Origin of the sequence: Micromonospora sp. NPDC000089 (assembly GCF_042899365.1) — a bacterium.
Taxonomy (GTDB): Bacteria; Actinomycetota; Actinomycetes; order Mycobacteriales; family Micromonosporaceae; genus Micromonospora.
On record NZ_JBIAZT010000003.1, the window covers coordinates 384,855 to 441,040 of the forward strand.

52 protein-coding genes and 1 riboswitch (1 of these 53 only partly in view) are annotated in these 56,186 nt (G+C 73.7%); of the genes, 36 read left to right on the top strand and 16 right to left on the bottom strand.

Annotated elements, in window-relative coordinates; genetic code table 11:
• The 3 genes from ACFY3U_RS08505 to ccsB all read left to right on the top strand — a co-directional run.
• Positions 1–645: cytochrome c biogenesis CcdA family protein (locus ACFY3U_RS08505; RefSeq protein ID WP_387197053.1), on the top strand; the 645-nt coding region annotated here is incomplete at its 5' end.
• Positions 645–2,264: a cytochrome c biogenesis protein ResB gene (locus tag ACFY3U_RS08510; RefSeq protein WP_387197056.1), complete on the top strand. Its 1,620-nt coding sequence runs from the start codon at positions 645–647 to the stop codon at positions 2,262–2,264. The genes ACFY3U_RS08505 and ACFY3U_RS08510, both read left to right, overlap by 1 nt.
• Positions 2,264–3,241, top strand: coding sequence for a c-type cytochrome biogenesis protein CcsB (gene ccsB, locus ACFY3U_RS08515; RefSeq protein WP_387197058.1), 978 nt, complete (start codon positions 2,264–2,266; stop codon positions 3,239–3,241). The genes ACFY3U_RS08510 and ccsB overlap by 1 nt, the downstream gene beginning before the upstream one ends.
• On the opposite strand, the gene ACFY3U_RS08520 is transcribed toward ccsB, so the two are convergent.
• Positions 3,207–3,416, bottom strand: a complete 210-nt coding sequence (locus tag ACFY3U_RS08520) for a hypothetical protein (RefSeq protein ID WP_387197061.1) — start codon at positions 3,414–3,416, stop codon at positions 3,207–3,209. The genes ccsB and ACFY3U_RS08520 overlap by 35 nt on opposite strands.
• Before the next feature lie 176 nt (positions 3,417–3,592).
• Between ACFY3U_RS08520 and ACFY3U_RS08525 the strand changes: the two genes are divergently transcribed.
• A complete protein-coding gene (locus ACFY3U_RS08525; protein WP_387197064.1) occupies positions 3,593–3,814 on the top strand; it encodes a type II toxin-antitoxin system VapB family antitoxin in 222 nt (73 codons plus the stop codon).
• On the top strand, positions 3,811–4,224 hold the full coding sequence (locus tag ACFY3U_RS08530) for a PIN domain-containing protein (protein ID WP_387197067.1): 414 nt from the start codon (positions 3,811–3,813) through the stop codon (positions 4,222–4,224). Before ACFY3U_RS08525 ends, ACFY3U_RS08530 begins: the two co-directional genes overlap by 4 nt.
• Before the next feature lie 54 nt (positions 4,225–4,278).
• On the opposite strand, the gene ACFY3U_RS08535 is transcribed toward ACFY3U_RS08530, so the two are convergent.
• Complete coding sequence (locus ACFY3U_RS08535; protein WP_387197070.1) at positions 4,279–4,749, bottom strand: MarR family winged helix-turn-helix transcriptional regulator; 471 nt, start codon at positions 4,747–4,749, stop codon at positions 4,279–4,281.
• Positions 4,750–4,812: 63 nt separating this feature from the next.
• Here ACFY3U_RS08535 and ACFY3U_RS08540 point away from each other — a divergent pair, with 63 nt between their 5' ends.
• Complete coding sequence (locus ACFY3U_RS08540) at positions 4,813–5,373, top strand: carboxymuconolactone decarboxylase family protein (protein WP_387197073.1); 561 nt, start codon at positions 4,813–4,815, stop codon at positions 5,371–5,373.
• Positions 5,374–5,377: 4 nt separating this feature from the next.
• Here the strand turns inward: ACFY3U_RS08540 and ACFY3U_RS08545 are convergent, their stop codons facing one another.
• Positions 5,378–6,250 (bottom strand): alpha/beta fold hydrolase, encoded by an 873-nt coding sequence (locus tag ACFY3U_RS08545; RefSeq protein ID WP_387197076.1) that lies wholly within the window; start codon positions 6,248–6,250, stop codon positions 5,378–5,380.
• A 307-nt stretch (positions 6,251–6,557) separates the two neighbouring features.
• Here ACFY3U_RS08545 and ACFY3U_RS08550 point away from each other — a divergent pair, with 307 nt between their 5' ends.
• A complete protein-coding gene (locus ACFY3U_RS08550) occupies positions 6,558–8,018 on the top strand; it encodes a menaquinone biosynthesis decarboxylase (RefSeq protein WP_387197079.1) in 1,461 nt (486 codons plus the stop codon).
• Positions 8,018–8,929, top strand: a complete 912-nt coding sequence (gene mqnP, locus ACFY3U_RS08555) for a menaquinone biosynthesis prenyltransferase MqnP (protein ID WP_387197082.1) — start codon at positions 8,018–8,020, stop codon at positions 8,927–8,929. Before ACFY3U_RS08550 ends, mqnP begins: the two co-directional genes overlap by 1 nt.
• A gap of 25 nt (positions 8,930–8,954) precedes the next feature.
• Here the strand turns inward: mqnP and ACFY3U_RS08560 are convergent, their stop codons facing one another.
• A complete protein-coding gene (locus ACFY3U_RS08560) occupies positions 8,955–9,920 on the bottom strand; it encodes a terpene synthase (RefSeq protein WP_387197085.1) in 966 nt (321 codons plus the stop codon).
• 145 nt (positions 9,921–10,065) lie between these two features.
• Between ACFY3U_RS08560 and ACFY3U_RS08565 the strand changes: the two genes are divergently transcribed.
• A complete protein-coding gene (locus ACFY3U_RS08565; RefSeq protein ID WP_387197088.1) occupies positions 10,066–10,695 on the top strand; it encodes a UbiX family flavin prenyltransferase in 630 nt (209 codons plus the stop codon).
• 82 nt (positions 10,696–10,777) lie between these two features.
• On the opposite strand, the gene ACFY3U_RS08570 is transcribed toward ACFY3U_RS08565, so the two are convergent.
• Positions 10,778–11,044, bottom strand: a complete 267-nt coding sequence (locus ACFY3U_RS08570) for a BldC family transcriptional regulator (RefSeq protein ID WP_088976967.1) — start codon at positions 11,042–11,044, stop codon at positions 10,778–10,780.
• Positions 11,045–11,312: 268 nt separating this feature from the next.
• Here ACFY3U_RS08570 and ACFY3U_RS08575 point away from each other — a divergent pair, with 268 nt between their 5' ends.
• Genes ACFY3U_RS08575 through ACFY3U_RS08585 form a run of 3 tightly spaced genes read left to right on the top strand, consistent with a single transcriptional unit; the run spans position 11,313 to position 13,759 of the window.
• A complete protein-coding gene (locus ACFY3U_RS08575) occupies positions 11,313–11,771 on the top strand; it encodes an Lrp/AsnC family transcriptional regulator (RefSeq protein WP_387197092.1) in 459 nt (152 codons plus the stop codon).
• A 46-nt stretch (positions 11,772–11,817) separates the two neighbouring features.
• On the top strand, positions 11,818–12,645 hold the full coding sequence (locus ACFY3U_RS08580; protein WP_387197095.1) for an SDR family NAD(P)-dependent oxidoreductase: 828 nt from the start codon (positions 11,818–11,820) through the stop codon (positions 12,643–12,645).
• Between the two features lie 22 nt (positions 12,646–12,667).
• Positions 12,668–13,759 (top strand): PLP-dependent cysteine synthase family protein, encoded by a 1,092-nt coding sequence (locus ACFY3U_RS08585; protein WP_387197098.1) that lies wholly within the window; start codon positions 12,668–12,670, stop codon positions 13,757–13,759.
• Positions 13,760–13,823: 64 nt separating this feature from the next.
• Here ACFY3U_RS08585 and ACFY3U_RS08590 read toward each other — a convergent pair whose 3' ends face one another.
• The 4 genes from ACFY3U_RS08590 to ACFY3U_RS08605 form a co-directional block, all read right to left on the bottom strand.
• Complete coding sequence (locus tag ACFY3U_RS08590; RefSeq protein ID WP_387197101.1) at positions 13,824–14,444, bottom strand: putative glycolipid-binding domain-containing protein; 621 nt, start codon at positions 14,442–14,444, stop codon at positions 13,824–13,826.
• Between the two features lie 99 nt (positions 14,445–14,543).
• On the bottom strand, positions 14,544–16,817 hold the full coding sequence (locus ACFY3U_RS08595) for a DEAD/DEAH box helicase (RefSeq protein WP_387197104.1): 2,274 nt from the start codon (positions 16,815–16,817) through the stop codon (positions 14,544–14,546).
• Between the two features lie 151 nt (positions 16,818–16,968).
• Complete coding sequence (locus tag ACFY3U_RS08600) at positions 16,969–18,750, bottom strand: hypothetical protein (RefSeq protein WP_387197107.1); 1,782 nt, start codon at positions 18,748–18,750, stop codon at positions 16,969–16,971.
• Positions 18,751–18,878: 128 nt separating this feature from the next.
• On the bottom strand, positions 18,879–20,582 hold the full coding sequence (locus tag ACFY3U_RS08605; RefSeq protein WP_387197110.1) for an NlpC/P60 family protein: 1,704 nt from the start codon (positions 20,580–20,582) through the stop codon (positions 18,879–18,881).
• A gap of 240 nt (positions 20,583–20,822) precedes the next feature.
• Here ACFY3U_RS08605 and mqnE point away from each other — a divergent pair, with 240 nt between their 5' ends.
• The 14 genes from mqnE (at position 20,823) to ACFY3U_RS08675 (ending at position 36,802) form a co-directional block, all read left to right on the top strand.
• On the top strand, positions 20,823–21,992 hold the full coding sequence (gene mqnE, locus ACFY3U_RS08610) for an aminofutalosine synthase MqnE (RefSeq protein WP_387197636.1): 1,170 nt from the start codon (positions 20,823–20,825) through the stop codon (positions 21,990–21,992).
• Between the two features lie 256 nt (positions 21,993–22,248).
• The gene (locus ACFY3U_RS08615; RefSeq protein WP_387197113.1) at positions 22,249–22,749 is read left to right on the top strand and encodes a hypothetical protein; all 501 of its coding nucleotides are present in this window, start codon (positions 22,249–22,251) and stop codon (positions 22,747–22,749) included.
• On the top strand, positions 22,746–23,774 hold the full coding sequence (gene pstC, locus ACFY3U_RS08620; protein ID WP_387197115.1) for a phosphate ABC transporter permease subunit PstC: 1,029 nt from the start codon (positions 22,746–22,748) through the stop codon (positions 23,772–23,774). Before ACFY3U_RS08615 ends, pstC begins: the two co-directional genes overlap by 4 nt.
• Positions 23,775–23,783: 9 nt before the next feature.
• The gene (gene pstA / locus ACFY3U_RS08625; RefSeq protein ID WP_387197118.1) at positions 23,784–25,124 is read left to right on the top strand and encodes a phosphate ABC transporter permease PstA; all 1,341 of its coding nucleotides are present in this window, start codon (positions 23,784–23,786) and stop codon (positions 25,122–25,124) included.
• Between the two features lie 8 nt (positions 25,125–25,132).
• A complete protein-coding gene (locus ACFY3U_RS08630; protein WP_387197121.1) occupies positions 25,133–26,857 on the top strand; it encodes a phosphate ABC transporter substrate-binding protein PstS in 1,725 nt (574 codons plus the stop codon).
• Positions 26,854–29,367 carry a hypothetical protein gene (locus ACFY3U_RS08635; protein ID WP_387197124.1) on the top strand — a complete coding sequence of 838 codons (2,514 nt, stop codon included), beginning with the start codon at positions 26,854–26,856 and terminating at the stop codon, positions 29,365–29,367. Before ACFY3U_RS08630 ends, ACFY3U_RS08635 begins: the two co-directional genes overlap by 4 nt.
• Positions 29,368–29,552: 185 nt before the next feature.
• Positions 29,553–30,659 carry a hypothetical protein gene (locus ACFY3U_RS08640; RefSeq protein ID WP_387197127.1) on the top strand — a complete coding sequence of 369 codons (1,107 nt, stop codon included), beginning with the start codon at positions 29,553–29,555 and terminating at the stop codon, positions 30,657–30,659.
• 91 nt (positions 30,660–30,750) lie between these two features.
• Positions 30,751–31,521: a hypothetical protein gene (locus ACFY3U_RS08645; protein ID WP_387197130.1), complete on the top strand. Its 771-nt coding sequence runs from the start codon at positions 30,751–30,753 to the stop codon at positions 31,519–31,521.
• A 26-nt stretch (positions 31,522–31,547) separates the two neighbouring features.
• Positions 31,548–32,459 (top strand): sortase, encoded by a 912-nt coding sequence (locus ACFY3U_RS08650; protein ID WP_387197133.1) that lies wholly within the window; start codon positions 31,548–31,550, stop codon positions 32,457–32,459.
• Positions 32,460–32,497: 38 nt separating this feature from the next.
• Entirely contained in the window at positions 32,498–33,310 is an 813-nt protein-coding gene (locus ACFY3U_RS08655) for a phosphate ABC transporter ATP-binding protein (RefSeq protein ID WP_387197639.1), read from the top strand.
• Between the two features lie 193 nt (positions 33,311–33,503).
• Complete coding sequence (locus ACFY3U_RS08660; RefSeq protein ID WP_387197136.1) at positions 33,504–34,706, top strand: Ig-like domain repeat protein; 1,203 nt, start codon at positions 33,504–33,506, stop codon at positions 34,704–34,706.
• A 121-nt stretch (positions 34,707–34,827) separates the two neighbouring features.
• Positions 34,828–35,982, top strand: coding sequence for a WxL protein peptidoglycan domain-containing protein (locus ACFY3U_RS08665; protein ID WP_387197138.1), 1,155 nt, complete (start codon positions 34,828–34,830; stop codon positions 35,980–35,982).
• Positions 35,983–36,020: 38 nt separating this feature from the next.
• Positions 36,021–36,437 (top strand): hypothetical protein, encoded by a 417-nt coding sequence (locus ACFY3U_RS08670; protein WP_387197141.1) that lies wholly within the window; start codon positions 36,021–36,023, stop codon positions 36,435–36,437.
• A gap of 68 nt (positions 36,438–36,505) precedes the next feature.
• A complete protein-coding gene (locus ACFY3U_RS08675; protein WP_387197144.1) occupies positions 36,506–36,802 on the top strand; it encodes a DUF4229 domain-containing protein in 297 nt (98 codons plus the stop codon).
• 381 nt (positions 36,803–37,183) lie between these two features.
• Here the strand turns inward: ACFY3U_RS08675 and ACFY3U_RS08680 are convergent, their stop codons facing one another.
• Positions 37,184–38,530, bottom strand: a complete 1,347-nt coding sequence (locus ACFY3U_RS08680) for a C39 family peptidase (RefSeq protein ID WP_387197147.1) — start codon at positions 38,528–38,530, stop codon at positions 37,184–37,186.
• Positions 38,531–38,716: 186 nt separating this feature from the next.
• A riboswitch (cobalamin riboswitch) is annotated at positions 38,717–38,806 on the top strand.
• 114 nt (positions 38,807–38,920) lie between these two features.
• Here ACFY3U_RS08680 and ACFY3U_RS08685 point away from each other — a divergent pair.
• The 3 genes from ACFY3U_RS08685 to ACFY3U_RS08695 all read left to right on the top strand — a co-directional run bounded on the left by ACFY3U_RS08685 (position 38,921) and on the right by ACFY3U_RS08695 (position 41,926).
• Positions 38,921–39,859, top strand: coding sequence for an ABC transporter substrate-binding protein (locus ACFY3U_RS08685; RefSeq protein WP_387197150.1), 939 nt, complete (start codon positions 38,921–38,923; stop codon positions 39,857–39,859).
• A gap of 220 nt (positions 39,860–40,079) precedes the next feature.
• Positions 40,080–41,123 carry a FecCD family ABC transporter permease gene (locus ACFY3U_RS08690; protein ID WP_387197642.1) on the top strand — a complete coding sequence of 348 codons (1,044 nt, stop codon included), beginning with the start codon at positions 40,080–40,082 and terminating at the stop codon, positions 41,121–41,123.
• Complete coding sequence (locus tag ACFY3U_RS08695) at positions 41,120–41,926, top strand: ABC transporter ATP-binding protein (RefSeq protein ID WP_387197153.1); 807 nt, start codon at positions 41,120–41,122, stop codon at positions 41,924–41,926. Before ACFY3U_RS08690 ends, ACFY3U_RS08695 begins: the two co-directional genes overlap by 4 nt.
• 42 nt (positions 41,927–41,968) lie before the next feature.
• Here the strand turns inward: ACFY3U_RS08695 and ACFY3U_RS08700 are convergent, their stop codons facing one another.
• From ACFY3U_RS08700 to ACFY3U_RS08715, 4 genes are all read right to left on the bottom strand, one after another.
• Positions 41,969–42,760, bottom strand: a complete 792-nt coding sequence (locus ACFY3U_RS08700) for a VOC family protein (protein ID WP_387197646.1) — start codon at positions 42,758–42,760, stop codon at positions 41,969–41,971.
• 95 nt (positions 42,761–42,855) lie between these two features.
• Positions 42,856–43,593 (bottom strand): ABC transporter permease, encoded by a 738-nt coding sequence (locus ACFY3U_RS08705; protein ID WP_387197156.1) that lies wholly within the window; start codon positions 43,591–43,593, stop codon positions 42,856–42,858.
• A 10-nt stretch (positions 43,594–43,603) separates the two neighbouring features.
• Positions 43,604–44,581 (bottom strand): ABC transporter ATP-binding protein, encoded by a 978-nt coding sequence (locus ACFY3U_RS08710; protein ID WP_387197159.1) that lies wholly within the window; start codon positions 44,579–44,581, stop codon positions 43,604–43,606.
• A 289-nt stretch (positions 44,582–44,870) separates the two neighbouring features.
• Complete coding sequence (locus ACFY3U_RS08715; RefSeq protein WP_387197162.1) at positions 44,871–47,111, bottom strand: HelD family protein; 2,241 nt, start codon at positions 47,109–47,111, stop codon at positions 44,871–44,873.
• 604 nt (positions 47,112–47,715) lie between these two features.
• Here ACFY3U_RS08715 and ACFY3U_RS08720 point away from each other — a divergent pair.
• The 4 genes from ACFY3U_RS08720 (at position 47,716) to ACFY3U_RS08735 (ending at position 51,990) form a co-directional block, all read left to right on the top strand.
• Positions 47,716–48,966 (top strand): DUF222 domain-containing protein, encoded by a 1,251-nt coding sequence (locus tag ACFY3U_RS08720; RefSeq protein ID WP_387197165.1) that lies wholly within the window; start codon positions 47,716–47,718, stop codon positions 48,964–48,966.
• A gap of 202 nt (positions 48,967–49,168) precedes the next feature.
• On the top strand, positions 49,169–49,750 hold the full coding sequence (locus ACFY3U_RS08725; protein ID WP_387197168.1) for an ArsR/SmtB family transcription factor: 582 nt from the start codon (positions 49,169–49,171) through the stop codon (positions 49,748–49,750).
• Positions 49,751–49,800: 50 nt separating this feature from the next.
• The gene (locus tag ACFY3U_RS08730; protein ID WP_387197171.1) at positions 49,801–51,048 is read left to right on the top strand and encodes an MFS transporter; all 1,248 of its coding nucleotides are present in this window, start codon (positions 49,801–49,803) and stop codon (positions 51,046–51,048) included.
• Positions 51,049–51,138: 90 nt separating this feature from the next.
• Positions 51,139–51,990 carry a menaquinone biosynthetic enzyme MqnA/MqnD family protein gene (locus ACFY3U_RS08735; RefSeq protein ID WP_387197175.1) on the top strand — a complete coding sequence of 284 codons (852 nt, stop codon included), beginning with the start codon at positions 51,139–51,141 and terminating at the stop codon, positions 51,988–51,990.
• A gap of 162 nt (positions 51,991–52,152) precedes the next feature.
• Here the strand turns inward: ACFY3U_RS08735 and ACFY3U_RS08740 are convergent, their stop codons facing one another.
• Entirely contained in the window at positions 52,153–53,202 is a 1,050-nt protein-coding gene (locus tag ACFY3U_RS08740) for a hypothetical protein (protein WP_387197178.1), read from the bottom strand.
• A complete protein-coding gene (locus tag ACFY3U_RS08745) occupies positions 53,202–54,191 on the bottom strand; it encodes a hypothetical protein (RefSeq protein ID WP_387197181.1) in 990 nt (329 codons plus the stop codon). The genes ACFY3U_RS08740 and ACFY3U_RS08745 overlap by 1 nt, the downstream gene beginning before the upstream one ends.
• Before the next feature lie 366 nt (positions 54,192–54,557).
• Here ACFY3U_RS08745 and paaA point away from each other — a divergent pair, with 366 nt between their 5' ends.
• From paaA to paaC, 3 genes are all read left to right on the top strand, one after another.
• On the top strand, positions 54,558–55,628 hold the full coding sequence (gene paaA, locus ACFY3U_RS08750; RefSeq protein WP_387197184.1) for a 1,2-phenylacetyl-CoA epoxidase subunit PaaA: 1,071 nt from the start codon (positions 54,558–54,560) through the stop codon (positions 55,626–55,628).
• On the top strand, positions 55,625–55,915 hold the full coding sequence (paaB, locus tag ACFY3U_RS08755; RefSeq protein WP_387197187.1) for a 1,2-phenylacetyl-CoA epoxidase subunit PaaB: 291 nt from the start codon (positions 55,625–55,627) through the stop codon (positions 55,913–55,915). Before paaA ends, paaB begins: the two co-directional genes overlap by 4 nt.
• A 176-nt stretch (positions 55,916–56,091) precedes the next feature.
• Positions 56,092–56,186 carry the start of a 1,2-phenylacetyl-CoA epoxidase subunit PaaC gene (gene paaC / locus ACFY3U_RS08760; protein WP_387197191.1) on the top strand. It continues 637 nt past the right edge of the window, so 95 of the gene's 732 nt are visible here — the first part of the coding sequence; its start codon is at positions 56,092–56,094; its stop codon lies beyond the right edge, outside the window.

The window sequence follows — 56,186 nt, forward strand, 5'->3', positions numbered from 1 at the left end:
GCCGACGGCGCGGCCCGCGGCGGGGTGGCCGTCGCCGACGTCGCGCCCGCTCGCGCGGCGGCCGCCGTCAAGGGCCGGGTGCTCGCCGGGACGCTGCTCTTCATCGCCGGCTTTACCGTCGTGTTCACCGCCACCGCGATCCTCTTCGCCAGCTTCGGCCGGGTCTTCTTCGACCACCAGCGGACCCTGGAGATCGTGATCGGCGCGCTGGTGGTGCTGCTCGGGCTCAGCTACCTGGGCGTGGTGCCCGGCATGCAGCGGGAGTTCCGGATCAACCGGCTGCCGGCGGCCGGCCTGCTCGGCGCCCCGGTGCTCGGCGCGGTCTTCGCGCTGAGCTGGCTGCCGTGCACCGGCCCCACCCTCGGCGCGGTGCTCGGCATGGCCACCGCCGCCGGCAAGACCGACCGGGCGGTGGTGCTGGCCGTGGCGTACTGCCTCGGGCTGGGGGTACCGTTCGTCGCCTTCGGGCTGGGCTTCCAGCGCCTGCTCGGGGTGTTCCGCGCCGTCCGGCGCAACAGCCGCTGGGTCACCCGGATCGGCGGCGTGCTGCTGGTCCTGATCGGCCTGGCGCTGGTCACCGGCGGCTGGCAGAACTTCGTGATCTGGCTGCAGACGACCGTCGGGGTGGGCGAGGTGAGCATCTGATGACGACCGTGGACGACCGGCCGGCGAGCCCGCCCGCCGAGGCGCCCCGCCGCCGCCCCAACCCGGTGCTGGCCCTGCTGCGCAACTCGTGGCGGCAGCTGACCAGCATGCGTACCGCGCTGGTGCTGCTGTTCCTGCTCGCGGTGGCCGCGATCCCCGGTTCGGTGCTGCCGCAGCGGGGGGTCAACCCGGAGAAGGTCAACCAGTGGTTCGTCGACCACCCCGACCTGGCCCCCCGGCTCGATCAGGTCGGCGCGTTCGAGGTGTTCGGCTCGGTCTGGTTCTCCGCGATCTACCTGCTGCTGTTCACCTCGCTGATCGGCTGCATCATTCCCCGGCTCCGGGACCATGTCCGGGCGCTGCGGATGCGGCCGCCGGCCGCCCCGAAGCGGCTGGAGCGGCTGCCGCAGCACGCCGCGCTGGAGTCCCCGGCCGCCGCCGACCCGGCGGCGATCGCCGCGGTGCTGCGTCGCCGCCGCTGGCGGGTCGAGGTACGCGGCAACGAGGTCTCCGCCGAGAAGGGGTACCTCAAGGAGACCGGCAACCTGCTGTTCCACACCTCGCTGATCGCCGTCCTGCTCGGCGTGATGCTGGGCTCCTGGTACGGCTGGCACGGCAACCGGATCCTGGTCGCCGGCCCGGACAACGCCTTCTGCAACAGCCGCCAGCAGTACGCCGAGGCGTCGCTCGGGCCGCGGGTGGACAGCGCCGACCTGCCGCCGTTCTGCCTCACCCTGGAGCGGTTCGAGGCCGACTACCTGGCCTCCGGTCAGGCGTCCCGGTTCTGGGCCACGGTCAGCGTCGACTCCCCGGACGAGGCACCCCGCAGCGTCGGCTTCTCGGTCAACTCGCCGCTGCGGCTCGGCCCGGCGAACGTCTACCTGCTCGGCAACGGCTACGCGCCGGTGCTGAGGTACACCGACCGGTACGGCCGCAGCCAGGTCAGCGACGAGCCGTTCCTGCGCACCGGTGACCCGAACGCGACCGAGGAGGGCGTCGCCCTCTTCCCGGACGCGAACGTCGACCCGAAGACCGGCAAGCGGGAGCCCGGCCAGCAGGTCGCCTTCGACGGGCTCTACCTGCCCACCGCCCCGGACGGCGCGCCGTTCGTGGCGTCCCGGTTCCCGGCCGAGCGCAACCCGGCGGTGAACCTGACCGCGTACCGGGGCAACCTGGGGCTGGACGCCGGCATCCCCGGCTCGGTCTACCAGCTCGACCAGCGGCAGGTCAGCAACGGCAAGCTCAAGCAGCTGGGCAACAAGCTGCTGAAGCCGGGCGAGACCTGGACCCTGGACGACGGCAGCAAGCTGGAGTTCCTCGGCACCAAGCCGTACGTCACCCTCGCCGTCCGGCACGCCCCCGGGCAGACCCTGCTGCTGGTGGCCTGCGGCACGCTGCTGCTCGGCCTGATGGGCTCGCTCTTCGGCCGGCGCCGGCGGGTCTGGTTCCGGGTGACGCCCCCCGACAGTGGATCTCCGACGAACGGTAGTAGCTTGGTGGAGGCCGGTGGGCTGCCGCGCACCGAGCACCCGGGGTTCGCCGCCGAGTTCGCCCAGCTGGTCGCCGCGGTCGGCGACGGCGGGGCGGCCGACCGGCGGGCGCGAGAAGGAGTCGAGTGATGTCCGCACTCTCCGACCAGCTGGTGACCTTCGCGATCCTGGCGTACCTGGTCGCGATGATCAGTCACGCCGTCGAGTACGCGCTCGGCAACGTCCGCGCGGTCGCCGCGGCGGCTCCGGCCCGCGAGCTGGTCGGCGCCGGCGTCGGTGGCCCCGGCGGCCCGGTCGAGGCGCCGGTCTCCCCGGCGCCCGCTGCCCGGCCCAGCCGCTCGGCGGAGCGGGCCCGGCTGGCCGGGCTGGTCGCCACCGGGTTCACCGGGCTGGCCGCCGCGCTGCACCTGGGCGCGCTGGTCACCCGGGGCATCGCCGCCGAGCGGATGCCCTGGGGCAACATGTACGAGTTCGTGCTGACGGTCACCTTCATCGGGTCCGCGGCCTGGCTGGCGGTGCTGGCCAAGCGCCCCGGCCTGCGCCGGCTCGGGCTGTTCCTGACCCTGGTCATGGTGCTGCTGCTGGCCTTCGCCGAGCTGAAGCTCTACATCCAGGTGGTGCCGCTGATGCCGGCGCTGCAGTCGTACTGGTTCGTCATCCACGTCTCGACGATCGTGTTCGCCTCCGGGATCTTCCTGCTGGGCGTGGTGCCGGCCACCGCGTTCCTGCTGCGCAACGGGTACGAGGCGGGCAAGCGCAGCTTCCCGTACACGCTGGCCCGGCGGCTGCCCGCGGCGGCCGGCCTGGAGCGGCTGACCTTCGCCCTGCACGCCTTCGCCTTCCCGATCTTCACCTTCGCGGTGATCGCCGGGGCGATCTGGGCCGAGGCGGCCTGGGGCCGGGCCTGGGGCTGGGACCCGAAGGAGACCTGGGCGTTCATCTCCTGGGTGGTCTACGCGGGCTACCTGCACGCCCGGGCGACGCCGAGCGTGAAGCGGAACGTGGCCACCTGGATCGCCGTGCTCGGCTTCCTGACCATGCTGATGAACCTGTTCGGGGTGAACTTCTTCTTCACCGGCCTGCACTCGTACGCCGGGGTGAGCTGAGCACCGCCTCCACCTGCCGGGTGACCTGGTAGGCGATCTCCGGGACGTCGGCCAGGTCGATCCGCTCGGCCCGCAGCGCGAGCTGCGCGTGCAGCTCCCGGGCCACGGCGTCGCGGATCTCGCGCAGCAGGGGCGAGAGGCCGTCCGGATCGCCGGACACGTACGCGTCGTCCATCCGCTCATCCTGCCCGTTCGACGCCTATGTCGTCACCGATGCAATCCTGCGAATTGCGATGCGTTGCGGGCCGCTGCCCGGTTCGAGCCGAACCGGGGCCTGCGGCCTTCACCCGCACCGCAGTAGAATGTTGGAGATGTGTCGAGGTCTTGTACATCACCAACAGGGGGTCGGCGATGACCGTCACACAGATCGATCTTGATGACGAGGCGCTCGCGGAAGCGATGCGGCTGTCCGGGGCGCGGAGCAAGAAGGAGACGGTGAACCTCGCCCTGCGGGAGTACGCCGCCCGGCATCGGCGGATCGCCGCGCTGGATCACTACGCCGCCGTGGCCCAGCACTGGGACTACGAGCACTGGCAGCACGCGCGCGCGGCCGACAAGACTCCCGCCGAGTGATCCGCTACCTGGTCGACTCCTCGGCCCTGTGGCGGTTGCTGCGTGACCCCGAGGTGCGGGTCGGCTGGTCCGACGTGGTCTCCGAGCACGCGATCGGGTCGTGCCAGCCGCAGCGTACGGAGTTTCGCCGCTCGGCTCGCGGCCTGGACGAGTACGAGCAGATGAACGCGATGTTTGCCGCGTTGTATCCCGACGTGCCGGTGCCGAAGACGGCGTGGTCATGGGTCGAGTCCGCGCAGTACCGGTTGTTGCGCCTCGGGGCTCATCGGGCGCTTTCCTGCGTCGATCTGCTGATCTGCGCCACTGCGGCGATCCGTGGCCTGGTCATCCTGCACGACGACAACGACTTCGCGACCGCCGCACGGCACCTCCCCGACATGGTCGAGCGGCGCGTCCGATCGCTGCCCTGAACTCGCCGCCTTCCTGCTGGGTCCGGTGCTCGCCACGTGCGGAGCGGGTGTGGCTCAGCCGCCCAACCAGCCCGGGACGTCGAGGCGGAAGACGTCGGCGGGGGCGACCCGGCGCAGGTCGTCCTCCATGGCGTCGACCCGTTCCGCGCCCAGGGTGGCCGCCCAGCGCTCACGCAGCGCGTCGAAGACGACCGCCGAGCGGCGCAGCCCGTCCAGCCCCCGCCCGGTCATCCGGACCAGCTTGCGGCGCGCGTCGGCCGGGTCGTCGACGCGTTCCAGGTAGCCGAGGGCGACCAGCCGGTCGATGGTCTTGCCCGCCGCCTGCTTGGAGACGCCGAGCCGTTGGCCCAGCTCGGAGGCGGTGGTGCCGTCAGCGCCGACGGCCTGGAGCACGAAGCCGTGCAGCGGGCGCAGGTCGGGGTGGCCCTGCCGGGCCAGCTCCGTGTGCAGCTCGTCGATGAGCGTACGGAAGCCGGCGAGCAGCAGCAGCGGCAGCACGAAGCCCGGGCGGTCAGGCGTTGCCATCTTCGACAACCTGGTTTACGGTTTGGTCAACCACGTTGACTATCTTAGCCGAGGAGCGCCGCCGTGTCCCGACCGGTCTTCCCCACCCACACCCACGACACCGCCCCCGAGGCCGCCCGGCCGATCATGAACGGGGTACGGCGCAAGCTCGGGCAGCTGCCCGCCGCCGTCACCCTGATGGCCGAGTCTCCCGAGCTGCTCAGGGGCTTCCTCACCGCCAACGCCACCTTCGAGGCCACCGACCTCGACGGAATCGAGCGCGAGGTGGTCGTGCTGACGGTGGCCACCCGCAACGAGTGCCACCTCTGCGTCGCCATGCACACCGCGACCCTGCACCGCCACGGCGCCGCCCCGGAGCTGGTCGCCGCGCTGCGGGCCGCCACCGCGCTGCCGGACGACCGGCTGGAGGCGCTGCGCCGGTTCACCGTCGCCGTCCTCGACCACCGGGGCGCGGTGCCGGACGACGAGCTGGCCGCGTTCCTTGCTGCCGGCTTCCGCCCCCGACACGCCCTGGACGTGGTGCTCGGCGTCGGGACGTACACGATCTCGACCTTCGCCAACCGGCTCACCGGCGCGCCCCTCGACCCACCCCTGGCGGCGTACGCCTGGGAGCCGGCGGCCTGACCGGTCACCCGCGCAGGAACCGCAGCAGCAGGTCGAGGAGTTCGGTCGGCCGCTCCTCGAAGAGCCAGTGCCCGCACTCCTCGACCACCTCGCCGGTGACCGTGGTGGCGTACCCGCGGACCTGCCCGGCCACCTGCTCGCCGAGGCTGGCCCGGGCGCCCACGGCGAGCACCGGCATCGGCAGCTTCGTCGACCGGTACGCCGCGTTGTCCGTGACGTCCTTCCCGAACGCCCGGAAGTACGCGAAGCTGGCCCGCAGATGGTCCGGGTCGCGCAGGTGGCGGGCGTACTCCTCGATGTCGTCGGGGCCGATGCTGCCCTTGTTCACCATGATCGAGTCGGTGAAGCGGTCCACCCAGAGCGACTCCCGGCCGGTGACCAGCTGCTCCGGCAGCCCGTTCGTCACGTTGAAGAAGCCGAAGTTCCACACCGCCGGCCCGGCCGACGTCAGGGCCGGGATCGACCAGATGCTCTCGTCGGGCAGGGGCGCCTCGGTGAGCACCAGCCGGGACACCACGTCCGGGTGCGCGGCGGCGTAGGCGTAAGCCACCATGGTGCCCACGTCGTGGCCCACCAGTCGGACGTCGTCGGCCAGGCCCAGGCCGGTGAGCAGGCCGTGCAGGTCCGCCGCGAGGGTCTTCTTGTCGTACCCGTCGGGTGGGGCGTCGCTGTCGCCGAAGCCGCGCAGGTCCGGCGCCACCACCTCGTACGACCGCCCCAGCTCGGGCAGCACGTGCCGCCACATGTGCCAGCACTGCGGATAGCCGTGCAGCAGCACCAGCGGCGGACCGCTGCCGCCCCGGACGTGGTTGAGCGTCACGTCCCCGACCCGGACCCGCTGCTCGGTGAAGCCCTCGGGCACCCGCGCGCCACCCATCCCCGCCCCCAACCGCCGCATTCATGGTCGCGGCGGACTACCCCGTCACCCCCGCCCCATGCCGCCCCGCCCGCCCCGCCCGGCCCGGGCTGCCCCGCCCTGGCGATCATGGAGTCGTGGTGGTACGCGTACCGCCCGGAACGGGCAAGTCGGGCGCTACAACTCCATGATCGACGCCGAACGGGCGGACGGGCGGACGGGCGGGGGGTGGGTGCGGTGGGGTGGCGGGCTGGGGTGGGGTGGGACACAGCGAGGGAGCCGCACCCGGCGTGGTTGGGGTGGGGTGGGGTGCGGGAGACTGGCTGGTATGGCGGCTCGTGGGTTTCCGTACACCGATCTCAAGGACTTCCTCGCGGCGCTGGAGCGCGCGGGGGAGCTGCGGCGGGTCGACGTCCCGGTCGACCCCACGCTGGAGATCAGCGAGGTGGTCACCCGGACCGTGCGCGCGGGCGGGCCGGCGCTGCTGTTCGAGCGGCCCACCCGCGGCGAGATGCCGGTGGCGATCAACCTGTTCGGCACCGAGAAGCGGATGGCGATGGCGCTCGGCGTCGACTCGCTGGACGAGATCGGCGACCGGATCGGCGCGCTGATCAAGCCGGAGCTGCCGGTCGGCTGGTCCGGCATCCGCGAGGGCCTGGGCAAGGTCATGCAGCTCAAGTCGGTGCCGCCGCGCAAGGTGAAGACCGCCCCCTGCCAGCAGGTGGTCTACCGCGGTGACGACGTCGACCTGAACAAGCTGCCCGGCCTGCAGGTCTGGCCGGGCGACGGCGGGATCTTCCACAACTACGGGCTGACCCACACCAAGCACCCCGAGACCGGCAAGCGCAACCTCGGCCTCTACCGGCTCCAGCAGCACGGCCGCAACACCCTGGGCATGCACTGGCAGATCCACAAGGACTCCACCGCGCACCACGCGGTCGCCGAGCGGCTCGGCCAGCGGCTCCCGGTCGCCATCGCGATCGGCTGCGACCCGGTCGTCTCGTACGCGGCCAGCGCGCCGCTGCCCGGTGACATCGACGAGTACCTGTTCGCCGGCTTCCTGCGCGGCGAGCGGGTCGAGATGGTCGACTGCCTCACCGTCCCGCTCCAGGTCCCGGCGCACGCGCAGATCGTGCTCGAGGGCTACCTGGAGCCGGGCGAGCGGCTGCCCGAGGGGCCGTTCGGCGACCACACCGGCTTCTACACCCCGGTCGAGCCGTTCCCGGTGCTGCACGTCGAGACGATGACCATGCAGCGCGAGCCGGTCTACCACTCGATCGTCACGTCCAAGCCGCCGCAGGAGGACCACGGCCTGGGCAAGGCCACCGAGCGGATCTTCCAGCCGCTGCTCAAGCTGATGATCCCGGACATCGTCGACTACGACCTGCCGGCCGCCGGGGTCTTCCACAACTGCGCGATCGTGTCGATCCGCAAGCGCTACCCGAAGCACGCGCAGAAGGTGATGAACGCGATCTGGGGCGCGCACCTGATGTCGCTGACCAAGCTGATCGTGATCGTGGACGAGGACTGCGACGTGCACGACTACGCCGAGGTCGCGTTCCGCGCCTTCGGCAACGTCGACTACGCCCGCGACCTGCTGCTCACCGAGGGCCCGGTGGACCACCTGGACCACTCGTCGTACCAGCAGTTCTGGGGCGGCAAGGCCGGCGTCGACGCGACCCGCAAGCTCCCCACCGAGGGCTACACCCGCGGCTGGCCCGAGGAGATGACCATGTCGCCGGAGGTCGCCTCCCTGGTCGACAAGCGCTGGAAGGAGTACGGGATCTGATGGCGGTCCTCGACGCGCCGGCCGAGAAGCCGGGCCGGGTGAAGTCCTTCCTCAAGCTGGTCGCGATCGAGCACTCGGTGTTCGCGTTGCCGTTCGCTTATCTGTCCGCGTTGACCGCGATGCAGGTTTACGGGGGGCGGGTGCGGTGGGTCGACCTGCTGCTGATCACCGTGGCGATGGTGGGGGCGCGGACGTTCGCGATGGCCGCGAACCGGATCCTCGACCGGCGGATCGACGCGCGGAACCCGCGTACCGCCAATCGGGAGCTGGTCACCGGGGCGGTGAGCGTGCGGACGGCCTGGACCGGCGCGGCCGTCGCGCTGGTGGTGTTCCTCGCCGCCGCCGCCCTGCTCAACCCGCTCTGCCTGGTGCTCGCGCCGCTCGCCGTGGTGCCGCTGGTGGTCTACCCGTACGCCAAGCGGTTCACCAACTGGCCGCACGCCGTGCTGGCCATCGCCCAGGCGGTCGGCCCGGTGGGCGCCTGGCTGGCGGTCACCGGCACGCTCGACGGCTCCTGGCCCGCCTGGCTGCTCGGCGCGGCCGTCGGGCTGTGGATCGGCGGCTTCGACCTGATCTACGCCTGCCAGGACTCGGAGATCGACCGGGAGATCGGCGTGCACAGCGTGCCGGCGCGCTACGGCCGGCGCTTCGCCCTGCACGCCTCGACCGTCGCGCACGTGATCACCTTCGCGCTCTTCGGATGGTTCGGCGTGCTGGTCGGCTTCGGCTGGCTGTGGTGGATCGGGCTGGCGCTCACCGCGGTCGCCTTCGGCTACCAGCACCTGGTGGTCAGCCCCACCGACCTGAGCAAGGTCAACCGGGCCTTCTTCACCGCCAACGGCTTCGTCGGCATCGCGCTGTTCGTCTTCGCGCTGCTCGACCTGGTGATCCGCCTGCACCTGCGCGGCTGACCGCCCGCCCCGCCCCGGCCCGGCGTCAGGCCTGGTCCGGTAGGGCGTAGCGGGCGCTCTCCAGCGTCCAGTCGATCGTGCCGCGGACGGCGTTCGCCACCCCGTCGAGGTGGGTGGTGACCGACTCGTCCAGCGCCGGGCCGAACGACGGCACCGTCGCGCGCAGCGCTGTGAACCGCGCCATCGTCTCCCGCCAGCGCTCGGCGACCACGGCCACCGCCTCGACCGGCGGCACACCCCGCTCGGCGGCCACCGCCAGCACCAGGTTGTGCCCGCCGGAGACGGCCGTGTCCCGCCGTACCGAGGCGATGTCGTTGTACCAGGACAGCAGGTCGTTGCCGAGGTCACCGACCTGGCGCAGCACCGGGTGGTGGTACACCGGGTCGGGCAGCGGCCGGCCGGCGACGAACTCGATCAACGGGTACGAGACGTACGCGGCCGAGGTGGCCCGGCGCAGCTCGACGTACTCCTCGACGCCCGGCGCCCGGCCGGCGTCCCGGGCCACCGCCTCCCGCCAGGCCCCGTCCAGGTGGTGGCCCACCGCGTCGGCGAAGCGCTGCCGCCAGTGCGCCGGCATCCGTCGCCGGGGCACCCGCCAGCCGTCGATCAGCAGCCGGCGCAGCGGCCCGCCGAACCCGGGATGCCGCCGTCGGGGCCCCTCACGCAGCAGGCTCACCGCCCCGGCGCGCAGGGCGGGAATCGCCCCGGTGGGCAGCCGATCCGGCCCGTCGCAGGCATCGTCGACCAGGAAGAACCAGGTGAACAGGGCGGCCACGGTACGCAGGTCGGGCTCGTCCGCGTCCGGGTACAGCCGGCCCGCGTACCGGGCGAAGCCGGCCCGGTCCAGCCGGGCCAACGCGTCCGCGTCCAACGGCAGGCCCAGCCGGGGGAGCCGGTCCAGCAGCCACTCGTGCACCGCGTCGGCGTGCGGCGAGCGCCGCTCCGGGATCGGGCAGGCGGCACGCAACGACCACAGGACCTCACCGGTCATGTCCGATCCCTCCCGCGCGGCGCGGATCGCCTACGGCAGCATTTCAGGTCCACGGCGATCCCGTTGCCCGCCGACACCAGCGGCGGCGACGCCGACACGGGGGGTGGTGACCGCCCCGCCGCCCCGACCAGGCACGCTGGACGGCATGCGCGAACCATGGGTGGTCGGGGTCTCCGGCGCGTCCGGCACGCCGTACGCGGCGGCCGTCGTCCGCGGCCTGCTCGACGCCGGTCAGCCGGTGGACCTGATCGTCTCCCGGGCCGCCCGGCTGACCGTCCTCGACGAGACCGGGCGGCCGTTCCGGGACGGCCACTGGGCCGAGGACCTGGCCGCCTGGCTCGGCCGCGACCTGGCCGACGCGGACGTGCGGCACTGGCCCGCCGGCGACCTCGCGGCCGGCCCGAGCAGCGGCTCCTACCGGGTACGCGGGATGGCGGTGGTGCCGGCGAGCACGGCGGCCTGCGCCGGCATCGCGATCGGCCTGTCCAAGGACCTGCTCCAGCGGGCCGCGGAGGTCAACCTTAAGGAACGCCGGCCGGTGGTGCTGGTGCCCCGGGAGACGCCGGTGACCCGCAGCCACCTGGAGCACCTGATCGCGCTGCACGACGCCGGAGCGGTGGTGCTGCCAGCCAGCCCCGGCTTCTACGGCGCGGGCGCCTCGGCCACCGCGCAGCAACTGGTCGACTTCGTGGCCGGCAAGGTGCTCGACGCCCTCGGCGTCCCGCACACCCTGTTCCGGCGGTGGTCGGGCCAGCTGGCGGCCGACCGCTCCTGACCGCACCGGCCGGGGTGATCCTTCAGTTCAGACGGAAGCGGACCGGACCTTGCGGCCGGCCCGCGCTTCCACCTCGCACCAATCAGTACATCCCGGCGTTGGCCGGGCCCGGGCCGGTCGAGGCGGCGGGGCCGACGTTACGCGGCTTTCCCATCTCTTCCGCCTCGTCCAGCATGCCCTCCCCTTCCAGCAGGGCCCGCACCTCGGATTCCCGAAACCGGCGATGCCCGCCTGGAGTCCGGATGCTGCCGATCCGGCCGGCCGCCGCCCAGCGCGTCACAGTCTTCGGGTCCACCCGAAACAGCGCGGCGACCTCACCCGGTGTCAGCAGGCGATCTCCAGTGTCCACAGCCCCCTCCTCGCGTCGACGAAGCCCTCGGCTGAACACACTGCCCCCGGCCGGTGCGAGCCCAGAGCCGTCATGAGGGACGTATGGCAATTACAGCACCAGCGACCTGGCCTGTCCGCCAAACGCGAAAAACGCACTGAGTGGGAAGTTAGTAAATGGTACCGGTGGAGAGCTCCCTTGACCGTAGGTCTGCGAACTGTGACGCACTGTCATGTCCAACGGATGCCGGCCGTCCCGCGTTACGCCCCGACAGCTAAGGTCACACTCCGTGGACGCCATCGACCTGAACCTCGTCGAGCTGCTGCGCGGCAACGCCCGCCTGTCGTACGCCGAACTGGCCCGGCAGGTCGGCCTCTCCGCGCCCGCGGTGCACGAGCGGGTCGGCAAGCTCGAGTCCGGCGGGGTGATCCGGGCCTACCGGGCGGAGGTCGAGCCGGAGGCGATCGGGCTGGGGGTGACGGCGCTGATCGGCATCGTCGAGGACTCCAACGCCGACACCGACGACGTGCTGGAGGCGTTCCGGCGGATTCCCGAGATCGAGTCCTGCTACTTCATGGCGGGCGTCGAGTCGTTCCTGCTCAAGGCGCGGGTCGGCACCATCGCCGAGCTGGAGCAGCTGATCAACCGGCTGAACCGGACCCCGGGGGTGGCCTCCACCCGCACCGGGATCGCGCTGTCGACCAAGTGGGAGAACCGCCCGCAGCCGCTCACCCCGCCCACCGCCTGACCCACGCCTCTGGTGCCGCCCGGGCCGGCGGCGATAGGTTGCGCCGATGACGACGCCCCCGCCGCGAGCCGCCGTGGTCACCGGGGCGGCCGGCGGACTGGGCCGGGCGATTGCCGCCGCGCTGCACGCCGACGGGTGGGCCGTACTCCTGACCGACCTGGACGCCGACGCGGCCGGCGCCGCCGCCGCGCCGCTGGGCGGCTGGTCCCGCGCGCTCGACGTCCGCGACGAGGCGGCCTGCGCCGAGGTCGCGGCCGAGGCGGCCGGCCGGGGCGGGCTCGGCCTCTGGGTCAACAACGCCGGCCTGCTGGTGACCGGCCCGTCCTGGACGCACGACGCGGCGACCCGGCGGCGGCTGATCGAGGTGAACACCCTCGGCTCGATGACCGGCACCCTGGCCGCCCTGGCGGTGATGCGCGCCCAACGCCGGGGCCACGTGCTCAACGTCGTCTCGCTGGCCGGGCTGATCGCCGCCCCCGGCGAGACGGTGTACGCGGCCAGCAAGCACGCGCTGCTCGCGTTCAGCCTGGGCACGCTCGCCGACCTGCGGATGGTCGGGCTGCGGGACGTACACGTGTCGTGCCTGTGCCCGGACGGGATCTGGACGCCGATGCTGCACGACCGGCTGGACGACCCGGGCGCGCTGGCCTCCTTCACCGGGACGATGCTCAGCCCGCGGCGGGTCGCGGCCCGGGCCGCCCGGCTGGCCCGACACCCGCGCCCGGTGGTCAGCCTGCCGCGCTGGCGGGGCGGGCAGGTCCGGCTGCTGGACGCGCTGCCCCGGCTGGCGCTCGCGCTCACCCCGGTGGTCCGGGCCGCCGGCCGGGCCGGCCAGCGCCGGCAGCGGCGCCGGGTCGGGCCGGAGGCGAGCTGAGTTCGCTTGTAACGTTGCCGGCGTGACTCATCTGGACCGGTGCGACGAGGCCAGCCGGGTGTGGTTGACCGAGGCGATCGCCGCCGTCGAGGCGGACGCCAACCGGTCCGCCGACACCCACCTGTTGCCGTTCCCGCTGCCCCGGCGGTGGGGGATCGACCTCTATCTCAAGGACGAGTCGGTGCACCCGACCGGCTCGCTCAAGCACCGGCTGGCCCGCTCGCTGTTCCTCTACGGCCTCTGCAACGGCTGGATCGGCCCGGCCAGCACGGTGATCGAGGCGTCGTCCGGCTCCACCGCCGTCTCCGAGGCGTACTTCGCCCGGATGCTCGGGCTGCCGTTCATCGCGGTGATGCCCGCCTCCACCTCGCCGGAGAAGATCGCCCAGATCGAGTTCCACGGCGGGCGCTGCCACCTGGTGGACGACCCGGCGAAGGTGGTGATCGAGGCGCGCTGGCTGGCCGAGGACACCGGCGGGCACTTCATGGACCAGTTCACCTACGCCGAGCGGGCCACCGACTGGCGGGGCAACAACAACATCGCCGAGTCGATCTACGCCCAGCTGGAGCTGGAGCGGCACCCGATACCGGCCTGGGTGGTGGTGGGCGCCGGCACCGGCGGCACCAGCGCCACCATCGGCCGGTACGCCCGCTACCGGCGGCTGCCCACCAAGCTGTGCGTGGTCGACCCGGAGAACTCGGCGTTCTATCCCGCCTGGCAGGCCGCCGACTGGTCGGTGCGCACCGGCCGGGGCTCCCGGATCGAGGGGATCGGCCGGCCGACCGTCGAGGCGTCCTTCCTGCCCTCGGTGGTGGACCGGATGACCACCGTCCCGGACGCTGCCTCGCTGGCCGCCATGCGCGCCGGCTCGGCGGTGCTGGGCCGGCGGGTCGGCGGCTCCACCGGCACCAACCTGTGGGGGGCGTTCGGGCTGATCGCCGAGCTGCTCGCCGAGGGCCGCACCGGCTCGGTGGTCACCCTGATCTGCGACGCGGGCGACCGGTACGCCGACACCTACTACGCCGACGACTGGGTGGCCGGCCAGGGGCTCGACCTCGCGCCGTACCTGGCCACCATCGACCGCTTCCTCGCCACCGGCGCCTGGCCGGGCTGACCGCCGCCCGCGCTCGGCGGCGCGGTCACCGGCGCCGCGACCTCACGGCCCCCGCCGCGCGCGCTCAGCGGCCCTCGACGCGGTCGGCGAGGCCCGGATAGCGCCGGACGAAACCGTCACCGTCCAGCTCCAGGTCGGCGCGGAAGGTGTCGCTGACGAAGCGGACCCGGCCCGACCCGAGCGGCGTGTAGACCTGCTTGACCGGCACCACCTCCAGGCTCGGCACCAGCACCCAGGCCACGGTGACCGTGTGCGGCAGATCCGGCGACGCGTCGGCCAGCCGGAGCCGGCGGATCGGCAGGGTGTTGAACAGCGGCGAGCCGCCCAGGTCGACGTCGAGGGCGTCGTGCAGCCGGTCCGGGTCGTCGGCGCCGGGCAGCCCGGCCGCCGGCCGGCCGGCCGCCCGCAGCGCGGCGCTCAGGTCGCCCTGCTCACCGGCGCGCACCCGCCAGCCTCGGGTCTCGCGCTCCAGCCGCAGCCGGCGGGACCAGCCCGCGCCCTCGGCCTCCACCTCCAGCGCAGCGGTGGCGGCGTCCGCCCCGGCGGTCAGCCGGTAGCGGCAGGTGTAGGGGATCGGGTCCACCGCGACCTGGGTGCCGGTCGCGGCCAGCCCGGGGCCGGAGTCGAGGACGGCGTGCTCGGCGCCGGCGGTGTCCGTCCGGCTCCAGAAGAGTGACGTCGGCATGGGTGCGACGTTACGCGAGCCCACCGACACCGGCAGCGCATGCGGAAACGCCGCCGCGGAGCGTGGGCTCCGCGACGGCGTTCCGGGTGGTCGGCAGGATCAGTGGGTACGCGCCGGCGGCCGACCGCCGTAGCCCCGGCTGTCGTCGCGCGGCCGGTCGTCGCGGACCCGTCCCTCGGCGCGGAACCCGCCCCGCCGGTCGGTGCCGCGCGGCTCGCCGCCGAACCGGCGCTCACCCTGCGGCCGGTCGCCGAAGCGCTGCTCGCCGGTGGGCCGGTCGGTGCGCTCGGGCCGGTCGCCGAAGCCCCGCTGACGGTCACCGTACGACCGGTCGCCGTAGGAACGGTCACCGGTGGCGCGGGGGCCCCGGTCGCCGTAGGAGCGGTCGCCGGTCGGCCGGTCGCGGAACGAACGCTCCCCGCTCGGCCGGTCGCCGTACGAGCGGTCGGTGGCACGCGGGCCCCGGTCGCCGTACGACCGGTCGCCGGTGCCCCGGGCGCCCCGGTCGGCGTACGAGCGGTCCCCGGTCGGGCGGTCGGCGAAGCGCCGCTCGCCGTAGCGCTCGGTGCGGTCGTCCCGCTCGCCCCGGGCGTCGCCGAAGCGCTCGGCCCGGCGGTCGTCGCGGTTGCCGAAGCCCCGCTCGCCGGTCGGCCGGTCGGTGCGCTCCGGCCGGTCACCGAAGCCGCGCTGACCCCGGTCACCGAACGAACGGTCGCCGGTCGGCCGATCACGGAACGGACGGTCCCCGGTCGGCCGGTCGCCGTACCGCTGCTCGGTCCGCGGCCGGTCGCCGTAGCGGCGGTCACCCTGCGGGCGGTCGCCGTACCGCTGCTCGCCCCGGCCGTCGCGGTCGCGGCGCTCGCCGCTCGGGCGGTCGAAGCGCCGGTCGCGGTCGCCGAAGCGGCGCGGGCCGCCGGAGCGGTCGCCGCCGTGCCGGCGCGGCTCGGGCTCCTCGCGCACGGGGACGCCGCTGGGCTCCCGCGCGCCGGTCAGCTCGGCCAGGGTCGCGTCGCCGGCCCGCACCCGGGTCTCCTCCGGCGCGACGCCGGCCTTCTCCAGCATGGCCAGGGTGGTGCGGCGCTGCTTGGGCAGCACCAGGGTCGCCACCGCGCCGGACTCGCCGGCCCGGGCGGTACGACCCGCGCGGTGCAGGTAGTCCTTCGGGTCCTTCGGCGGGTCCACGTGCAGCACCAGGGTGACCCCGTCGACGTGGATGCCGCGGGCGGCCACGTCGGTGGCGACCAGCACGTTCATCCGGCCCTCGCGGAACTCGGCCAGGGTCTTGGTGCGCATCCGCTGGGTCTTGCCGCCGTGCAGGCCACCGGCGCGTACGCCCACCGCGCCGAACTGCTCGACCAGCCGGTCGACGCCGAGCTGGGTACGCGCGAACACCATCGTCCGGCCGTCCCGCGCCGCGATCGAGGCCGCCACCGCGAACTTGTCGTGCGGCGGGATCAACAGCAGGTGATGGTCCATGGTGGACACCGAGGCGGTCGACGGCGCGGTCGAGTGCGTCACCGGGTCGGTCATGAACCGCTTGACCAGCGCGTCCACGTCACCGTCCAGGGTGGCCGAGAAGAGCAGCCGCTGCGAGCCGGCCGGCGTCTTCGCCAGCAGCTCGGTGACCTCGGGCAAAAAGCCCATGTCGGCCATCTGGTCGGCCTCGTCCAGCACGGTGACCTCGATGTCGTCGAGGTTGCAGACGCCCCGGGAGATCAGGTCGCCGAGCCGCCCGGGGGTGGCCACGATGATCTCCACGCCGCGACGCAGCGCGTCGATCTGCCGGTCGTACGGGACGCCGCCGACGGCGGTCTTGAGGAAGATGCCGACGGCCTTGCCGAGCGGCACCAGCGCGTCGTTGACCTGCATCGCCAGCTCGCGGGTGGGCACCAGGACCAGGGCCCGCGGGTGCAGCGGGCGGGCCCGGTTGAGCTGGGCCAGCTTGGCGATGATCGGCAGGCCGAAGGCCAGCGTCTTGCCGGAACCGGTCTGCCCGCGGCCGAGCACGTCCCGGCCGGCCAGCGCGTCGGGGAGGGTGGCGCGCTGGATCTCGAACGGGGTGGTGATGCCCTGCCGGGCGAGCGCGGCGACCAGCTGCTGCGGCAGCCCCAGGTCGGCGAAGTCGACGTCGGCCACGGGAACGTCCCCGGCCGGCTGGTCGAGGCCGCTCGCCTGGTCGGTCGTGGCCTGCTGGTCGACGGCCTGCTGGTCGACGGCAGCCTGCTGGTCGACGACGGCCTGCTGGTCGGAGGAGGACGGAATGATGCCGGGGTCAGCGGAGGTGGTCAAGAAATGCCTCTCGAGCGGGGCGCAATCTTCGCGATGGCCCGCCGCGGCTGTGCTCGCCGCCGAATCGCCCGCAAGATCGCCCATGGGCGCGCACCGGGCGCGCCAGGTCAGTGATCCCCACAAGTGTACGGCGGACCGGCGACACCGGCCGCCGACCGCGCGGGGGTAGTGGGCGGGCTCACCATCACCACCACCTGAGGCGACCGGCGGCCACGGCCGTCCGCACCGGCTCGCCTCACTTGGTGAGGATGCCGCCCACCAGCCCGTCCAGCGCGTCGTTGGCCAGCAGGACGACCAGCACACTGATCGCCACCAGCAGACCGAGCGAGACGGTCAGCACGATCAGGACCTTGGCGGTGCTGGATCGGGGCGTCGGCGTGTCGGCCCAGCCCTGGGCGAGGATGTGCCCGGTCAGCGAGCCCGACTGGTCCAGCGGGTCACCGGCCGGGAGGGAGATCGTCGAGAAGCCCGGCCCCTCCGTCCCGCCGTACCCGACGGTCGCCAGGTCGGGGCCGCCGTGGTACGTGGTGCCACCGCTTCCCGCACCGTACGTGGTGCTCGCGCGTCCGGTCCGGTACGCGGTGCCCGAGCCACCGTTGGCGGTCGCCCCGCCGGCCGCGCCGCCGGTGCCCGGCGTACCCGGCCTTCCGGTGGTGCCCGGCCTTCCGGTGGGTGGGTCGCCGTCGGGCGTGCTCCGGGTGGGAAAGGCCGGGGTGACGATGCGGCCGGTGAACTCCGACGGCGGCCAGTCGGGCAGCGCGGGCGCGGGCACCACCGGCGGCTTGGCGGCAGCCGGGCCCGGTGGCGCGGAGACCGGCCGCGCCGTGGCCGCCGACATGGCGGGCGGCGGCGGGAACGGCGGCGCCGGCATCGGACCGGGCATCGGCGGTACGGCCGGCCCGGGCGGTGGCACCGGCGGGCCCGGCACCGGCGGAATCGGACCGGGCGGTGCGGGACGGGGCCCCGGCTGGGGCTCCGGCAACGGCGGTACCGGCGCGGGGAACGGCGCCGGCGCCGGGGGCTCCGGCGCGGGCGCCGGGTGCGGGACGGGCTCCGGCTCGGGCATCGGCGGGGTCGGCGGAACCGGCTCCGGCGGCGGGCCGGGCTCGGACGGCGGGCCGGGCTCGGACGGCCGGGCAGGCTCCGGGTCGACCGGCGCGGACCGGTAGACCGTGGCGGTGGCCGCGCCGGTCCGGCCGATCGTCCCGGCGGCGGCGCCGTCCGCCTCCGGCGCGGAGATCCGGCTGAGGCCCGGCACCGACGCGCTGGCCCGGGCGACTCCGGAGGCCGGGCCGGTCCGCTGCCCGGGAATCACCGGCACGCCGACGCCCGCCGGGCGGGGCCCGTCCGGCTCGGCCTCGACCGGACGCTCCTCGGCCTCGGCCGGGTGTTCGTCGGCGTCGGTGGGGCGCTGCCCGGGCGCGGGCTGGCCGTCGAGGGAGCCGGCCGGTGCCGCGTCGAGGGAGGTCTCCGGCTGTTCGGCCGGAGCACCGTCGTGGCCGCCCCGGGCCGGCGCGGGCAGGGCCGGCTCCGGCTCGGAGTCAGCCCCGGCCGGCTCAGCTTCCGCGGGCGCCCGATCGGCGGCGCCTCCGGCCAGGTCGGCGGCCGGCGTCTCGGGGGCAGCCGCGGCCGGGTCGGCGTCGGCCGGCGCGGTGGCCGGCGGCGGGTCGGCGGGAGTGCCCTCGGTCGGGCTGGCGTCGGCCGGCTTGGGCGCGGTTCCGGCCGATTCCGCGCCAGCCGTCGGCTCGGTGCCGGTCGGGGCAGCGGCGTCGCCGGCCGGCGTGCCCGACCGGTAGGTGGTGCCGGTGGCCGGGGTGGCGGGCAGGTCCCGGTCCTGCGGCGGCGCGGTGACCGTGGCGACGCTGGCCGTGGCCCGGGCGACCGCCGGCGCGGACGGCGTACCGGCCGCGGGGCGGTCGTCCACGGCGGACGCTGTGGCGGCGCCGGTGGCCGGGCCGGCGGGCTCGGGCCCGGCGTCGCGGCCGACGGTCTCCGTCGGAACCTGGTGTTCGCCCATGCTCGCCCTCCGCGCCACGCTCGCACCTGCACCCGGAACGCCGGGTCGGGTGTGCCTGCCTGTCACGGTGCCACATTCCGCCGCGCCGGCACAGTCGGAGGGACCTACCCGGTGGTCGGTCCCTCCGTTCAGCTCCCGGAACTCGCCGGCGCCGAGGACGACGCCGAGGTGGAAGCCGAGCCGGTGCTCTGCGCGGTGGTGGGCGCGGCGGAGGACGACTCCGCGGTGCCCGTCGGCGCGGTGGTGGTGCTCGGCGCCGACGGCGTGCTGGGCTCCGCCGGGGTGCTGGGCGGGGCCGACGGCGTGGAGGTGCTCGGGGCCGGCTTGCTGGGCGTCGGCCGCGGAATCGGCGCGGACGTGCCGCCCGGCCGTGGCGTGGGCGTGCCGGGGGTCGGCGTGCCGGGGGTCGGCGTGCCGGGGGTCGGCTTCGGCGTGCCCGGGGTGGGCGGGCCGGGCTTGGGGGTGCCCGGGGTGGGCGTGCCCGGCTTCGGCGTGCTGCCCGGGGTGGGCGTGCCGGGCTTCGACGGCTTCGGGTCGGCCCCGGTGCCCGACGGGATCGCCGGCAGCGCGTTGGCCGGGCCGGTGACCGCGCCGACGACGCGGGTGGCGGCGTACAGGCCGGACCAGCGGACGGTGGAGATCTTGACCACGTCGCCGGTGCTGGGGGCCTGCACCATCTTGCCGCCGCCGATGTACATGCCGACGTGGTGGACGGTCGTCCAGCTGCTGCCGGAGGCGAAGAAGAGCAGGTCGCCGGGGAGCAGGGCGCCGCGGTCGACCGTCCGGGAGCGGGTGGCGTAGTACTGGTCGCGGGCGACCCGGGGCAGCTCGAAGTAGCCGGCGGACCGGTACGCCGCCCACATCAGCCCGGAGCAGTCGAAGCGGTCCGGCCCCTCGGCGGACCAGAGGTACGGGTCGCCGAGCTGGGCCAGCGCGTAGCGGACCGCGGCCAGCGCCTGCGGGCTGGCGACCTGCCCGGTGGCGGCCTGACCCTCGACGTACGCCACGCCGAGCTTCTGCTCCGCGGCCTCCTGCTGGCGCTCGACCTGGATCAGCTGGGTCTGGTTGTCGGTGCGCAGCTTGACCAGCGCGGCGTCGCTGTCCCGCAGCTTGGTCTGGGCGCCGGTGAGCTCGCCGTCGGTGCGGCGGACCCGGTCCTGCGCCGCGGTCAGCGCCTGGCTGGCCAGCTGCTCGGCGGCCCGGGCCCGGGTCAGCTCGCCGGTGGCGGCGGTGGTGGCGCCGTCGACCTGCTCGCCCCGGGAGAGCTGGCGCAGCACGCTCAGCCCGTGCAGGTCCCGGGAGAACTGGCCGGGCGGCAGCGCGGCGGCGGCCTTGAACGCGTCGGTGGCCACCTCGTCCGCGCGCTGCTCGGCCTTGACCAGGGCCTCCTGGGCGGCCGTCAGGTCCCGCTGGGCGGTGGCCAGCTGGCCGCGGGCGTCGTCGCGCTGCTGGCGCAGCTCAAGCATGTCGTCGCCGAGCCGCCGGTTCTCCTCCTGCAGCGAGTTGATCCGGGCCAGCAGCGGGTTGGTCGGCACCCCGGGCAGGGTCACGGTGGGGACGCCCGTGGCCACCGGCAGGGTGGCGGCGCCGGGCACCGCCGGGGCGGGGGAGCCGGCGCTGGTGCCGGGGAGTCGCAGGTCACCGGCGGCGACCGGGCGGGAGCCGGTGTCCGGTACGGCGGAGGGCAGGGCCGGCTCGGCGAACGCGGGGGTGGCCATCGCGGCGGCGGCGACGGCGCCCAGCAGGGCCGCCCAGAGCGTCGGCCGCAGCACCGGCGAGATCACCGGGCTGGTCCGTCGTCGCTGTCCCGGCGTGTGCCCGCTGTCGACCATTCCGCTCCCTGCGTCGGCGTGCCGCGCCGCGCGGGGTGTGCACGGCGATCCGGGACGCTGCCAAGTGTGTGTCGCGCCCCACCTTGTCTACCGCACGAGCGCAGGCTTGTCGATGCGACCTCGGGTTACATGATCCTGAGAGTTGGGTGAAGTGCGTCGCTGCCGGCGCCCGTCCGCCGGGAGTGTCGCCGGGTCGACGTAGGCTCGACGGGACCGCAGGTGGAAGGGACGTGGCTGGAGATGGACGCCGGACTCAAGCGCGAGCTCGAAGCGAAGGTGTACGCCGGAGAGCGGCTGACCCGCTCCGACGGCATCGCGCTGTACGACAGCGACGACCTGGCCTGGCTGGGCCGGCTGGCGCACCACCGGCGCACCGAGCTCAACAGCGACCGGGTGATGTTCAACGTCAACCGGCACCTCAACCTGACCAACGTCTGCAGCGCGAGCTGCGCGTACTGCTCCTTCCAGCGCAAGCCGGGCGAGAAGGACGCGTACACGATGCGCATCGACGAGGCGGTCCGCAAGGCCAAGGAGATGGAGGACGAGCAGCTCACCGAGCTGCACATCGTCAACGGCCTGCACCCGACGCTGCCCTGGCGGTACTACCCCAAGGTGCTGCGCGAGCTGAAGGCGGCGCTGCCGAACGTCAAGCTCAAGTGCTTCACCGCGACCGAGGTGCAGTGGTTCGAGAAGATCAGCGGGCTGACCGCCGACGCGATCCTCGACGAGCTGATGGACGCCGGGCTGGAGTCGCTGACCGGCGGCGGGGCCGAGATCTTCGACTGGGAGGTCCGCCAGCACATCGTCGACCACGAGTGCCACTGGGAGGACTGGTCGCGGATCCACGCGCTGGCCCACTCGAAGGGCATGAAGACCCCGGCGACGATGCTCTACGGCCACATCGAGGAGCCCCGGCACCGGGTCGACCACGTGCTGCGGCTGCGCGAGCTGCAGGACGAGACCGGGGGCTTCGCGGTCTTCATCCCGCTGCGCTACCAGCACGACTTCGTCGACTCGGCGGACGGCAAGATCCGTAACCGGATCCAGGCCCGCACCACGATGGCCTCGCCGGCCGAGTCGCTGAAGACGTTCGCGGTCTCCCGGCTGCTGTTCGACAACATCCCGCACGTGAAGAACTTCTGGGTGATGCACGGCCTCTCGGTGGCCCAGCTGTCGCTGAACTTCGGCGTCGACGACCTGGACGGCTCGGTCGTGGAATACAAGATCACCCACGACGCCGACTCGTACGGCACGCCGAACACCATGCACCGGGACGACTTGCTGCACCTGATCTGGGACGCCGGCTTCCAGCCGGTCGAGCGGGACACCCGCTACAACGTGGTCCGCGAGTACCCGAAGGCACCGTCGCTGGCCGAGCGCCGCGCCGAGCCGCAGCAGGTCTGGGCCTGACCCGACCCCGAGGGGCCTGACCAGCCCGTACGCCTTCCCGAAGGGCCGTGACGCCGACGCGTCACGGCCCTTCGGCCGTATCCGTCCCGCCGTACTGGCCGGTAACGACCGTCGTTCGGTGGATGTCTTCTTACGCGTTGTTCACCTCATGCATGTCCGGCGTGCGCGCGTGCATGCGAGTGCGGTCACCGCTGCTCCGGAATCTGATCCCGCTGGTCCTGGGGGATGGCGGTTCCGCATGAGGAAGGGGTCGTCGGTGCAACTCGCGCGCTTCGTGTTCCTGGCCATGCTGCCGTCCACCGGCTCCGCCGGCGTCTCGGACGCCGGCGTGGTCTGGATGCTGGTCTCACCGAACAACCGGGCGCTCGGCCGGGGGTACGGAATGCACGACAGCTATGCCGCCTGCCGCAACGCCGTGCTCGCGCTGCGGGAGGACCACCTGCGCTGCCACCCGCTGGTGAGCAACGTGGACCGGACCGGTCAGTGGAGCTGGCGGGTCGACCTGGACGACCGGCCGGTCGCGGTCTCCAGCCGCTCGTACCTGCGGACCCGGGAGTGCAGCTACAACCTGGAGCGTTTCCTGGAGGCGCTGCCCGCCGCGGAGGTCGTGGCGGGCGCGCGGACGGTGCGCCGGGGCCGCTGGCACGGTGGCGCCCCCGAGGGCGACCCCCCGAAGGCGCAGCTGCCGCCGGTGTCGCGGGCCCCCGCCCGGGACCTGGGCGGCCCGGCCGACGTGCGGCGGAACGCGCTGCGATGACCGTGGTGACGAGTCCGGCCGGGGCGGTGCCCGCGGCCGGTGTCGAGGCCGACCGGCCCCGCCCGGTACGGCAGCGTCGCTCCCCGGCCGACCTTGCCTTCCGGGGCGGGGTGCGGCTGGCCGGGGTGCTGGTGCTGCTGCTCATGACGATGGTCGGGCTGTTCCTCGGCTTCCGGGCGGTACTCGCGCTGCGGGTCGCCGGGTGGGACTTCCTGACCACCGAGACCTGGGAGCCGGACTCCGGCACCTTCGGCATCGCCGCGGTGCTCACCGGCACCCTGCTGATCGCCTCGGTGGCGATCGTCTTCGCCGTCCCGCTGGCCACCGGCACGGCGCTGTACATCTCGGAGTTCGCGCCGCGGGGGTTGCGGCGGACGCTGGTCAGCCTGGTCGACCTGATGGCCGCGGTGCCCAGCGTGGTGTACGGCCTGTGGGGCGCGTTCCTGTTGCAGGGCAAGGTGATCGGCCTGTCCCGCTGGCTGTCGACGTACCTCGGTTGGCTGCCGCCGTTCGCGGTGCCGGGCGCCGACCCGGACGATCCGCTCTCGCCGGCCGCCGCGTACACCTCGTCGACGTTCATCGCCGGGCTGGTGGTGGCGCTGATGATCACGCCGATCATCTGCTCGGTGATGCGCGAGGTGTTCTCCCAGGCGCCGGTCGGCGAGCGGGAGGGCGCGTACGCCCTCGGCGCGACCCGGTGGGGCATGATCCGCTCGGTCGTCCTGCCGTTCGGCAAGGGCGGCATGATCGGTGGCTCGATGCTCGGCCTCGGTCGGGCGCTCGGCGAGACCATCGCGGTCTACATGATCATCTCGCCGGTCTTCGCGATCCAGCCGCACCTGCTGGCCAACGGCAGCAACAGCGTCTCGGCGCTGATCGCGCTGCGCTACGGCGACGCCTCGGCGCGCGGCATCTCCGCGCTGATGGCGGCCGGCCTGACCTTGTTCCTGATGACCCTGCTGGTCAACTTCGTCGCCTCGTCGATCATCGCCCGCAGCCGGTCCGGGGCGTCCAGCGATGCCTGAGGAGACCCGATGACCCCGAAGCACGCCCTGCTCGACGACGACTCCACCGAGACGGCGTCGCTGCCCGCGGTCCCCGCCGCGCCGGAGCCGAGCGGGCCGTCCGCGCTGGCCGACGTCGGGTCGGCCGGCGACGCGGCCCGCAACGGCGGGACCGTCGTGCCGGGCCGCCGCGCCGAGCCGGCCAGCTTCGAGCCGCGCCGGCGCACCGTCGGGGTACGCCACACCGACGTCTTCGCCCTGGTCGGCGCCGCCGCGGCGGCCGTCGCGCTCACCGTGTTCGTCTACACCCGGCTGGCGCCCTTCGACGGCCTGCTCGGCTTCGTGGTGCTCGGCTGGCTGACCTTCCTCGGTTGCTACGCGCTGCTGGTCGGCATCGACGAGGACGGCCCGGCGGTCCGCGACCGGCTGATCGCCGCGGTGGTGCACAGCATCGCCGCGCTGCTGCTGCTGGCCCTGGTGGTGGTCGTCGCGTACCCGCTGACCCGGGGGGCGAAGGCGATCTTCTGGCACGGCAACTTCTTCACCCAGGACCTCGCCTCGGCGGGCCCGCAGACCGCGCTGGACACCGGCGGCATCGTGCACGGCATCGTCGGCACGCTGGAGCAGATCAGCATCGCCCTGTCGATCACCGTTCCGCTGGGGCTGGCCTGCGCGGTCTTCCTCAACGAGGTGCCCGGCCGGTTCGCCCGGGTGGTCCGGACGGTCTCCGAGGCGATGACCGCGCTGCCGTCCATCGTGGCCGGCCTGTTCATCTACGCCACGGTGATCCTGGCGCTCGGCTTCGACCGGTCCGGCTTCGCCGCCGCGCTGGCGATCACCGTGATGATGCTGCCGATCGTGATCCGGGCCGCCGACGTGGTGCTGCGGCTGGTGCCCGGCACGCTCCGGGAGGCGTCGCTGGCCCTCGGCGCGCCGCAGTGGCGGACCACCCTGCACGTGCTGCTGCCCACCGCCCGTTCCGGCCTGGCCACCTCGGTGATCCTCGGCACCGCCCGGGGCATCGGCGAGACCTCGCCGGTGCTGCTGACCGCGGGCTTCGCCGACAGCCTGAACACCGACCCGCTCAACGGCCCACAGGTGTCCCTACCGCTGATGACCTTCAAGCTGGTCGGCTCCGCGTCCGAGTACGACGTGGCGCGCGGCTTCGGCTCGGCCACCACCCTGCTCGCCCTGGTGCTGCTGCTGTTCATCCTGGCCCGGCTGGTCGGTGGGCGCGGCCCGGGGCAGCTCAGCCGGGGCCAGCAGGCCCGCCGGGTGCGGGCGTCCCGCCGGGACGTCCAGCGCTACGCCCGCCGCGCCCCGGCCACCCCCGACCCCGTCCCCGCAGACCAACCGGCCCCCGCACAGTGAGGACCACCATGGCGCGACGCGAGACCCGCCGCCCGCCGATCACCCGTATCCGCCGCCTGTGCGCGGCGACGCTGACCGCCGTGCTGACGGCGGCCGTCGCCCTGCTCGGGGCGCCCGCCGCGCACGCGTCGTACGTGAAGATCGTCGGGGTCGGCTCGACCTGGAGCGAGATCGCGATCCGGGAGTGGAAGTCGAACATCCGCAAGAACGGGATCAGTGTCGAGTACACCGGCACCGGCTCCTCGGACGGTCGTAACCAGTTCCGCAACGGCACCGTCGACTTCGCCGTCTCGGAGATCCCGTACGGCCTGCGGGACGCCGGCAGCGGCACCTCCGACCCGGCGCCGGCCCGCGGCTTCGCGTACATGCCGATCGTGGCCGGCGGCACCGCGTTCATGTACCACATCCGGATCGGCGGCAAGCTGGTCACCAACCTGCGGCTCTCCGGCGACGTGCTGACGAAGATCTTCACCCGGAAGATCACCAAGTGGAACGACCCGGCGATCAAGGCGGACAACCCCGGCCTGACCCTGCCGGCCCGCACCATCGTGCCGGTGGTCCGCTCGGACGGCTCCGGCACCACCGCCCAGTTCACCCTCTGGATGAGCGCGAAGTACCCGGACCTGTGGAACGACTGGTGCCGGCAGAACAAGCGGGCCACCCCGTGCGGGGTGACCTCGTACTACCCGTACCCGACGGACGGCAGCGTGGTCGCCCAGGCCGGCTCGCTCGGCGTCTCCGGCTACGTCGCGCAGTCGCTCGGCGAGGGCGCGATCACCTACGTCGAGTACGCGTACGCCAAGAAGTCCGGCTTTCCGGTGGCGAAGGTGCGCAACCGGAGCAACTACTACGTCGAGCCGACCGCGAACAGCGTGGCGGTGGGGCTGGGCGGGGCGAAGGTGAACCCGACCGACCTCACCCAGGACCTGCGCGGCGTCTACGACAACGGCGACCGGCGGGCGTACCCGCTGTCGTCGTACTCGTACATGATCCTGCCGACCAAGCTGGAGAGCGGCTTCACCACCGACAAGGGCGAGACGCTCGGCCGGTTCGCCTACTACTTCCTCTGCGAGGGTCAGCGCTCGGTCGGCGGGCTCGGCTACTCGCCGCTGCCGCGCAACCTGGTGCAGGAGGGCCTCAAGCAGGTCGCCCGGATCCCGGGCGTCAAGCAGGAGAACATCGTCATCGCCAAGTGCAACAACCCGACGTTCTCCCCGGACGGCAAGAACCTGCTGGCCAAGACCGCGCCGTACCCGCCGGCCTGTGACGCGTACGGCGCCCTCCAGTGCGCCACCGGCACCGCCGGCGCGCCGCAGAACACCCCGACCCGGGGCGGCGGCAACAACGGCGGCGGTAACAACACCGGTGGCGGCACCACCGGCGGCGCCGGCACGGGCGGCACCCGGGGCGGCGCGGCGGGCACCCCGGGCACCCCGGGCCGGCCCGCCGGCACCGCGGGCGCCGGCACAGGCGCCGCCGGCCCGAACGGCGTACCGGCCGGTGGGGCGCCGCCGCAGGTCGACCCGGACACCGGCGAGGTGGTGAACGGGGGTACGTCCGGCGGCACCGCCCAGTACGTCGACGGCGTCCCGGTGGCGCTCGCGGCGGACGGCGGTTGGGGGCTGGACCGTACCCTGATGATCCTCTCCGGGCTGCTGCTGGTCCTGGTGATCATCGCGCCGCCGCTGCTGGCCCGCTCGCTGGGCGGCCGCGACCAGGGCGGGCCGCGATGAGGCCCGGCCGCCGCCTCGCGGTGCTGCTGACCGGCCTGCTGGTCGGGCTGACCGGGCTGGTCACGGTCGGCTCGACGCCGCCGGATGCCACCGCCGCCGCGGTCACCGCCGACGACCCGGTCACCTCCTCGGCCGTGACGGTCAAGGGCCGGCCGGGCGTGTTCGGCGACGACTTCTCCGACCTGGAGATCACTGTCGCGCAGACCGCCAACCTGACCAGCCAGGGCGTGGTGGTGACCTGGAAGGGCGGCAAGCCCACCAAGGGGCGCGGCGACGACCCGGCGGCCACCGACTACCTGCAGTTCATGCAGTGCTGGGGGGCCGACCCGAAGGCCAAGGACTTCCGGGAGACCTGCCAGGTGGGCGGCTCCCCGGTGCCGGCCCGGGCCCCGTCCGGAGTGGACCAGCGCTGCCCCGAGAAGGGGCCGCCGCCCAACGGCAAGCCCTGCGAGTCGCTGCCGCCGGACGCCCAGATGGTGCCGTTCCGCACGGCCGACGGCAAGACCACCCCGCACGGCGGGAAGGCCCAGCCCTGGCCGCAGAAGCCGTGCGGGCCGCCGGAGAAGAAGCTGACCTGCCCGTCCACCGAAGCGGACATCCTGGCCGACTACTTCAGCGTCTACACCACCAACGAGATCCCCAAGGCGGTCACCGCGGCGGACGGCACCGGGCGGGCGGTGTTCGAGGTGCAGACCGCCACCGAGGCCGCGCACCTGGGCTGCGGCGCCCCCGGGCACCTGCGGTGCTGGCTGCTCATCGTGCCGCGCGGCGACCGGGACCGGGCCGGCAACCCGACCGAGCAGGTGGAGGGCAGCCCGCTGGGCGCGTCGGTGTTCAGCGACGCGATTCCGGTGGCGCTGGACTTCCAGCCCGTCGGCGCCTTCTGCCCACTGGACCGGGCCGAGCGCCGGACCGTCGGCTCCGAGCTGGTCGCGAACGCCGTGTACTCCTGGCAGCCGGCGCTCTGCGCCGGGAACGGCCCGGTCTTCGGCTACTCGACCACCTCCGACGACGACGCCGCCCGACAACTGCTCGACCCCACCGACGGCGCTCCCGGACTGGTCTTCACCAGCTATCCGGTGCAGTCGCCACCGGGCGGACCGAAGATCGTGCACGCCCCGGTCGCGCTCTCCGCCGTGGTGATCGCGTTCAACATCGACTTCCGGGTGGACCCGGGCGCCACGGACGGCCGCGCCGGCACCGTGGTGCGCGACCTGAACCTGACCCCCCGACTGGTGGCGAAGCTGCTCACCCAGTCCTACAAGCGGGACATCCCGGGCAGCAACGAGCCGGCGTACGACTATCTGAAGGACAACCCGCGCACCATCCGCACCGACAAGGAGTTCCTGGACGCCAACCCGGCGTTCGCCGACTACGCGAGCAACCCCAACCTCGACGGCCTGATGGTGTCGATCGGCAACTCCTCCGCCGCCCAGGAGATCTGGCGGTGGATCCTGGCCGACCCGGCCGCCCGCGACTGGCTGACCGGCAAGCCGGACGAGAACGGCATGGTGGTGAACAAGGAGTACCCGCAGCTGTTCACCGGCGGCCCGGCGCCGACCAGCTTCCCGCGCCAGGACCTGGGCTGCTTCACCCCGCCCGACCAGGACAAGTACTGCGCGCTGGACCTGCGCCCGTACCAGGGCTCGCTGGGCGAGGCCGGCTACCAGACCCTGCGCGCGGACGCCAAGAACCGCACCTCGTGGGACCCGACCGTGTACCCGAAGGGGGCGTACAAGGCCTTCCCGCCCCAGCAGGTGACCCAGCGGTTCGCCGCGTCGGTCACCGACGCCGCGACCGCGGCCCGGTACGGCCTGTTCACCGCGAAGCTGCGCAACCGGGCCGGCGAGTTCGTCGCCCCGACCGCGGACGCGCTGCTGAAGGCGGCCGACGCGATGGTCCCGAGCGGGACCGACGGGGTACGGGTGATCGACCCGACGGCGAGCGTGCCGGGCGCGTACCCGCTCGGCCTGTTGACCTACGCGGCCGCCGACACCTCGGAGCCGGCGGCCGACCGCCGGGACTACGCCACCCTGATCCGGTACGCGGCCGACAAGGGCCAGGTCTCCGGGGTGGAGCGTGGTCAGCTCCCGCTCGGGTACGTGCCGCTGCCGAGGGACCTGCGCGCCCAGGCGGAGACCGCGGCCACCGCCCTGCAGAACGCGAAGTCCCCGACCACCGCCCCACCGGCCCCGCCGCCGGCCGGCCCGGCTGCCGGTGCCCCGTCCGCCACGACCAGCGCGACGGCGAACCAGGGCGCGGCACCGGGCGGTCCCGCCGCCCCTCCCGCTCCCGCCGCCCCGCCGGTGCCTGCGGTGTCGGTGCCGCCCCCCCGGGCGGCACCACCGTCGCCGTCGGGCAAGCCGGTCGCCCAGCTCACCCAGGGCCAACCGATCGGCAACATCCGGTACGTGCTGCTCGCCGTCCTGGGCCTCGGCGCGGCCGCCGCGCTCACCGGTCCGCTGCTGCGGGCGGCCGGCCGGCGTCGTCCGCCCGGCGCGCCGCGATGACCGCCGGGGGGCGGGCGACGCCCTGGCCAGCGCGTTCATTCGGCCTACATGTTGGCGAGGCACTGCGGAGGAAACGTTCTCCGGGCTGCGGTATCGACCGCCCGACCGCCCTGGCGAGCATGAGTCCTGCCCATGTCCGACCGGTACTGGGCCCATCTCCTGTCTCTCTCGGAAAGGGAGAAACCATGCAGGTGAAAATGATCGGCCGGGTGGTGGCGGCGTCGCTCGGCGCCCTCGTCGTCGCCCTGGCCGCGGGCACGCCCGCGCTCGCGGACCCGAGCCCGGTTACCGACTACCGGACCCTGGCCGGCGTCGGTTCCGACACCACCCAGGACGTGATGAACGGCCTGGCCAACTCGATCACCGGAACCGGCGGGGCGAAGGTCATCGCCTCCTGGGACGCCCGCGGCACCACCACGGTCAAGACCAAGGCGACCGGCTGCACCTTCAACCGCCCCGACGGCTCCGGCGCGGGCCGCACCGCGCTGCGCGCCTCCGAGGGTGAGGCCGGCGGCGTCTACCAGAACAGCAACGTGCTGGGCTGCATCGACTTCGCCCGCTCATCCAGCGCCCCCTCGGGCACCCCCGGCACCACCGGCCTCTACACCTACGTCGCGTTCGGCGTGGACGGGGTCAGCTACGCGGTCAACGCCAACAGCGACCTGCCGAGCAACCTGACCCTGGTGCAGCTGCAGCGCATCTACCGGTGCCTCACCACCAAGATCAACGGGGTCACCGTGACCCCACTGCTGATCCAGTCCGGCTCGGGCACCCGGTCGTTCTGGAACAGCAAGATGGGCATCAGCGAGTCGGAGATCAGCGCCGGCGACTACCCGTGCCTGCAGAGCCTGAACAACAACGTGCAGGAGCACGACGGCCGGGTGCTCAACGGCCAGCCGAACTACCTGGTGCCGTTCTCCATCGCCCAGTACATCGCCCAGGAGAACGCCGGCAAGACCATCGGCGGGGTCCAGGTCAACATCACCGACCGGCGCGGTGAGGCCGTGCTCGGCAAGATCGGTGGCGTCAGCCCGCGCAACGGCACCGGTGGCTTCACCGGCAACCTGAACACCAACTTCCCGCTGGTCCGGGACGTCTACAACGTCGTGCCGACCGCCGACCTGAGCAACGCCACCGTGGCCAAGACCTTCGTCGGCGCCGGCTCGGACGTCTGCACCCGGGACGAGGTCATCAACGCCTTCGGCTTCGGCTTCCGCGCCTCGACCGGCAGCCAGCCGGCCGACCTGCTCAAGCAGGGCTGCGGCGACACCTACCTGAAGGCCAACGGCTGACCCGAGCCGCCCGCGGGTGGCCGGAGGTCCGTCCTGGACCTTCGGCCACCATCGCGTCCCCGGCCGGACCGTGACGACGAGAGGTACTCCTGTGCGCCTGCCCCGAACCCCGACCGCCGCCCTGCTCGGGCTGGTGGCGTCGGCCGCTCTGGTGCTCGCCGGGCCGGCCGCGCCCGCGTCGGCCGCGGACCTCGGCACCCTGACGGTCACCCCGACGACCGGCCCGGTCGGCTCCGGGGTCGCCGACGCCACGCCGATGCTCACCGCGGTGACCACCTCGGCGGCGTGCCCCACCGGGTACGGCACCAACGCGGTCGCGAAGGTCGGCCCGGTCGGCGGCCCGTACAGCAACCTCGACCGGATCGGCAGCGACAACAACTACGACGCCGGCCCGTTCACCCTGGGTAGCAACCGGTCGATGGCCAAGGCGCTCGGCGCGGTGCCGCGCAACGGCGACTACGAGGTCGTCGTCCAGTGCTCCGGCGAGATCCTCGGTGACAACCCCGGTTACTTCCGGGTCGGGATCACCGTCGCCGCCGGCACCTGGACGGTACGCGCCGGCGGCCCCGCGCCCGGCCCGTCCGGCTCCGCACCGGCCGGCACCCGGGGCTCGATGACCCTGAACGCCTCCGTGGCCCCGTCCCCGGGGGCCGCCGGCCCGTCTGCCTCCCCGCCGGGCGCTTCCGCCGCCCCGTCCCCGGGCCCGGGCGGTTCCGGCTCCGGCGGCGGCTCGCTGCCGCGTACCGGGGTGGCGATCGTGGCGATCGTCGCCCTCGGCGCCCTGCTCACCGCCGGTGGCGTGCTGCTGCGCCGGATGGGCCGGCGACACGCCGCCTTCGTCGGCGACGACCTCGCCGGCTGACCCCGCGGCATCCTGAGGAGAAGAAGATGACGGCCACTGCGGAACGGACGCCGGCCCCGGTCGCGCGTCCGGTCGTCGCCGAGTCCGCCCCGCGCGTCACCGCGCAGGTGGTCGGCACCTCGCTGACCCTGCTCGCCGTGCTGCTGCTGGGCTTCGTGGCACACCTGACCCTGGTCTCCCGGCTGCAGTACCAGCGCGACCAGCAGGTGGCGTACGCCGACCTGCGCGGCGAGCTGGCCAACGCGACCGCCCCCACCGGGCAGGTGGACCCGCAGGGCCGCCTCCTGGCGCCCGGCACGCCGGTGGCGGTGCTGCGGATCGACAAGATCGGGCTGCGCCAGGTGGTGCTGGAGGGCACCTCCGCCGGGGTGCTCACCGGCGGGCCGGGGCACCGGCGCGACAGCGTGCTGCCCGGCCAGCCCGGCACCAGCGTGCTGCTCGGCCGGCGGGCCGCGTACGGCGGGCCGTTCGGCCGGATCGACCTGCTCAGCACCGGCGACACCATCAACGTGGCCACCGGCCAGGGCGAGCACGAGTACCGCGTGCAGGCGGTACGGCACACCGGTGACGTGGTCCCGCCGCCGCTCGCCCCGGGCGCCGGCCGGCTCACCCTGATCAGCGCGGACGGCCAGCCGTTCCTGCCGCAGGACGTGCTCCGGGTCGACGCCGACCTGGTCTCCCCCGCCCAGGAGGTCGGCCCCCGGCCGATCACCGCGGCCAACCTGCCCCGCACCGAACTGCCGATGGCCACCGACCCGTCGGCCTGGACGCCGCTGCTGCTCTGGTCGCAGGCGCTCTTCGCGGCGGTGCTGGCCTTCTCCTGGCTGCGCGCCCGCTGGGGTCGCTGGCAGGCCTGGGTCACCGGCGTACCCGTCCTGGCCGCGCTGGGCGCGGCCGTCGCCGACCAGGTCAGCCAGCTGTTGCCGAACCTGCTGTAGAGAAAGGCTCCGAGATGACCACCTCTGTTGACCTGACCATGGTGGACGGTGTGGCCACCGCCCTGGCCACCGCCCCGTCGGGCACTCTGGACGCCCGGGACGTGTCGGCCTGGTTCGGCGGCCACAAGGTGCTCGACCGGGTCTCGCTGACCATGCCGGCCGGCATGGTCACCGCGCTGATCGGCCCGTCCGGCTGCGGCAAGTCGACCTTCCTGCGGATCCTCAACCGGATGCACGAGCTGGTGCCGGGCGCGGCGCTGGCCGGCGAGGTGAGACTCGACGGGGACGACATCTACGCCCCGGCCCGCCGGCTGACCGAGGCCCGCCGGCAGATCGGCATGGTGTTCCAGAAGCCCAACCCGTTCCCGGCGATGTCCATCTACGACAACGTGCTGGCCGGGTTGAAGCTCACCGGGGTGCGGGCCGGCCGGCAGACCCGGGACGACCTGGTGCAGGAGTGCCTGATCAAGGCCGGCCTGTGGAAGGAGGTCAGCGCCCGGCTGCGGCAGCCCGGCGGGGCGCTCTCCGGCGGTCAGCAGCAGCGGCTGTGCATCGCCCGCTCGCTCGCCGTACGCCCCCGGGTGCTGCTGATGGACGAGCCGTGCTCGGCGCTGGACCCGACCTCCACCCGGCGGATCGAGGAGACCATCGCCGAGCTGACCAGCGAGGTGACCATCGTCATCGTCACGCACAACATGCAGCAGGCCGCCCGGGTCTCCCAGCAGTGCGCGTTCTTCCTGGCCGAGCAGGGCACCCCCGGCGTGATCGTCGAGCACGGCCCGACCGAGGCGATGTTCGGCCGGCCGCAGGACGAGCGCACCGCCGACTACGTCAACGGCCGGTTCGGCTGAACACCGGTCCCGCGCGGCGCGGACCCGGTGGTCAGGTCACCGCGAATTCGCCTCGCGCATGTCCGGCGTAAGAGTGGGCCTGATCGCCGGGTCACGGCCCACGCAGAACCTGACTCCGGTGCCCGCCGGGCACCGACGTTCACTTCAAGAAGAGGAAGTGATTATGAAGGCTCCGTCCTCCCGCGTCGCCCGCGTGGCGGCGCTCCTGGGAGCGGCCGTCGTGTCGTCGGTGGCGCTGGTCGGGGTGTCCAGCCCCGCTTTCGCCGCCGACCTCGGCACCCTGACCATCACGCCGACCACCGGCTCGGTGGGCGCCAGCGCCGACGACGCCACCCCGATGTTCACCTCCGCCACCACCTCGGCCGCCTGCCCCACCGGGTACGGCACCAACGCGGTGGCGAAGGTCGGCCCGGTCGGCGGCCCGTACAACAACCTCAACCGGATCGGCAGCGACAACAACTACGATGCCGGCCCGTTCACCCTGGGCACCAACCGGTCGATGGCCAAGGCGCTGCTCGGGGTGCCCGCCAACGGCAACTACGAGATCGTGATCCAGTGCTCGGGCGAGATCCTCGGTGACAACGCCGACTACTTCCGCGCGCCGATCACCGTCAACAACGGCACTTGGACGGTGAAGGGCGCGGTCGTCGCCACGCCGACCACCACCGGGCTCGCCGCCTCCCCGGCCGGCAGCGCCGCGTACGGCGCCACCGTCACGCTGACCGCCACCGTCAGCCCGTCGGCCGCCACCGGCACCGTCGCCTTCAAGCGCGGCGCCACCACCATCGGCACCGCCGGAGTCTCCGGCGGCGTGGCCAGCCTCCCGGTGAGCAACCTGCCGGTCGGCACCCTGTCGCTGACCGCGGTCTACACCCCGGCCAACGGCGACTACACCGCGTCGACCTCCAGCGCGGTGTCGTACACCATCAGCGCGCCGACCAACGGCGCCACCGGCAACCAGACCATCCTGGCCGACGTGGCGCCGGGCGCCTTCTCGCTCGGGCTGGCCGGGGACACCGTCAACCTGACCGGCGGTGTGGTCGGCGGCTCGGCTACCGGTGCGCTGAACAAGGCCACCGTGACCGACCTGCGCGGCAGCAACGCCGGCTGGAACCTGGTCGGCCAGGTCGGCGACTTCGCCAACGGCGCCAGCCAGATCCCGGGCGACAACCTGGGCTGGACCCCGAACGCCGCCAAGGTCGACGCCTCCGGCTCGGTGGCCGCGGGTGCGGCCGTCGCTCCCGGTGCCGGCCTCGGCTCCGCCCGCACCCTCTGCAAGGCGGAGGCGGGCAGCAGCGCGGGCGTGTTCGAGTGCGGCGCCGGCCTGACCCTCGACATCCCGGACTCGGTCGCGCCGGGCAGCTACGCCGCGACCCTGACCCTGACCCTGGCCTGATCCCCGGTCCGGCCAGCTGACCAGCTGGTACGGGCACGACGCGGAGGTGCCGCCCGCTCCCGGCCACGCCGGGCTCCCCGCCGGCGGCACCTCCGCACCCGTACGACGAAGGAGTTCCCGGATGGACCCGCGCCGCCCCCTCTCCGCCGCCGCGAGCCTGCTCGCGCTCCTCGCCACGCTGGTCGCCGTGCCCGCCCCGGCCTCGGCGACCCCGGCCCACCGGGCCACCGCGCCGCTGCCGGTCTCCGCGCCTCGGGCGGTCTCCGCGCCGATCGCCGCGCCTCGGGCGGTCTCCGCGCCGATCGCCGGGCCTCGGGCGGTCTCCGCGCCGATCGCCGCGCCGCGACCGGGCGGGGCGAACCCTGAGTTGCGCTGGGCGGTCCAGCCGGCGGGCGCGACCGGTACGCCGGGACGCAACCAGTTCGAGTACCAGAGCGGGGCCGGCACGAAGATCAACGATCGGGTGGCGATCAGCAACCTGAGCCGGGGCCCGCTCACCTTCACCGTCTACGCCACCGACGCCTACAGCGCCGCGGACGGGGCGTTCGCCCTGCTGCCGGGGGCGGAGAAGCCCACCGGCCTGGGCTCGTGGATCAGCCTGCCGCGCCGGTCGTACACGGTGCCGGCCGGCAAGCGGCTGGAGATCCCGTTCCGGGTCACCGTGCCGAGCAAGGCCACTCCGGGCGACCACGCGGGCGGCATCATCGCCTCGATGGTCGAGCGGCAGACCAACCCGAGCGGCCAGCAGGTGGATGTGGACCGGCGGGTCGCCGCCCGGGTCTACCTGCGGGTGGAGGGGGAGCTCGCGCCGGAGGTGCGGATCGAGCAGCTGAGCACCGACTACCGCACGCCGGCGATGCCGCTGGGCAGCGGCGACCTCGGGGTGCACTACCGGGTCCGCAACAGCGGGAACGTGCGCACCGTCGGCGGCGAGGCCACCCTGCGCATCCGCGGCCCGCTCGGCACCACCCTGGCCGACGCCGGCCGGGTCGAGCTGCCCGAGCTGCTGCCCGGCGGCGAGGTGGTGCTGGACCGCGACCTGCGGGTCTTTCCCGCCGGCTCGCTGGACGCGATCGTCACGGTCAACCCGGTCAGCGCCGAGGGGCGGCTGCCCGCGGTCAGCCGGTCGGTCGGGCGCTGGGCCCCGCCCTGGTCGGTGCTCGGCCTGCTGCTGATCGTGGTGGCGGTCGTCGCGCTGGTCGTGGTCGCCCGGCGGCGCCGCCGGATCCTCGACGAGGAGCCGCTGAGCGCGCCGGAGCCCGTCCCGGCCCGCTGAGACCTGGGCCGCCCGTGCTCACGTACCCTCGTACCGTCATGAGTGAGCAAGGGTTTCCCCGCCGGGACGCCGAGGGGCGCGTGCTGACCCTGGGCGACCTGCTCGGCGTCGCGCTGGCCGGCTGGGTGATCGGCGTGCTGGCTCTGGTGCTGTTCGACTGGGCTTTCGCGTCGGTCGGCGCCGGGCACTTCGGGCGGACCAACGGCTGGCTCGCGGTGATCCTGCCGGTCTGGCTGTTCTGGGACGATTTCCGCGCCTGGGACTTCGGCGCCGCCCGGGTGGTCGCGGCGCTGGTCGCCGCGGTGCTCGCGGTGGTCGTCGGGCTGCTGGTCGCCGGCCTGGTAAGCGGGCTCGCGCCGCTGCTCACCGGCGGCCTGGCCGCGCTCGCCTTCACCGTGGTCTTCGCGGTGGCCTGGTTCCAGGGCGTGCGCTGGCTGGCCCGCCGGACCGGCTGATGGCTGGCCCGCCGGACCGGCTGAACCACCCGCCCGGGGTCACCGGGCGCGGAGAACGGAGTGGGAACGTGAGCGCGGCGGTCAAGTACACGCTGGCCCGGATCGGACTGTTCGCCGTGGTGGTCGCGGCGCTCTGGCCGGTCGACATGAACATCTTCCTCAAGCTGATGCTGGCGCTGGCGTTCTCCGCGGCGGCGTCGTTCTTCCTGCTGCGCGGCTGGCGCGACGAGATGGCCGAGGAGATGGCCGCGGCCGCCGAGCGCCGCCGCGCCGAGAAGGAGCAGCTCCGCTCCGCCCTGGCCGGCGACGACCAGCCCACCGGCACCGAGCCCACCGACGATCAGCCCGGCGACCGGCGGAGCTGAACCCTCTCCGCCTGCAGCCGGCCAGAGAACCTGGAACCGTCCGGCGTCGTCGGTCCTACCGTGGCAGCTGCCCGGCATGCCTGGCGGCTGGGCAGAGCGTCGCGGTCACTCAGCGCTCCATCGCTTCCGCCGGCTGGCCGCCCCCTGGGCACTCCGCAGGTGGGGCGTGGGCACGAATGGTGCCGTTGTGCCGCGGAACTCCTCCGTCGGCGGTCATTGCCACGACGCGCTTACAGACGGGGCACCGACCCCGCTGCTCCCGCGAGTGCTGAGTCACCCTGCCTCCCCGATAAAGTTGACCAAGGAGTTTGCGTCGAGATCAGGCTCCAGTGTGACGCGAACTCCTTGATCAACCTCGTTGTTGACTAGCCGGGGCCGGGGTCACCAGTTGGTGGAGCCGGGGACGGCCGGCCAGGGCTTGTGCACCGGCTTGATCAGGTACGCGACGCCGCCGGAACCGCCGGACACCCCGCCGCTGGCGTTGATCCGCTTGGTACGCAGCCAGACCTGCTCGAACTGGTCCCGCCGGTAGACGTTGCGCACCGCGTCGTCGCTCGACGACGCCGGGTCGTTCACGATCACGTCCCCCTCGGCGGTGAAGCCGACCACCACGAAGAGGTGCCCGGAGGTGCCGTAGTTCGCCCCGTCGAGCTCGCTGGCGAGGAAGGACTGGCTGGTCACCACGGGGATGCCGGCGGCGATGAAGCGCTCCAGCTCGTCCAGTGAGTGCAGCCGGGTCACCCGCCCCTCCAGGCCGGGGAAGCTGGCCGCGTACGCGGTGTTGAACGGCCAGTTGCCGGCTCCGTCGTACGCGTAGTCGTAGGTCATCCGGGCCGCGTGGTTGACCGTCGGGTCGGGGTAGCTCGGGTCCACCCAGGCGGTGTCGGCAGGTGACGGGCCGCGTCGCCAGTACTCCACCACCATCTCGGTGGAGGTGGGCGAGCACCAGGCCTCGCCGCCGCCGTCGTACTCGGGGTAGTGCCCGGCGTGCACGTTCTGCGAGTAGCGCGGCACCGGCAGCTCCACCCCCCAGGCGAGGTGCCCGGCGCTGGGCGGGACGGTGAACCGGTCCGGCACGTTCGAGCTCATCGCGCCGAGCATGTGCACCACCGGCGCGGCGGCCTGCCCGGGCGCCCGGTAGAGGGTCAGCCGCAGCTGGTACGCCCGCAGCAGCACCCCGGCGTCCGCGTCGTCGATGGCCAGGGTGTCCGTCCAGACCGTCGACCACGGGTCGCCCTGCCGGTCGACCGAGGTGCGCCTGATGTCCGCGTCGCCGGAGGCCCAGCGTCCCAGCACGTACCACGGGGTGGTGGCCCCGCTGGTGTAACCGCCCTGCACCTCGACCTGGATCCAGGTACCGGCCGGGGTGGTGGCGTTCCACGAGGCGACCAGCTCGGTGGCGGGGAAGCCGATCCGGGCGACCGGCGACGTCCAGGTGGCGTACTCCCAGCGGCGGGTGACCCCGGTGTGCGGGTCGGTGTAGCCGGTGGTGCCGACCGGCCGGGCCAGGGTGACGCCGGGTCGGGTGCCCGCCACCGCGCGGGTGCCGGCGTGTTCGCCCCGCCGCCAGTCGGAGTGGCCGGACCACTCCTGGAAGGTGATCTGCTCGTCGTGGCCGGTCGGCCGGTGGTCGGCGTCCGGCGCGGCGCCGGCGGGTACGGCGGTGCCCAGCAGTGCGATCGCGGTGAGCCCGGCGAGGGCGATCGTGATCCGGCGTGAACTGGCCATGACTGCTCCCCGGGTCGGATGAGACATCGTCGTCGATCAGTCTGCGGGCTGGCAGGAAGCTTCGCCAGGGGGGAGTGAATGGGAGTTTGTTGCCGAGACCGCCGTCACCACGCGTCGGCCGGGAGCGCAGCGGGACGGGGTGGCCCGGCCGGTGCGCTACGGTGGCACCGATCGGACCGCAGCGAAGCCGGTGGGAAACCGGCGCTGTCCCGCAACTGTGATGCCCCGCACGACGCCGGCCCAGGCCGGTGCCGACGTGTGCGGGGACGAGCCAGGTCGCCTGCGGCTGATCGCGACACGCGCTCTCGAGGAAGGGCGCCTCGCGGACGGGTACGCCCAGGCGTCCCCTGTCGGCGAAGCACCACGCTCCTCGACCGACAGGAGGATCACTTGTCCAGACGTACCCCCCGGCTCTTCGCGGCGACCCTCGCGGTCGCCGCGCTCGCGCTCGGCGCCTGCGCCGAGAAGGCCGACGACACCCCCGCCGCCGGCGGCTCCCCGTCCGCGGCCGCCTCGTTCCCCGTCACGGTCGGCGGGCTGACCCTGCAGCAGCGTCCGGAGAAGATCGTCTCGCTGTCGCCGACGGCGACCGAGATGCTCTTCGCCATCGGGGCCGGTAAGCAGGTCGCCGCGGTCGACGACCAGTCGAACTACCCGGCCGAAGCCCCGAAGTCTGAGCTGTCGGCCTTCCAGCCCAACGCCGAGGCGATCGCCGGCAAGGCGCCGGACCTGGTGGTGCTCTCCGACGACCAGAACAAGATCGTCGACCAGCTCACCAAGCTGAAGATCCCGGTGCTGCGGACCCCGGCGGCCAAGACGCTCGACGACACCTACCGCCAGATCACCGACCTGGGTACGGCCACCGGTCACCCGGCCGAGGCCGCCGACGTGACCACCCGGATGAAGGACGACATCGCGAAGCTGGTCAAGGACCTGCCGCAGCGGTCGAAGAAGCTGACCTACTTCCACGAGCTGGGCCCGGAGCTGTACACCGCGACCAGCAAGACCTTCATCGGCTCGCTCTACGCCCTGGCCGGGCTGGAGAACGTCGCCGACGCGTCGGACGCTGACGGCAAGGCCGCCGGTTACCCGCAGCTGAGCCAGGAAGTGATCGTCAAGGCGAACCCCGACTTCATCTTCCTGTCCGACACCAAGTGCTGCCAGCAGTCCCCGGAGAAGGTGAAGGCGCGTAGCGGCTGGGCCGGGCTCACCGCCGTGCAGAACAACCAGGTCGTCCCCCTCGACGACGACGTCGCCTCGCGCTGGGGACCGCGCGTCGTCGACCAGGTCCGGGCGATCGTCGACGCGGTCGCCAAGGTGCCCGCGTGACGGTCCACCACCGGTGACCGTGCGACCCGCGGAATCCCCCCGACCGGCCGGGACGTCCCGCACGTCCCGGCCGGCCGGCACGCCCGCCCCCGGTCCGGCGGGTGCCCCCGACCCCGCTCGTGCCGCCGGACCGACCGACCCCGCCGGTGCCGCCGGCCCAGCGCGCCCCGCCGGCTCGGACGGTGCCGCCGGGCGGTCGGCGGCCGCGCCCCGGCCGACCGTGCGCCCGGCCGGGCTGCGCAAGCGCTGGCTGGCCGCCGGGATCGGCGCGGTGCTGGTCGCGTTGGTCGCCGGGGTGTCGCTCGGGCCGGTCAGCCTGCCGCCCGGCAGCGTCGCCGCCGAACTGCTCAACCTGCTGCCCGGGGTGCACCTGGACAGCGGCCTGAGCGCGAGCGAGATCGCCATCGTCACCGAGCTGCGGCTGCCCCGGGCGGTGCTCGGGCTGCTGGTCGGCGCGCTGCTCGCGCTCGCCGGTGGGGCGTACCAGGGGGTGTTCCGCAACCCGCTGGCCGACCCGTACCTGCTGGGGGTGGCGGCCGGCGCGGGGCTGGCGGTCACCGCGGCGATCGTGCTGGGCGCGAACGCCGAGGTCTTCACCGGGATGTCGCTGACCGTGCCGCTGGCCGCGTTCGCCGGCTCGCTCGGCGCGGTCGCGCTGACCTACCTGCTCGGCGCGGCCGGTGGTCGGGACCGCTCACCGGCGACGCTGATCCTGGCCGGGGTGGCGGTCTCCGCGTTCCTCGCCGCCGGCCAGACCTGGCTGTTGCAGCGGCACGCCGACAGCATCCAGCCGGTCTACTCCTGGCTGCTCGGCCGGCTGGCCACCGCCGGCTGGTCCGACGTCCGGCTGGTCCTGCCGTACTTCGCGGTGACCGCCGTGGTGGTGCTGCTGCACCGGCGCGAGCTGGACGTGCTCTCGCTCGGCGACGACGAGGCCAGCAGCCTCGGGCTGCACCCGCAGCGCTCCCGCTACCTGCTGATCGCCGCCGCCTCGCTGGGCACCGCCGCGGCGGTCTCCGCCTCCGGGCTGATCGGCTTCGTCGGCATCATCGTGCCGCACACCGTACGGCTGCTGGCCGGCTCCAGCTACCGGGCGGTGCTGCCGTTGTCCATGCTCTTCGGCGGGGCGTTCCTGGCGCTGACCGACGTGGTGGCCCGGACGGCCGCCGCGCCGCAGGAGATCCCGATCGGCGTGGTCACCGCCCTGCTCGGCGGCCCGTTCTTCGTGCTGGTGCTGCGCACCACCCGGCGGGTGTTCACGTGAGCGCCGCCGTCGAGGTGCGGGACCTGCGGGTCACCCTGGACCGGGTGCCGATCCTGACCGGGATCGACCTGACCGTCGCGGCCGGCGAGTGGGTCACCGTGATCGGCCCGAACGGCGCCGGCAAGTCGACCCTGTTGCGCGCCGTCGGCGGCCTGCTGCCCGCCGGATCCGCGATCTCCCTCTTCGGTACGCCGCTGCGCGCCCTCAAGCCCCGCGAACGGGCCCGGGTGGTGGCCACCGTCGCGCAGTCCCCGGCGGTGCCGGCCGGCATGTCGGTGCTCGACTACGTGCTGCTGGGCCGCACCCCGTACATCCCGCCGCTGGGCCGGGAGTCGGCCGCCGACATGGTCGCCGTGCACGACGTGCTCGACCGGCTGGACCTGGGCGCCTTCCACGGCCGGGAGCTGGCCACCCTCTCCGGCGGCGAGCGGCAGCGGGTCTTCCTGGCCCGGGCGCTCGCCCAGGGCGCCACCCTGTTGCTGCTGGACGAGCCGACCAGCGCGCTGGACATCGGTCACCAGCAGGAGGTGCTGGAGCTGGTCGACCAGCTGCGCCGCGAGCACGGCCTGACCGTGCTGGCCACCATGCACGACCTCTCCATCGCCGGCGGCTACGCGGATCGCCTGGTCCTGCTCGCCGACGGCCGGATCGCCGCCGCCGGCCCCCCCGCCGAGGTCCTGACGGAACACCTCCTGGCCACCCACTACCACGCCAAGGTCCAGGTGATCCCCACCGACCACGGCCCCCTGATCGTCCCCCTCCGCCCCACCCCACCCTCCTCGTCCATCTCCTCGTCGATCTAGGGCGAAGTGCTGTGGTGGGAGATCCACCAACAGCAACTACCCCTAGATCGGCGAGCCGGTGGCGGGGGTGGCGGGGGCGGGGGTGAGGATGGTGAAGAGGGCGCCGGCGGGGTCGCGGAGGGCGGACTGGCGGCCGAGCGGAGTGTCCCGGGGCGGGACGAGGATGGTGCCGCCGAGCGTGGTGGCGCGGGCCGCCGTGGCGTCGGTGTCGTCCACCGCGAAGAACACCGACCAGTACGCGGGCAGGTCGTCCGGAAAGCCGTCGCCGAGCGGGGTGGTCATCCCGGCGACTATCCGCGTCCCGCACCGCCATCCGGTGTAACCCGTCCCGCCCGTCGGCTGCTCCTCGGGGTGCCAGCCGAAGACCAGCTCGTAGAACTCCACCGCGCCGACCGGGTCGGGGCTGACCAGCTCGTTCCAGCACATCGACCCCGGCTCGTTGAACAGCTCGGCGCCGACCGTCCGCATGGGCTGCCAGACGCTGAAAACCGCGCCGGCCGGGTCGGCGAACACGCCCATCCGGCCGTCGTCGGCGACGTCGAACGGGGCGACCAGCACCTGCCCGCCGGCCGCCTCGACCCGGGTGGCGGCCAGGTCGACGTCGTCCACCGCCACGTACGTCGACCAGATCGGCACCTGGTCGGCGACCGCGGGCGGCCCGGCGCCGGCCACCGCGCGGCCGTCCTTGCGGAAGGTGGTGTAGCCGGTCGCCTCGGCCTGCGGCGCCACCGCACCGGTCCAGCCGAACAGCTCCGGATAGAACCGCTTGGCGCCCTCCAGGTCCGGAGTGGCCAGGTCGGTCCAGCACGGCGTGCCCGGCGGGACGGTGTTCACGCTGACCCCTCTCGGCGGGGGCGCGCTCGGCGTCACGCCCATGCCGGCATCCTGGCACCGCCCGGGGGCCGACCGGGCCGGAACCGGACAGAACGTCAGCGGAACCGGCGACCCTCGTCCCGCCGGTACGCCCAGGCGGCGACCCCGCCCAGCACCACCACCCACACCCCGAGCATCACCAGCGAGAGCGGCTTGGGCTGCCAGTCGGTGACCGCCGCCCACATCAGCTCCACCGCGCCCCGGGTGGGCAGGAAGGGCCCGATCGCCTTGATGAAGCCGGGCGCGTCGTCCGGGCCGGAGAGCAGGCCGCCACCGAAGGCGAGCGGGAAGAAGACGACCTGGGCGACCACGATCGCCGCCTTGCTCGGCAGCGCGTAACCGATGGCGAGGCCGAGCAGCGTGAACGGCACCGACACCACGGCCACGGCGAGCGCGCCGAGCAGGAACTGCACCGGGCTGACGTGCGCCTCGGTGCCCAGCGCCGCGATCACCACCACCGGCACCATCGACAGGTACGTCAGCACCAGCCCGGCCAGGATCCGCCCGGCGAAGCGCGGCGCGCTGCCGGCCGGCAGCGTCCGGGTGTACGGGTTCCACGGCTGCTGGCGGTCCTCCGAGACGCCGACGCCATACTGGAAGATGTTGGCGCTGAGCACCGCGAAGGTGATCATCGCGGCGGTGGCGTAGGTGGCGCCGACCCGGTCGTCGCCGGCGAACGGCACCACGAAGAAGATCATCGAGGCGGCCGGGAAGAACGCGCTGCCGACCACCGCGATCGGGATCCGGATGGTCTCCAGCAGCTGGTAGCGCGCGTGGACCAGGGCGAGCGGCACGGACGGCTCCTCAGACGGTGGTGGGCTCGGCGGCGGCCGGGCCGCCCGCGGTGACGGCGTCGGCCCGGCCGGCGTCGCCGCCCGCGGGCTCGTCGGCCGAGGTGATGGCGAGGAACGCCTCCTCCAGCGAGGTCGGCCGCACCTCGATCTCGCGGAACGCCACCCCCGCCCCGACCAGGTCCCGGACCAGCTGGTCGGCGTCGGTGGTGAGCAGGTGGGTGCGCCCGTCGACCCGCTCGGTGGCGACCACCCCGGGCAGCGCCGGCAGGTCGTCGGCGATCAGGCTGACCCGGCGCACGCCGACGATGCCGCGGATCGCGTCGACCGTGCCGTCGGCGAGCACCCGACCCCGGCCGATCACCACCACCCGCTGGGCCAGCGCCTCCACCTCCTCCAGGTAGTGGCTGCTCAGCAGCACCGTCCCGCCGTCGGCGTGGAACGCCCGGATCGCCTCCCAGAGGGTGCGGCGCGCCTCCACGTCCAGGCCGGTGGTCGGCTCGTCCAGCACCACCAGCCGGGGCCGGCCGACGAAGGCCAGCGCCACCGCGAGCCGGCGCTTCTGGCCGCCGGAGAGGCCGCCGGTCTGCCGGCGGGCCTGGTCGGTGAGGCCGAACCGGTCGAGCAGCTCGGCCCGGGGCACCGGGTCGGGGAAGTGCGCCGAGACGAAGTCGACCACCTCGCCGACCCGCAGCGTGCCGGGCAGCCCGGTCTCCTGCGGGGTCACCCCGAGCTGCCGGCGGGAGGCCGGATCGCGCGGGTCGCCGCCGAACAACTCGACCCGGCCCCCCGTGGGGTGGCGCAGCCCGACCAGCAGGTTGATCAGGGTGCTCTTGCCGGCGCCGTTCGGCCCGAGCAGGCCGACCAGCTCACCGGCGCCGACCGTGAGGTCGACCCGGTCCAGGGCGAGGACGTCACCGTAGCGGCGGGTGGCCTGGTCGGCGCGGGCGAGGACGTCGCTGGACGCGGTTGCGGTCGCGTTGTCGGGCACGGCTCCTGTATAGCGGTTCCGGGCAACCTGTGGGTGCCGGTGGTATCGGGTGTCGCCGATCTCCCCCAGGTTCCGACCATGCGGATGCGCGCGCTCACCTGTCTCGTCCTGGCAGCGACCTCAGCCGGGACGGCGGCCGCAGCTGGCGACGCTTCGACTCCGGCAGCTTCGACGCGGTCGAGTGCACCCCGTCCGGCGCCTGCTGGGCCTCCGGCGAGCAGGGCCGGGTCGCCCGCCTGACCTGGCACTGACCGCTCCCGCGACCGGCGAACGGTGGCGGCACGGCCACTCAGCCGAGCGGGGCGGGCAGCGGGGCGGAGTGCAGCACGCTGAGCCGGGACACCGCCCGGGTCAGCACCACGTACAACCGGTGCAGGCCGCGCGGCTCCGCCGCCACGATCGCGGCCGGCTCGACGACCACGACGTGGTCGTACTCGAGGCCCTTGACCAGGGTCGCCGGCACCACCGTGACCCGCGCCGCGTCCTGCAGCTCGTCGGCGGTCGCGGTCGCCACGCCGGCGGCGGCGAGCGCCGCGCGGAGCCCGTCCACCGCGGCGTCCGCCGCGATCACCCCGACCGAGCCGTCGTGCGCGAGCGCCGCCCGCACCTCGTCCACCGCGGCCCCCGCCAGGTCGTTCACCGTACGCACGTCGAGCGCGCCGTCGCGGCGCAGTGACCGCGCCGGGGGTACGTCCACCGCGAGCGCGGGCAGCAGCCGGTTGGCGAACGCGACCACCACCTCGGGCACCCGGAACCCGACGCTCAGCGGCACCACCTGCGCGTCGGGCTTGCCCAGGTGGGCGAGACTCTCCCGCCAGTCCGTCGCGGCCCACGGCGCGGTGCCCTGGGCCAGGTCACCGAGCAGGGTGATCGACCCGTGCTCGCTGCGCCGGGCCACCGCCCGGCACTGCATCGCGGAGAGATCCTGCGCCTCGTCGATCACCACGTGCCCGAAGCCCGCGGGCCGTTCGAGCAGCCCCGCCGCCTCGTCGATCAGCACCGCGTCGGCCGCGGTCCACCGGGTCGCCTTCGGCGTCCGCCCGAGCCTGGTCCCGCTGCCCGCGGTGGCACGGAGCAGCGCCTGTTCCTCCGCGCTGAGCAGCCCGTCGGCCGCGGCGGCGAGCAGGTCCGGGTCGCCGAGCAGGCCGTGCACCAGGCCCTCCGGCGTCAGCGCGGGCCAGACCGCGTCCAGCAAGTCGGTCACCGGCTTCGCGCGGCCCATCCGGCGCAGCCAGGCGTCGCTCGGCGACTCGGCCCGCCGCGCCTCGGCCTGTCGTTGCAGCAGACCGACCACCCGGGCCCGGACCCGTTCCCGCCCGGTCCCGTACGGCAACCCCTCCCGGCGGGTCTCCTCGACGATCCGGTGCAGCGGGTCCAGCCCGATCCGCCAGCGGTACGAACCGTCCGACACCATGATCGGCTCGGTCGGCACGCCGATCCGCGCGTCCACCGACCGGCGCAGCACCTCGGCCATCCGGGCGTCGTGCTTGAGGGTCGCCACCGCCGGGTCCTCGACCGCCCGTACCGGCACCCGTTCGAGCAGGTCCTCCACCGTCGCCTGCGCCACCTCGACCTCGCCCAGGGCGGGCAGCACCGCCGCGATGTACGACAGGAACGCCCGGTTCGGCCCGACGATCAGCACGCCGGAGCGGCGCAACCGCTCCCGGTGCAGATAGAGCAGGTACGCCGCCCGGTGCAGCCCGACCGCCGTCTTGCCGGTGCCCGGTGCGCCCTGCACGCAGATCGAGTCGGCCAGCTCGGCGCGGACCAGCTCGTCCTGCTCGGGCTGGATGGTGGCCACGATGTCGCGCATCGGCCCGACCCGCGGGCGTTCGATCTCGGCGGTGAGGATCCGGCTGGCCGTACCCAGCTCCTCGCCCCGGTCGAGCCGCTCGTCCTCGAAGCTGGTCAGCGCACCGGCGCTGAACCCGAACCGGCGCCGCACGGCGACGCCCTGCGGATCCCGGGCACTGGCCCGGTAGAACGACCGGGAGATCGGCGCCCGCCAGTCCAGCACCAGCGGCTCACCCCGCTCGTCGGTCACGTGCCGCCGCCCGACGTGGTACTCCCGCCCGGCGTGCTCCGCGTACGCCCCGTCCGGCCCGTCCGGGGTGCCGGCCGCCCCGTCGGCCGTGGGGGTGGCCCGGGCTTCGCCGGCGCCGGTCGTTCGGTCGGCCGTGCTGGCAGCGTCGGTGGCGCTGGTGGCGCCGGCGGCGTTCGTAGCGCCAGCGGCGTCGGCGGCATGGGCCGCCGCAGGGGCGGCCTGGGCGTCGGTCACGGCGGCGCCGAAGTCGAGGCGACCGAAGAAGAGCGGGGTGGTGGGGTCGTCGGCCAGCTCGGCCACCCGTCGGGCCAGGTGCCGGCCGAGCTGCTCCGCGGTGTACGCGTCACCGGCGACCGTGTCACCGGTGGCGAAGAGCGCCTCGGCGCGCTCCCGCATCCGGCGCAGGGCGGCACGGGAGGTGTCCAGGTGTGCGCGTTCGGCGGCGAGTTCGACGTCCAGGGACTGTTCTGGGGCGTGCAGGGTCATCCACGTACTCCTCGACACGGGGAAGATCACTGCCGCTCGCGTGTCCGACGCAGGTCGGCGCGGGGACGTCCGCTGCGGTGCTACTCACCGCGGCCGTCAGGCGGAAGGAGAGATGCTACTCCCAGGTCAGCGCGCGGCAACCGAATATCCGTCCGGTCGACAGACGCTGTCACCGTCGACCTCGCCGACGCGACTCCCTGTTCGCGGTCCCGGACCGGCTCGGTCCCGTTACCAGCTCGGCCCCGGCCCTTGCCGCCACTTCCGGCATTGGCCGCCACTTCCGGCCCTGGCCAGATCCGGCCGCGGCCCGTACCTGGCTCCGGCTCGCATGTGGCTCCGGCCCGTGCCTACCTCCGGCTTGCACGTGGCTCCGGCCCGTATCTGTCTCCGGCTTGCACGTGGCTTCGGCTTGCACGTGGCTTCGGCTTGCACGTGGCTTCGGCTTGCACGTGGCTTCGGCTCGCACCTGGCGCCCCGGCCTCAGCCCGGACTGGTCCCCGCCCTGCCGTGGTCCTGGTCTTTCGCCGATTGGCGTCGTGCGGTGTTGCGGGGTGCGTTCGGGCGACCGCGGAAAGTGTCGTACGTATGTTCTAATGTCTTGGTCGTGAGGGCTGCGGTGGCTGTGCTCGACGAGGTGCTGGATGGCCTGGTCGACGCGCCGGCGTGGCCGTTGGGCGAGGCGGAGTTGGTGGCGTCGTTGGATGCGGTGCATGCCGTGGAGCAGCGTCTCGCCGCGGTGAAGCTGGCCCTGGTGCGGGAGGTCGACGGTCGTGGTCTCGCGACCGCACAGGGGGCGTCGTCGACGGCGGTGTGGCTGCGGGATCGGTTGCGGGTGTCCGGGCGTAGCGCGCGGGAGTTGGTGCGGGTGGCCGCCGCTCTGGACGCGGGGCCGGGGGCGGTGCGGGCGGCGGTGGTGTCGGGTGCGGTGACCGTCGAGCAGGGTGAGGCGATCGCCGCTGCGGTGCGGGCGTTGCCGGTTGAGGCCGGTCCGGAGGTCGCTGACAAGGCCGTGACCGTGCTGCTTGACGCGGCGGGCCGGTTCGAGCCGGCGGTGCTGCGGCGCCTCGGTGAACGGGTGTTGGCCCACGTGGCGCCGGAGCTCGCCGAGCGGGCGGAGCTGGCCGCTCTGACCCGGGCGGCGGAGCGGGCGTGGGACCGGCGGCATGTCACCCTCGCCGACCAGCCCGACGGTCAGGTGCGCCTGGCCGGCAGCCTCGACGCGGAGACCGCGGCCCTGCTGCGGGCGGCGATCGACCCCCTCACCGCCCCCTCCGGGGAAGGCGATGATCGCAGTCCCGGTCAGCGTCGGGCCGACGCGCTGGGCGAGGTGTGCCGCCTCGCGTTGAGCACCGGGCAGTTGCCGGACAACGGCGGCGACCGCCCGCAGCTGGTGGTCGCCACCCGGTACGACGTACTCACCGGCCAACTCCAGACCGGGACCCTGGACACCGGTATGCGGCTCACCCCGAGCGTGGTGCGCCGGCTGGCCTGCGACGCCGCCGTGCTTCCCGCCGTCCTCGGCGGTGACGGTCAGGTCCTTGACCTGGGCCGCCGCCGACGGTTGTTCACCGGGCCACTACGCCGCGCCCTGGTGCTACGCGACGCAGGCTGCGCGTTTCCCGGCTGCGACCGCCCACCCCGCTGGTGCGACGGCCACCACATCCGACACTGGGCCGACGGCGGCCACACCTCACTCGACAACGCCGTACTGCTCTGCGGCCACCACCACCGACTCATCCACCACGGCGACTGGACCGTCCGCACCGGCACCGACCGGCGGCCCGAGTTCCTCCCACCGGCCTGGCTCGACCCCCACCAACACCCCCGCCGCAACCACCTCCACCGAAAACCCTGACCGGGCAGAAAGCCCGGACGCCCATCACCCGCCAGCGTCGGGATCAATCAACCGGACCAGCACCGGCTGACCCGGGGTCACCGTGCGCCGACTTCTCGGGCGGGCCTTCTGTGCCGCCGGTGACGCGGCACCAGGTCAGCCGGGCTGGGCAGTAGCACCCGGGGTGTTGGTGCGGCGGCGAACGGGCCGGGATCATGGGGGGATGACCGAGGCAGGCCACGAGCAGCGCAGGATGACGATCAGCGACCCGCTCGTTATGCGGGCGTTGGCCCACCCGGCCCGTATGGCGATCATGGAACATCTCAGTGCGGTGGAGGGCGGCTCGACCGCCACCGAGTGCGCCGAGCTCGCCGGCCTCTCGCCGAGCGCCACCAGCTATCACCTGCGCGAGCTGGCCAGGTTCGGCCTGGTCCGGGAAGCGGCCGGCCGGGGGGACGCCCGAGAGCGGGTGTGGCAGGCGGTGAACCCGTCGTACTCCGTAGAGTCGGAGCCGGACGCTGATCCGGAGACACACGCCGCCGAGGCGGCCCTCGTCGAGGCGCACCTGGTGCGGGACGCACAGCGGGTCCGGGACTGGATGCGCCGCGCGCGGGACGAGCCGCGCGAGTGGTACGAGGCGACCTCGATCAGCGACAGCGTGCTGCTGCTGACCGCCGAGGAGCTGGGTGAACTCAACCGTGCGGTCCAGGCGTTGATCGCGCCGTACCGGCAGCGGTACCGGACCGAACCACCGGCGGGGGCGCGCAAGGTGGCGGCGCAGTACCGGGCGATGCCCATCGACTGAGCGACGAATGCGGGTTGCGTACGCCAGGTGTGAAGGATTATTTTCGAAGTATGTCCTTCACACCTGGTTCGTCGCGCTGGTCGGACGTCTGGCTCGCCACCACCGCCCGGGGCGTCTCCAGCTGTGGCGACTTCCTCGCCGCGACCGCGTTGACCCTGGCGCTCCAGTCCGCCGGGGCGGGCGGCCTCGCCATCTCCGGGCTGCTGCTCGCCGCGACGCTGCCGTTGGTCGCGCTCGCCCCGCTGACCGGCCGGCTGGCCGACCGGGTGGACAGCCGGGTGCTGCTGGTCGGCACCGGGCTGGCCCAGGCCGGGATCTGCGTGTCGCTGGCGTACGCGAAGGATCCGGTCCTGGTCATGGCGCTGGTGGCGCTGCTGGCCACCGGCCTCGCGGTCACCCAGCCGGTGCTCGCCGCGCTGGTGCCGGTGATGGTCCGGGCCGACGACCTGCCCCGCGCCGGCGCGCTCAACCAGACCGCCGGCACCCTGGGCGCGCTCGTCGGGCCAGCCCTCGCCGGGCTGCTCGTCGGGCAGTTCGGCACCCGGGTGCCGCTGCTCGTCGACGCGGTCAGCTATCTCGCGTTGGTCACGGCCGCGCTGCTCATCCGTACCCGCCGGGGTGGCCGCGGGACGGCGGTGGCCGACGTCGTCGCGTCGGCCCCGCGCGCCTGGCGGCTGCGGCGCGATCCGTTGCTGATGGTCATGATCGGCAGCGTGGCCGCGGTGGTCGGCGCGGTCGGCGCGATCAACGTGATCGAGGTCTTCTTCATCCGGGAGACGCTGCACAGCTCCACCACCGTGTACGGCCTGGTCACCGGCTCCTGGACGCTCGGCGTCGTGCTCGGTGCCTGGCTGTTCGCCCGGGTCGCCCGCCGGTTCGCGGATGACGGCGCGCTACTCGGGGCCGGGCTGGTGCTGCTCGGCGGCTGCTGCCTGGCGGTCCTCGTCTCGGCTGCGGTCCCGTCGGCGTGGCTGCTCGTGCCGATCTGGATGGTGGGCGGCGTGGGCAATGGTGGCAACAACATCTTCGACAACCTGCTGCTGGCCCGGCGGGTGCCCGAGGCTGCCCGGGGCCGCGCGTTCGCGCTCTTCGGTGCGGCGGTGCAGGGCGGTGGAATGGCCGGGTATCTGATCGGCGGTCTGCTGCTGGAAGTGGCCGAACCTCGGCCGCTGGTCGCCGGTTGCGGGGTGGCCGGTCTGCTGGTGGTCGCGGTGCTGGCCTGGCCGGTCCGGCGCGCGGTACGGGCCGAGCGAGCCGCTGCCCCCGTGGCGGCGCCTGCCGCGCCGGTGGCCGGTTGAGCGGAGACATTCCGGTCAGCCGCTGCGGGGTTGGCCACTCCGGAGACGGTCCGCTGAGCCGGTCGCGACCGGCGGGGATACGGTCGGGGCATGGCTGAGCGCGTGGCACGCCCCCGGGTCGGGCACATCCAGTTCCTGAACTGCCTGCCGATCTACTGGGGCCTGATGCGCTCCGGCGCCCTGCTCGACGTGGACCTGCACAAGGACTCGCCGGACCGGCTCAGCGCCGCACTGGTCGCCGGCGACCTGGACATCGGGCCGATCTCGCACGTGGAGTACCTGCGGCACGCCGACGAGCTGCTGCTCCTGCCGGATCTCGCGGTCGGCAGCGACGGGCCGGTGCTGTCGGTCAACGTGGTCTCCACCCGGCCGCTGGGCGAGCTGAACGGGGCCCGGGTCGCGCTCGGCTCGACGTCCCGCACCGGGGTGCTGCTGGCCCAGCTGCTGCTCGGCGAGCGGTACGGCGTCCACCCCGAGTACTTCCGCTGCCCGCCCGACCTGACCCAGATGCTGCTGGAGGCGGACGCCGGGGTGCTCATCGGCGACGTGGCGCTGCGGGCGCTCCACGAGGCGCCCCGCCGGGGGCTGGAGGTCACCGACCTGGGGCAGGCCTGGCGGGAGTGGACCGGGTTGCCGATGGTCTTCGCCGTCTGGGCGGTACGCCGGGACTTCGCCGCCGCCCACCCGGGCATGGTCAAGGAGGTGCACGAGGCGTTCCTGCGCTCCCGCGACCTCTGCCTGGCCGAGCTGGACCAGGTCGCGGAGGCGGCAGCCCGCTGGGAGCCGTTCGACGCGGCCACCCTCGCCACCTACTTCCGTACCCTCGACTTCTCGCTCGGGGAGCGGCAGGTGGCCGGGTTGCGGGAGTTCGCCCGGCGGGCCGCCGCGATCGGCGAGGCCCCGGCCCTCCCGGCCGACGGCCCGGAGTTCTTCGCCGGCTGACCGCCGGCCGGGCACGGACCGGCCTGCCCGACGGCCCGGCCGGTGCGGATCGGGCTTGCCCCACGGCCGGCCGGTACGGACCGGGCCTGGCCGCCACGGGCCCGTGTGAGGGGCCGGCCCGTACGGCAGCCGGCCCGCAGCGGGACCGGCCGACGGGCGGGCTCAGATGTCGTCGCGGAGCGCCGCTTCGGTGATCTTCTGGCAGTTCTTCATGCCGTAGTCGTAGCCCATGCCGATCGGGTAGCGGACCATCACGCCCATCGTCCAGGTGTCGCCGATGGCCAGGCAGTTGATGTGCATCTCCTGCTCCCGCTCCCGGTCGATCCAGCCGTTCTTGATGGCGATGCTCTTCTGCTCGGCGGCCGGGAACGCCTTGCGGATGCCGAAGTCGCCGTCGCCGCGTACCTGCCGCATCTCGTTCAGCAGCCAGGTGGTCCACTTCGGCCCGGCGGCCCGGCCGTCCTTGATGCACGCGCCCAGCCGGGCGGTGTCCCGGGGGGACAGGTTGGTTCGGCTCCAGCCGCCGTCGGCGGCCGGGCTGCTGTCGGTGGTCTTGCAGATGGAGACCATCCGCTTGATCGACGCCGCCCGCCCGACGTTGTTGTAGAACTGCTCGGCCCGGGTGTTGTCGCTGTCCCGGATGATCTTTGTGGCGTCGGCCAGCTTGGCGTCGCTGGGCGTCTGGCCCGACTCGGCGGCGCGGCGCAGGTAGTCGGCGACCACCCAGGACTTGATCAGCGACGCGGTGGTGCTGGTCTCGTTCATGTTCTTCGAGCCGATGATCTTTCCGGTGCGGGTGTCCAGCACGCTCCAGGCGTACCAGCCCTCGATGTCGAGATCGATCTGCTCGTCCGCGAACGGCAGCGGCTCCAGCGACCGGGTCGGCGACGGCGACGGGGTCGGCCTCGGGCGGGAGCTGCGGTCGGTGGGGCCCTCGGTCGACCGGACCTGGCCGGACGGCTCGCCCCAGTGCGAGGCGGCCGTGGACTCCAGCGGCGAGCCGGGGAGCAGTCGCAGCGACACCAGCACCAGACCAATCAGGATCGCCGCGACGGCGGCGAGCTTCACCGGCTGGGCGGCTTCGCGCCGGCCCTTCCCGGCGGAGCGCCGCCCCGGGTCGGTGGAGCGCCGGCCGGCCGCGCTGGAGGAGGCCCCGGCCAACGGCTCGTCCGAGTGCCGACCCGGACGGTCGGAGTGTCGGCTGCCGGCCATCAGAGCTTCCCGACGGGCTGCTGGGGCACCTTGAGGGCGGCGCCGGGCTGCGGGGTCACCAGCTGGGTGGCGACGCTGGCACAGATCTTCGCGCCGTACTCCAGCTTGCTGCTCTGGGGGTAACGCAGCATCACCGCGAGGCTCCACTTGTCGGTGACGGCGAGACAGTTGACGTGCCAGTTGCCGTCGGAGTTGATGGGCGTCCACCCGTTCTTGATGCTGACCGGGCCCTGGGCCTTGATTTCGGCGGGCAGTCCGTCGGTGATGCCCCACCGGCCGCCACCGGACCGTAGCTGTTGCTTGTCGACGGCGCCGCGGACGTTGGCCATCTCGTTCAGCACCCACCTGGTCCACTTCTGGCCCGCGGCCCGGCCGTCGGCGATGCAGTCGCCGAGGCGTACCGCGTCCCGGGGGGACATCCGGGTGAAGCTCCACCAGCCCTCGTACCCGGGCGAGTTGCCGCGCTTGGTGTCGGTCAGGCCGCAGATGCTGATCGCCCGCTTGATCACCGGGCCGGGCTGGCCGCCCGCGGGCACCTGGTACGAGCCGCCGGCGGCCCGGTAGACCCGGTTCGCCGCGTCGTCGTTGCTGTCCCGGATGGCCAGGCTCGCGTCCTTCCGCAGCGCGGCGGAGGGCTCCTTGTCGCCCAGCTGACGCAGGTAGTCCGAGACGATCCAGGCCTTGAGCATGGACTCGGTGGAGTTCGTCGCGGCCATGTTCTTCGAGCCGGAGATGGCGCCGGTCTTCCGGTCCATCAGGGCCCACCCGAAGAAGTCGCCCTTGAAGTTCACCGAGACCGGCGCCGCGGCCAGGGTCGGTGGCGGGGGCGCGGTCGGCGTGGGGGCGGGGACCTGCTCGGCCGAGCCGCCGCCGATGCCACCGAGCGCGCCGTCGTCGCCGCCGAGCCGTGCGTACGCCGCGGGGACCAGCAGGCCGGCGCCGAGCAGCACCGCCAGGACGGCGAGCACCATGATCACGCGGGATCGCATGAGTGGGTGAACTCCAGATGTCAGGGCCGGGGGGACCGGCTGTTTGCCGAGGGTGTCGGCCGGATCGCCTAGGCCGGGGGGTTGGCCTGGTGGGGCGGCGATCGTCGGCAGCCGATCGGTGTGACCGGCAAATAGTACGTCCGCGCGGCCGACGCGCCAGCGCCCGGCGCGGCCGGACATGCCAAGAAGCCGGGATTAAACGCCGCTATGCCACCCTTGAGAGGATTCACCTTCGTTCCGTGAGGCAAGTCACACTCCCGGCCCTGCCCGGTATCGACCCAGCGCTGCCGGCCGGTGACGGAAGGCCGTTCGCAAATGCTGTTACACCCTCTGGTGTCGATGGGAACGAGCTGTAACACTTGGGTCATGTATGGCAACGACTTCGCCCCGGACGAGGACGGCCCCGGCGCCGGCCTGCTCGAGCAGGTTGAGGCGGCCGAGGCGGCCCTGCGGGAGGCGGCGGCCCGCGGCCGCGGCGCCGACGGCCCCGCCCTCGGTACGGACCTGGCGGCGTACTTCGCCGAGGTGATCGACGCCGACCAGAAGATCGAGCCGCGGGACTGGATGCCGGAGGCGTACCGCAGGACGCTGATCCGGCAGATCGCCCAGCACGCCCACTCCGAGATCATCGGCATGCAGCCGGAGGGGAACTGGATCAGCCGCGCCCCCTCCCTCAAGCGAAAGGCGATCCTGCTGGCCAAGGTGCAGGACGAGGCGGGGCACGGCCTCTACCTCTACGCCGCCGCCGAGACCCTCGGCATCAGCCGCGACGAGCTGGTCGACCTCTTGCTGGCCGGCCGGCAGAAGTACAGCTCGATCTTCAACTACCCCACCCTGACCTGGGCCGACGTCGGCGCGATCGGCTGGCTGGTGGACGGCGCGGCGATCGTCAACCAGGTCCCGCTGTGCCGCTGCTCGTACGGGCCGTACGCCCGGGCCATGATCCGGGTCTGCAAGGAGGAGTCCTTCCACCAGCGGCAGGGCTACGAGATCCTGCACACGCTGGCGCACGGCACCCCGGAGCAGAAGGCGATGGCCCAGGACGCGGTGGACCGGTGGTGGTACCCGTCGCTGGCCATGTTCGGCCCGCCGGACGGCGACTCCACCCACTCCGAGCAGTCGATGGCCTGGAAGATCAAGCGCTTCTCCAATGACGAGCTGCGCCAGCGCTTCGTGGACATGTGCGTGCAGCAGGCCGAGATCCTCGGCCTGCGCCTGCCCGACCCCGACCTGCGCTGGAACGACGAGCGGCAGGCGTACGACTACACCCAGCCGGACTACGCCGAGCTGATGCAGGTGATCAAGGGCAACGGCCCGTGCAACCGGCAGCGGATCGAGCACCGCCGGGCCGCCCACCGCGAGGGCGCCTGGGTACGCGAGGCCGCCGCGGCGTACGCCGCCAAGCGGGCCGGGCAGAAGGAGAAGGTGGCCGCATGACCGGTAGGGAATCCTCGCCGCTGTGGGAGGTGTTCGTCCGGGCCCGGCGGGGGCTGTCGCACACCCACGTCGGCAGCCTGCACGCCCCGGATGCCGAGCTGGCCCTGCGCAACGCCCGCGACCTCTACACCCGCCGCCAGGAGGGGGTGTCGATCTGGGTGGTGCCGGCCGGCGCGATCACCGCGTCCAGCCCGGACGAGAAGGACGCCTTCTTCGACCCGGCCGCCGACAAGGTCTACCGTCACCCGACCTTCTACGACGTCCCGGACGGGGTGGCCCACCTGTGAGCGCGAGGAGTGAGCCGGGTTTGCGAGCCCCGCAGTCGCGAACGGAGACCGGCCCGGTGAGCGCGAGGAGTGAGCCGGGTTTGCGAGCCCCGCAGTCGCGAACGGAGACCGGCCCGGTGAGCGCGAGGAGTGAGCCGGGTTTGCGAGCCCCGCAGTCGCGAACGGAGACCGGCCCGGTGAGCGCGAGGAGTGAGCACGAGTACGTCCTCGGGCTCGGTGACGACGCGCTGGTCGCGGCGCAGCGGCTCGGCGAGTGGGCCACCCGCGCGCC

Excerpts from the sequence above, each read along its gene's own strand:
- ACFY3U_RS08510 (WP_387197056.1), top strand. The coding sequence starts at position 645 with ATGACGACCGTGGACGACCGGCCGGCGAGCCCGCCCGCCGAGGCGCCC.
- ccsB (WP_387197058.1), top strand. The coding sequence starts at position 2,264 with ATGTCCGCACTCTCCGACCAGCTGGTGACCTTCGCGATCCTGGCGTAC.
- ACFY3U_RS08520 (WP_387197061.1), bottom strand. The coding sequence starts at position 3,416 with ATGGACGACGCGTACGTGTCCGGCGATCCGGACGGCCTCTCGCCCCTG.
- ACFY3U_RS08525 (WP_387197064.1), top strand. The coding sequence starts at position 3,593 with ATGACCGTCACACAGATCGATCTTGATGACGAGGCGCTCGCGGAAGCG.
- ACFY3U_RS08535 (WP_387197070.1), bottom strand. The coding sequence starts at position 4,749 with ATGGCAACGCCTGACCGCCCGGGCTTCGTGCTGCCGCTGCTGCTGCTC.
- ACFY3U_RS08545 (WP_387197076.1), bottom strand. The coding sequence starts at position 6,250 with ATGGGTGGCGCGCGGGTGCCCGAGGGCTTCACCGAGCAGCGGGTCCGG.
- ACFY3U_RS08550 (WP_387197079.1), top strand. The coding sequence starts at position 6,558 with ATGGCGGCTCGTGGGTTTCCGTACACCGATCTCAAGGACTTCCTCGCG.
- mqnP (WP_387197082.1), top strand. The coding sequence starts at position 8,018 with ATGGCGGTCCTCGACGCGCCGGCCGAGAAGCCGGGCCGGGTGAAGTCC.
- ACFY3U_RS08560 (WP_387197085.1), bottom strand. The coding sequence starts at position 9,920 with ATGACCGGTGAGGTCCTGTGGTCGTTGCGTGCCGCCTGCCCGATCCCG.
- ACFY3U_RS08565 (WP_387197088.1), top strand. The coding sequence starts at position 10,066 with ATGCGCGAACCATGGGTGGTCGGGGTCTCCGGCGCGTCCGGCACGCCG.
- ACFY3U_RS08580 (WP_387197095.1), top strand. The coding sequence starts at position 11,818 with ATGACGACGCCCCCGCCGCGAGCCGCCGTGGTCACCGGGGCGGCCGGC.
- ACFY3U_RS08590 (WP_387197101.1), bottom strand. The coding sequence starts at position 14,444 with ATGCCGACGTCACTCTTCTGGAGCCGGACGGACACCGCCGGCGCCGAG.
- ACFY3U_RS08595 (WP_387197104.1), bottom strand. The coding sequence starts at position 16,817 with ATGGGCGATCTTGCGGGCGATTCGGCGGCGAGCACAGCCGCGGCGGGC.
- ACFY3U_RS08600 (WP_387197107.1), bottom strand. The coding sequence starts at position 18,750 with ATGGGCGAACACCAGGTTCCGACGGAGACCGTCGGCCGCGACGCCGGG.
- ACFY3U_RS08605 (WP_387197110.1), bottom strand. The coding sequence starts at position 20,582 with ATGGTCGACAGCGGGCACACGCCGGGACAGCGACGACGGACCAGCCCG.
- mqnE (WP_387197636.1), top strand. The coding sequence starts at position 20,823 with ATGGACGCCGGACTCAAGCGCGAGCTCGAAGCGAAGGTGTACGCCGGA.
- pstC (WP_387197115.1), top strand. The coding sequence starts at position 22,746 with ATGACCGTGGTGACGAGTCCGGCCGGGGCGGTGCCCGCGGCCGGTGTC.
- pstA (WP_387197118.1), top strand. The coding sequence starts at position 23,784 with ATGACCCCGAAGCACGCCCTGCTCGACGACGACTCCACCGAGACGGCG.
- ACFY3U_RS08630 (WP_387197121.1), top strand. The coding sequence starts at position 25,133 with ATGGCGCGACGCGAGACCCGCCGCCCGCCGATCACCCGTATCCGCCGC.
- ACFY3U_RS08635 (WP_387197124.1), top strand. The coding sequence starts at position 26,854 with ATGAGGCCCGGCCGCCGCCTCGCGGTGCTGCTGACCGGCCTGCTGGTC.
- ACFY3U_RS08640 (WP_387197127.1), top strand. The coding sequence starts at position 29,553 with ATGCAGGTGAAAATGATCGGCCGGGTGGTGGCGGCGTCGCTCGGCGCC.
- ACFY3U_RS08650 (WP_387197133.1), top strand. The coding sequence starts at position 31,548 with ATGACGGCCACTGCGGAACGGACGCCGGCCCCGGTCGCGCGTCCGGTC.
- ACFY3U_RS08655 (WP_387197639.1), top strand. The coding sequence starts at position 32,498 with ATGGTGGACGGTGTGGCCACCGCCCTGGCCACCGCCCCGTCGGGCACT.
- ACFY3U_RS08665 (WP_387197138.1), top strand. The coding sequence starts at position 34,828 with ATGGACCCGCGCCGCCCCCTCTCCGCCGCCGCGAGCCTGCTCGCGCTC.
- ACFY3U_RS08670 (WP_387197141.1), top strand. The coding sequence starts at position 36,021 with ATGAGTGAGCAAGGGTTTCCCCGCCGGGACGCCGAGGGGCGCGTGCTG.
- ACFY3U_RS08680 (WP_387197147.1), bottom strand. The coding sequence starts at position 38,530 with ATGGCCAGTTCACGCCGGATCACGATCGCCCTCGCCGGGCTCACCGCG.
- ACFY3U_RS08715 (WP_387197162.1), bottom strand. The coding sequence starts at position 47,111 with ATGACCCTGCACGCCCCAGAACAGTCCCTGGACGTCGAACTCGCCGCC.
- ACFY3U_RS08725 (WP_387197168.1), top strand. The coding sequence starts at position 49,169 with ATGACCGAGGCAGGCCACGAGCAGCGCAGGATGACGATCAGCGACCCG.
- ACFY3U_RS08730 (WP_387197171.1), top strand. The coding sequence starts at position 49,801 with ATGTCCTTCACACCTGGTTCGTCGCGCTGGTCGGACGTCTGGCTCGCC.
- ACFY3U_RS08735 (WP_387197175.1), top strand. The coding sequence starts at position 51,139 with ATGGCTGAGCGCGTGGCACGCCCCCGGGTCGGGCACATCCAGTTCCTG.
- ACFY3U_RS08740 (WP_387197178.1), bottom strand. The coding sequence starts at position 53,202 with ATGGCCGGCAGCCGACACTCCGACCGTCCGGGTCGGCACTCGGACGAG.
- ACFY3U_RS08745 (WP_387197181.1), bottom strand. The coding sequence starts at position 54,191 with ATGCGATCCCGCGTGATCATGGTGCTCGCCGTCCTGGCGGTGCTGCTC.
- paaA (WP_387197184.1), top strand. The coding sequence starts at position 54,558 with ATGTATGGCAACGACTTCGCCCCGGACGAGGACGGCCCCGGCGCCGGC.
- paaB (WP_387197187.1), top strand. The coding sequence starts at position 55,625 with ATGACCGGTAGGGAATCCTCGCCGCTGTGGGAGGTGTTCGTCCGGGCC.